The following is a 55,829-nucleotide window of genomic DNA, read 5'->3' on the forward strand; positions in this document are numbered from 1 at the left end:
TTTTGGACGCCGATTGACAATTGCCTAATGATTTCAATGTCCGGCTTTTTCCAGGGAAATTCGTTAGGGGCCGCACCAATATGCTAGTTGCAAGGGTCTGATTTCTCAGGCTCTTCTGTCTTCGGCCGTCCAAGACTGTCCATCCTCAGCTAACAAGTTTGGGCGTATTTCTGGGGGTGCGATTTTGCTGATACCCTCGCCAATACCCCCACAATACCACCACGAGGTTTGATATCAGTTTGACAGATACAGCGATTCGAACTCTCAAGCCCTCAGATAAGCCTCGGAAACATGCGGATGGAGAGGCATTCAGGAGGAACACCTTAACTCGATGTCCATGAAACCGGCAGCAGGCCATTCTTTGGACCAGACTACACTGCTGTGATGTTAACGCAGCCTGCGGATGTTAAGCGCAGGCGAGGGTGGCGTGAAAGCCAAGGTCGCTATTTTGAGGAGGTACCCAATGTTGTGTTCTCTGCAGCATATTTCTCTGCCAATTGGAGTTGAGCACTCTCATCCAGTACCTTGTACTGGCGTCCCGGTAGTTTGGAGAATACGTCGTCCATTTTTAAGCGGAAGAGATAGCGCTCTCGATCGTTTGGCAAAAGAGGCATGACGTGACGAGCGATCTCCATTGCCTCTGACGGCCAGGATTCATTTTTGCGATCTATCGAATTGGGATTGATGGGGTCCACGTAGCCGTAAGCCTTGAACAAATCCCGAAAGTAGTCAGGCTGTGTTGCGGAGTTTGCGGGATATGTCAGAACCGTAACATTTTCGGCCCCGAAATATTCCTTCATCGTTTCTACCATTGGACGCCAGGACAGATTTGCTGCAGCGACCCATTCCCGGAAATGAGTTGGGTCGGGAATTTGACCAAGCTTGTGTAGTTGTAAGTACCAAGAGTTCAGGAATGCCCACTGATCTCGGATCGTAAACACAATCGAGATGGGCAGATCTTTAAGAAAGCCTGCAAGGGCTTTCAGGGATAGGTGGGCGCCAGGGTATAGGACCGGCAGGTTTTTATCATAGGGCTCACCGAGGAAAATCTCCCACGGAATGAGAAGCGATCGAACATCGGCGCGGTTGATAACCTTCTCCGCGTTATCGATCACAAGTTTTGAACGGGCTTCCCGAAATTCAAATTTACCTTCTCCTCGCGCCTCCTGCGTCAGATCACGCAGAGTACGATATGTCGAAAACGGTTTCACGGTGTGCCCGACATAGACTATGCCTGCCGCTCGCAGCCTATCTTTTTCTTCGGAGCAGTAGTGCTGGATAGCAGTCGTCGCCGTTTTATGGGCGCCTAGATGTAGGACTAATTTTCCGGTCATGAAACTTCCTAGATGCAGCCGAGCCTCAGGATGACCCAGCCAATGCTAAAACCTGCAGCCACGCAAATGTATACCTGCCGGCTCCATTGCAATTGCCTGACCATACAACCGTTTATCTCAATATGGCAACTTAACCTGCTGCCGGTGCCATTGACATCGACGAACACTGATCAAGCCCCGCATGCACCATTGTCTAAAGCGATCTCATTCCCCACCCAGGCGAACGGATGGCCTTGCAAACCCGCCTGAAACACAAATCGAAATTCAGAAAAACCTGCAAAAATTTGTTTTTTAGCGGGAACAAATTTTGCTGCGCCGCATTTTATGGGAGCAGCCGCAGACACCCCCGGATGCGGTTGTGAGGGGGACCCGAGAGCGATGTGCACGCTCTTGGGTCTCAACCGTTTCAGGCCCCGTAAACAGACGGACGGGGCTGCCGCTGGCGATGATCAGAGAATGAAATCCGCCTTGGTGAAATTGATGGATGCGTCCACCATGATCATGAAATCCGCCTTGCCATCGCCGTTCACGTCGCCCTGGATATAGGTGTCGCCACCCGTCTTCAGGTACCGAAGTTCGCCGGCATCCTTCGAGAAGGCCTTGCTGCCGATGAAGGTGAAGGCCTGATCGTTGGCGAGCGTGGTGTCGGCGTCGATCACCTTGAGGTTGATCCTGTCACCTTCCTTCTGACTGAAGTCGAAAATCGTGTCACGCCCGGCCGCAGCCACCGTCGAATCCTTCACTGAGAGGAAGACGAAGGTATCCGCACCCGCACCGCCATAAAGCTTGTCAGCGCCGGCACCACCTTCCAGCCGGTCATTGCCGGCATCGCCCTTCAGCGTATCGTTGCCCGCGCCGCCGTAGAGTTTGTCCACGCCGTTGCCGCCGGACAGCGTGTCGTTGCCGTTGTAGCCATAGAGCGTGTCATTGCCATTGCCGCCCCAGAAGAGGTCGGCATAGTTGGTCGCCTTGATGACATCGTCACCGGACAGGAAGGCGTTGAGGAACGTGGTGGTGTTGCCGCTGTCGATTGCCGCCGTCAAGGCCTTGCTAGTCAGCGAGAGATTGGTGACGTCGAGGACGGCGATACCGTCGGAGACAACCTTGAAGCCCGTGATCGTGCCGGCGGTGACACCAAAGACCTCGCCACCCACCATCTTGTACTTCAGGTTCGTGCCGCTGAACGTCATGTAGTTCTTGCTGTCGTCGCGGAACTCCAGATAGGTCGGCTTTGCAATCTCGCGATCATAATCCAGAATGGTCTGCAACTTTTCGGAAACGATTTCCTTGAAATTTGCGCCGGATTTCAATGAGAAACCCTTAATATTGATATTGGCCATGCCCTATCCCCGGTTGCGATAGGCGATGCTTAGCCTGCCCCAAACCGGCCAACAACTCCCAATTCGGGGCGGATATGCCCTACTTCGGAACAGCCCTAATCATCCCTAAACGGCACCGAACAAATCCCCCCCTTCCGCGTTGTTGTCCAATTAACCGCAGGAGCGCTCCCATGGTCTTCAAGGAAGGTACCTACAAAGGTGAACCACCCGAACACTTCGAAGCACCACACCCCGCCTGGCTCGAACAGGCGGTTGCCGACGCCTTGTCGATCGCCGGCGACGTGGATTCGTCCGATGTCACCGTGACCTGCAAGGGCACGCGGATCATCCTGTCGGGCAGCATCGGCTCGCAGCAGGAGGCGGAGCGCGCGACGGCGATTGCGGCGTCCGTTGCCAGTGTCGACAGCGTGGACAACCGCCTGTCCTGGCTCTGACCCGAACAACGGCGCCATTGCGGGCCGCCCCTCCGGAATGCTAGGTGCAATGCAGCAAACTGGAGTGACGTCGGATGCTCGCCGAGAGATCGACCTATGATGCGCTGTACCGGGATTTCCGCTGGCAGGTCCCCGAACGGTTCAACATCGGCACCGCTGTCTCCAATGCCTGGGCCGAGCATGAGCCCGATCGCATCTGCCTTCAGCATTTTCGCCCGGATGTGCCGCCCCTGTCGATGACCTATGGCGAGCTTGCCGCTCGGTCCGATGCGTTTGCCGCAGCACTCGTCGCCGAAGGTGTCAGCAGGGGTGACCGCGTGGCAATCCTCCTGCCACAGGGTTTCGAGACGGTCGTCGCGCATCTGGCAACCTACAAGCTCGGCGCCATTGCCCTGCCGCTCGCCTTGCTTTTCGGTGCCGATGCCCTGCTCTACCGGCTGAAGAACGCCGAGGCGAAAGCGATCGTCACCAACCGTTTCGGCCTCGACCGGCTGCAAGCGATCCGGCCCGACCTGCCGACGCTCGACCTGGTGATTGCGACCGAACCGACAAGCGATCCGGCGGTCAAATCCTTTCAGGACCTCGTTGCCCGGCACAAGGGTCCGTTCGAGGCCGTCGACAGCGGCCCGGACGATCCGGCGATGATGATCTATACGTCGGGCACGACCGGTCCGCCGAAGGGCGCCCTGCATGGCCACCGGGTGCTGCTCGGCCACGTGCCGGGTTTCCAGATGCATCACGAATTCCTGCCGCAGCCGGGCGACCGCATCTGGACGCCATCCGACTGGGCCTGGGCAGGCGGCCTGCTCAACGTGCTGCTGCCGGCCCTGCTGCTCGGCGTGCCGGTCGTTTCCTCGCCGGGCCAGAAATTCGACCCTCATATGGCCTACCGCATCATGCAGGACATGGACGTGCGCAACGCCTTCATCCCTCCGACAGCGCTGCGGCTGATGAAGAGCGTCGCAAAGCCGCGTGAAAAATACCGGCTGAACCTGCGCACCATCGGCTCTGCCGGCGAATCGCTTGGCCGCGAGACCTGGGAATGGGTGCGCGACACGCTCGGCATCACCATCAACGAATTCTACGGCCAGACCGAGTGCAACATCGTGCTCGGCTCGATCGGCAAGCTCGGCGTGTCGCGGCCCGGCCCGATCGGCAAGGCGGTACCCGGCCATGTCGTCGCGATCATCGACGCCGATGGCCGGGAAGTGCCGCGCGGCACGGTCGGCCAGGTCGCGGTCAAACGGCCCGATCCCGTGATGTTCCTCGGCTACTGGAAAAACGAGATGGCGACGGCGGAAAAATTCGTCGGCGACTGGATGACGACCGGCGATCTCGGCCGCATGGACGAGGAGGGCTACGTCACCTTCTTCGGCCGCGACGACGATGTCATCACCTCCTCCGGCTACCGCATCGGCCCGAGCGAGATCGAGGATTGCCTCGCCGGCCACCCGGCCGTGCAGCTTGCTGCGGCCGTCGGCAAACCGGATCCGGTTCGCACCGAGATCGTCAAGGCCTATGTCATGCTGCGCCCGGGAGAGACACCCTCGGAAGCGCTCGCCACCGACATCCGCGACTGGGTGAAATCACGGCTTTCCATGCACGAATATCCCCGCGAAGTGGATTTCGTCGAATCCCTGCCGCTGACGACCTCCGGCAAGGTCATTCGCCATCTCCTGCGCAAGCGCGCGGCGGAGGAGGCACCGTTCGCGGCCTAGAGCAATTCCAGCAAAGGTGCGCAACGGTTTTGCGTTTGGAATTACCCCAAACAGGACGCGCCTAGCGCCGCGCCAGCGAGCGGATCTTGTCGCGCAGCAGCCGCGCGACGTTGCGCGTGTTGCGGTAGAGGTGAAGCTGCGCCGCCGTCTGGCGGACGTCGCGGTCGCGGTTCTGTTGCAGCCCGACGACCAGCGTGCCCATGTCCTCGCGCTCTTCCCAGAAGCGGCTCATGACCGGATGGTCCGGCACCGCACAGGAATCCGATCGCGCGATATTCGCGTCGTCGAGGTGCCATTCGGTCAGTTCCGCCACAAGCAGCTTGCCGGGCGAATATTTCGCAAATGCCTCGTCATAGGCCGTCTTCCACGTATAGGCCTCGCCGCCCGTCATGAAGACGATCATCGAGGCGATGGCGCGCCCGTCGAGATCGAGCGTGTGGATGCGCACGCCGTCGGTTTCCGCAAGATTGCTGATCGCCTCGCGGGCGAAGGCGGCACGGTACCGGTCGTTGATCATCGCCGTGCGGCCCCGCCCCTTCCAGCCGGCTGCCTCGAGCAGCAGGAATTCCTCCATGCGCAGGCGGATGTCGGCGGGCTGCCGGGCAACGTTGTAGGAGAGTTCGCCCATCGAATCGAGCCGGCGCCATTGCCGGCGCAACTCGCGGAAATGTTCGGGCGAGATGGCGTTCTGCAGATAGGTCTGGCCGTCGAGCAGGCTGTCCAGCATCGGCCGGCGATAGGTATCGGTAACGGTGACCGGCAGGTTGCGGCCGATAGCGACGGCGCGCATCAACTGGGCGAAGGCGCCATTGAGGCGCAGGTCCGGCAGGACGAGGATCGGCGGCAGGCCGGTGCCCGGGCCACCGAGCGCCTCCAGGAAATTGTCGAGCGTTTCGGCCGCGTCCTCGGCATCGACCAGCGGCGTGCCAAGTGGCCCGAACGGGTTCGACCAGGCACGCAGGATGCTGGAGCCGATGGAGAAGCCCGGCTTTTCCACGGAGAAGGGCATCAGGAAGCGGATGCGGCTGCGCCCGGCACTCTCGTCACGGATGACGAAGAGCCGCACGGTGCGGTCTTCTAGGCGCGGCATGGCGGGCGCCAGGAACCGGCCGGTAAAGAAGACGTTCGGCTCCATGACACGGTTCGACAAGAAGTCGAGTTCCTGCTGCAGCTCATAGCCCGCCGTCGCCGGATAGAGCGCCAGCGAGCGGCCCGGCCGCCCGATGAGGAAACGCTGGTCCGCCGGCGGCTGCGCCAGCGGCGGGGCCGGCGGGATAGCGGCCTGGGCGCGCCCTGCCGCAATGGCGTGGTCGATGCCGTGGCTATCGGTCATGATGGTCCATCCCGTTGACGAGACTTGCTTTCACCGGATTGGCGAAGGCGAAGAGAATGATGGAGAGCTTGCTGCGCACCACAATGTGCAGGAGCAGCGCCTCGACGACCATGGCGCCAGCCGTCGCGATGGCGGCGCCCGTCAGGCCGAAGAGCGGAATGAGCGTGACGTTGAAGAGGATGTTCGCCGCAAGCGCCACGGCATAGACGGCGACGCAGAGCCGCTGTTCGCCGGACATGGTGAGCAGCACCTCGCCCGGCCCGACAAGCGCCTTCGCGAGGATGCCGGCAAAGAGAATGAACATCAGGCTCCAGCCGGCCGTGAAGGCCGGGCCGAAGAGCGACAGCAGCAAATGGCCGGACAGCAGCACACAGCCGCCGACGACGAGCGACGGCCAGAAGCTCCAGCGCACCGTCTCGCCGGCAAAACGCGCAAGCGCGATGCGGTCGCCGGCGGAGAACATGGCAGAAAAGCGCGGAGCGGCCGCCGCCTTCACGGAGAAGAACACGAAATGCACCAGAGCCATGGTCTTCGCCGCTGCGAAATAGATGGCCACACTTTCCGGGTCGAGGAAAAACCCGACGACGATGACGTCGGAATTGGTGAGCAGGAAGCCGAATCCCTCGATCAGGAAGATCGGCAGCGCCGCCTTGATCCACAGCGAGAACTCGATCTTGCGCGGGCCGGCGACATAGCGCTTGCCGAGCCGGTAGACGATGTTGAAGAACTGCACGACCGTGGTGAGGTAGGTGGCGGCCAGCGCCGCCGTCATCGCCGTCAGCGCCGTGTGCGGCGCGCCGAGCGTCACCGCCAGCACCATGAAGACGAGGATCAGCAGCGGGCGGACGATATAGGTGGGGCTCAGCGCCACCACCGCCCAGCTATGGGCGCGCGCCGTGCTTTCCAGCACGTCGCCAAGCGCGATCATCGGCATGCAGAACAGGCCGATAAAGAGCGGCAGAACATAGTAGCCGGCAAAGGAATCGCGGAAGAACCACAGGCAAAGGAAACCGAGCACGGCAAGCGTGGTCGACGACAGGATGGCGAAGATGCGGGCCGTGGAGGTAAGGCCGCGGATTTCCGCAAGGGCGCTGCGGCCGACATAATCGGGCAGGAAGCGCACCACCGTCGTGTGGAAGCCGAGACAGGACATGTCGCCGACAATGACGATGAGCGCCCAGACGAAGACGAAAATGCCGTATTCGAACTCGCCCATCACGCGGGCCAACACGATCTGCGTCAGGAAGGCGATGGCAGCGCTGGCAACACGGATGGCAAAGGCAATGAGCGCCATGCGCTGGGCGAGATTGCGGGGATCGTCGCTGGACAGGATTGTCGTGAGCGCGCGTAACAGCGGCTCCGCCTTGCCACGCAGGCCGGATGGCAGCAACCTCTCAGCCGATTGAATGACCGCCATCAACACAGGAACCCAAACGCTACGCAGAACTCAACAGCGTCAGTCTTGTCAGATCAGGGTTAACAAACGGTTGGGTCGCGGCGTCACGCGCCTTGACCACACAAAGAAAATGCCGCCCGAAGGCGGCATTTTCAGTCTTTGCGATCAGGCCTGTTCGAAGGCGCCGTGGCAATGTTTGTATTTCTTGCCCGAACCGCAGGGGCAGGGCTCGTTGCGCGAGACGCGGCCCCAGCTCGCCGGGTCGTTCGGGTCGCGGTTTTCCGGCTCGACGCCGACCGCCATGAAGCCGCCACCATTGCCCTCGCCGAAATCGTCCTCGCCGGTCGTGCCGTCGATATGATGGCCTTCCATGGCCGGGAGGGACGGCGCCGGTCCATCGGCAGCCTGGCGCACGAGTTCGACGCGCATGAGTTGTGCGGTGACCGTCTGGCGAAGGTTCGCCAGCAGCGCCTGGAAGAGTTCGAAGGCTTCCGCCTTGTATTCCTGCAGCGGGTCACGCTGGGCATAGCCGCGGAAACCGATGACGGAACGCAGGTGGTCGAGGTTGACGATATGCTCGCGCCACAGAAGGTCCAACGTCTGGAGCAGCACGGAGCGCTCGACATAGGTCATGATCTCCGCACCGAAGCGTTCGGCACGGTCGGCTGCCGCATCGTCGGCTGCCTTGTGCAGGCGCTCGAGAATGTCCTTCTCGTCGATGCCCTCTTCGGCCGCCCACGCCTCGATCGGCAGGTCGAGGTTGAGCTGCTCGACGACGCCGGCCTTCAGGCCTGCAACGTTCCACTGCTCGGCATAGGCGTTTTCCGGAATGTTTAGGCGGACGAGGTTCTCGACCACTTCGTTGCGCATGTCGGTGACGATTTCCGACAGGTTCTCGCTGTCCATCAGCTCGATGCGCTGCTCGAAGATCACCTTGCGCTGGTCGTTCAGCACGTCGTCGTACTTGAGCAGGTTCTTGCGGATGTCGAAGTTGCGGGCTTCGACCTTCTTCTGCGCGCGCTCCAGCGCCTTGTTGATCCAGGGATGGACGATTGCCTCGCCTTCCTTGAGACCCAGCTTCTGCAACATGGAATCCATGCGTTCGGAGCCGAAGATGCGCATCAGGTCGTCCTGCAGCGACAGGAAGAATTTCGAGCGGCCCGGGTCGCCCTGGCGGCCGGAACGACCGCGCAGCTGGTTGTCGATGCGGCGGCTTTCGTGGCGTTCGGTGGCGAGAACATAGAGGCCACCGCCGGCAAGCGCCTGCTCCTTCAGCTTCTTGACCTCGGCAATCACCGAATCGCGCTTGGCGTCGCGCTCGGGACCCGGCTCCATCTCGGCAAGCTCGCGCTCGAGGCGCATTTCGAGGTTGCCGCCGAGCTGGATGTCGGTACCGCGACCGGCCATGTTGGTGGCGATCGTCACCGCACCCGGCACGCCGGCCTGCGAAACGATATAGGCTTCCTGCTCGTGGTAACGGGCGTTCAGCACCTGGAAGTCCTTGAAGCCGGCCATCTTGAGACGCTCGGCGAGATATTCGGACTTTTCAATCGAGGTCGTGCCGACGAGGACCGGCTGACCCTTCTCGCGCGCGTCCTTGATCTCCTGGATGATCGCCTTGTACTTCTCTTCGACGGTCCGGTAGACCTCGTCGTCTTCATCGAGGCGCTGGATCGGCAGGTTGGTCGGCACTTCCACGACGTCGAGGCCGTAGATATTGCCGAATTCCTCGGCTTCGGTGGAGGCCGTACCGGTCATGCCGCCGAGCTTGGAATACATGCGGAAATAGTTCTGGAAGGTGATCGAGGCCAGCGTCTGGTTTTCCGGCTGGATCGTCACCTTTTCCTTGGCTTCGAGCGCCTGGTGCTGGCCTTCCGAATAGCGGCGGCCCGGCATCATGCGGCCGGTGAACTCGTCGATGATGACGATCTCGTCGTTGCGGACGATGTAATCCTTGTCGCGCGTGAAGAGCTTGTGGGCCTTCAGCGCGTTGTTGATGTGGTGAACGATCGCGACGTTCTCGACGTCATAGAGCGATTCGCCCTTCAGAAGCCCGGCCTGGCGCAGCAGGTTTTCCAGCTTTTCCGTACCGACTTCGGAGAAGTTCGCGGAACGCTGCTTCTCGTCGATTTCATAGTCGGCCTCGTCCAGCAGGGGAATGAAGGCGTCGATCGTCGTGTAGAGGTCTGAGCGGTCATCGAGCGGACCGGAAATGATCAGCGGCGTGCGCGCCTCGTCGACGAGGATCGAGTCCACTTCGTCGACGATGGCAAAGAAGTGGCCGCGCTGGACCATCTGGCCGCGCTCGTACTTCATGTTGTCGCGCAGATAGTCGAAGCCGAGTTCGTTGTTCGTCGCGTAGGTGATGTCGCAGGCATAGGCCGCACGGCGCTGGTCGTCGTCGAGACCGTGCACGATGACGCCGGTCGTCATGCCCAGGAAGCCGTAGATCTTGCCCATCAGCGCGCTGTCGCGGGTGGCGAGATAATCGTTGACGGTCACGACATGCACGCCCTTGCCGGCGAGCGCATTGAGGTAGACGGGAAGGGTCGCCACGAGCGTCTTGCCTTCACCGGTCTTCATTTCGGCGATCGACTTCTCGTGCAGGATCATGCCGCCGATCAGCTGCACGTCGAAGGGACGCAGCCCCAGCACGCGCAAGGCCGCCTCGCGGGCCACGGCAAAGGCCGGCACCAGAATATCGTCAAGCGTCTTGCCTGCGGCGAGCTGCTCGCGGAACTCCACGGTCTTCGCGCGCAACGCTTCGTCGGAAAGCGCCTTCATCTGCGGTTCCAGCGCATTGATGGCGTCGACCCGCGGATTGTAGGAGCGGATGCGACGATCGTTCGAGGAACCGAACAACTTGCGGGCGATACCGCCGAGGCTGACCATCAGAATGGTCCTTTCTTTATGGGCACCTGGCGCGTGGCAGGTCGTAGGAATTGCGCGCAAAGCCGTGAAACGCCCGGAAACTGTTCTGGACGCGGGATTGCGTGACAGATAAGAGGGGGGTCGAATGATGTCAACGGCTCAGGCGGTTGCACAACTGCCACATTCTGGTGGTGTTGAGCCGTCTGGCACCGGATATCGGCCCGATTCCGGCGAGGATGTGAAAGGTCTCTCTTTATGTTGAAGTACAGCAAGCTCGCGGCAGTCGCCCTCATCGCGATCGCCGCCGCAAGCAGCAGCGTCCGCGCCCAGGATGCCGCCGCCGACCCGATCGTCGCCAAGGTCGGCGCGCTCGAAATCCACGAATCGGAACTGAAGCTCGCGATCGCCGGCCTCGATCCGCAGCTCGCCAACCTGCCGGATGAGCAGAAGCGCGTCGCCGCCCTCTCCTCGATCATCGACGTCAAGCTGCTTGCCGCCGATGCCGACAAGGAAGGCCTGAAGGACGACGCCGAATTCAAGCAGCGCCTCGCCTTCCTGACGGATCGCGAACTGCACAATGCCTATTTCAAGAAGCATGTCGTTGACGCCGTCACCCCGGAAGAGGTGAAGGCACGCTACGAGAAGGAAATCTCCGCCATCACGCCGGAAGACGAGATCCGCGCCCGCCACATCCTCGTCAAGACCGAGGACGAAGCCAAGGCCGTGATCGCCGAACTCGACGCCGGCAAGGATTTCATCGAGATCGCCAAGGCGAAGTCGACCGATCCGAACAAGTCGGAAGGTGGCGACCTCGGCTATTTCGCCAAGGGCCGCATGGTCCCGGAATTCGAAACGGCCGCCTTTGCCCTTGAAAAGGGCGCCTATTCCAAGGTGCCGGTGAAGTCCCAGTTCGGCTTCCACGTCATCAAGATCGAGGACAAGCGCAAGCAGCAGCCTCCGGCACTCGACCAGGTCGAGCCCCAGGTTCGTCAGCTCGTCATGCGCGACAAATATCTTGAGCTTCTGGAAAAGGCCAAGGCCGCGGCGCCGGTCGACATCCAGGACCCGGCGCTGAAGACCGCCTATGACGCGGTCAACAAGCCGGCTGCCGAGGGCGAGGTCGAAGGCGAAGGCGACGCCGCGCCGGCAACCGAAGGCCAGCAGTAAGACCGACAACGGCCCGGTGGCAGACACCGGGCCTCTTTTTCACGCAGGCCAGCCCGGTTTCCGCCGGGCTTTCTCAAACAGGCCAGCCCGGCTAACAGGAATGCACGAATGTCCGGTTCCGTCTCCCCGCTCGCTCCGAAAACCTACGCTGACATGCCGCCGGTCCGCGGCGTGCGCATGGCGACAGCCGCCGCGGGGATCAAGTACAAGAACCGGACGGACGTGCTGATGATGGTCTTCGATCGCCCTGCCGCGGTCGCAGGCGTCTTCACCCGCTCCAAGTGCCCGTCCGCCCCTGTCGATTTCTGCCGGGCGAACCTCGCCCATGGTGTTGCTCGCGCGGTGGTCGTCAATTCCGGCAATGCCAATGCCTTTACCGGCCGCAAGGGCCGCGAATCGACCAAGATGACCGCCGAGGCGGCAGCCAAGGCGATCGGCTGTGCGGAAAACGAAGTCTTCCTCGCCTCGACCGGCGTCATCGGTGAACCGCTCGACGCCACGAAATTCTCCGGCGTGCTCGATGGCCTCGCCGCCTCCGGCACGGAGGATTTCTGGTTCGAGGCCGCCAAGGCGATCATGACGACGGACACCTATCCGAAGGTCGCCACCCGCACCGCCGACCTCGGCGGTGTCACCGTGCGCATCAACGGCATCGCCAAGGGGGCCGGCATGATCGCGCCCGACATGGCGACGATGCTGTCTTTCGTCGTCACCGATGCGGATATCCCGGCACCGGTGCTGCAATCGCTGCTGTCGGCCGGCGTCGGCCCGACCTTCAACGCCGTCACCGTCGACAGCGACACCTCGACCTCCGACACGCTGATGCTGTTTGCAACCGGCGCCGTGGCCGGCCAGGCGCCGGTAACGGCCGACGACGCCTCGCTCGACGGTTTCCGCACCGCCCTCAACGACCTCCTGCGCGACCTGGCGCTCCAAGTCGTGCGCGATGGCGAAGGCGCGCGCAAGATGGTCGAAGTCACCGTCGAAGGTGCTGAGAGCGATGCGGCCGCCAAGCGCATCGCGCTGTCGATCGCCAATTCACCGCTCGTCAAGACCGCGGTTGCCGGCGAGGATGCCAATTGGGGCCGTGTCGTCATGGCCGTCGGCAAGTCCGGCGAGATGGCCGACCGCGACCGCCTCGCCATCTGGTTCGGCGACGTGCGCGTTGCCGTCGATGGCGAGCGGGATCCGTCCTATTCCGAAGACGCGACGACCGCCGTCATGCAGAAGCAGGACATTCCCGTGCGCGTCGAGATCGGTCTTGGCAACGGCCGGGCGACGGTCTGGACCTGCGACCTGACCAAGGAATATGTCGAGATCAATGGCGACTACCGTAGCTGAGGCCGGGACAGCGTGACACCTTCCGGACAAAAGACGATGAGCGATCTCCCCAAAGTCCGCCGGCTCGAGGCCGTCGGTTTTCGCGCCTGGCCCGCAGCCTCGGTGCAGTATGACGGAAGCTGGCTCTGCCGGCTCACGGCCGGCCACCCCTCGCGCCGGCTGAACTCCGTCAATCCGCTCGATCCGTCCGACTACCGTGATATCGACATCCGCCTGCAGAAGGCGGCAAAGCGTTTCGCCGATTACGGCCGGCCATTGCTCGTGCGCCAGACGCCCCTCACGCCGCCGAAGCTGATCGCCTTCATGGACGAAGCCGGCTGGGTGGAAGACGGCCATACCGTCGTCATGATGGCGGACCTCGCCACCCTTCCCCGCGACGAAGGCCTCGACCACCTGCCGAGCCGCGATGTCGGCCGCTTCGTCGATGCCCGCATCCGCGTTGCGGGCGACGACCCGGCGCTGAAGCCCGGGCTGACCGAGATCATCAACGCCATCAAGCCGGAAACCGGCCTGTTCATCTTCGAGGATACGGCGTTCGGCCCGACCGCCGGGACGATCGCCGTGCACGACAATGACCTGGTCGGCATCCTCCAGCTCGGTGTCGCCGAAGAGTGGCGCGGCCAGGGCCTCGGCACCGCCATCCTGCATGCGAGCCTGCGCTGGGCCAAGCTCAAGGGCGCGCGCCATGCCTGGGTACAGGTCGAGGCCGACAATGCTGCGGCAATCGCGCTCTATCGCCGCGCCGGCTTCCAGGACGTCTACCAGTACAGCTACCGGGGACCGGCCGCCGTATGATCGAACCGACGCACAAGCCCCGTCGCATCCTGCTTGTCGCCGCCTGCGCGCTCGTCGACGCCGATGGCCGCATCCTTCTGGCACAACGCCCCGAAGGCAAATCGCTAGCCGGCCTCTGGGAGTTTCCGGGCGGCAAGGTCGAGACCGGCGAAACGCCGGAAGAGACGCTGATTCGCGAACTGGACGAAGAGCTGGGCATTCAAACGAAGGTCGCCTGCCTCGCGCCGCTGACCTTCGCCAGCCATACCTATGACGACTTCCACCTCCTGATGCCGCTCTATGTCTGCCGCCGGTTCGAGGGTACCGCCCATGGCCGCGAAGGGCAGGCGATCAAGTGGGTGCGTCCGAAGGCGCTGCGCGATTATCCCATGCCGCCCGCCGACGAACCGCTGATCCCCTTCCTGATGGACCTGCTCTGAGGGCTCCGGCAGGAATTTACCACGCATTTTTCGCTTCCCGTTAAGCAATCGTTTAGCACCGTCGTTCAAAGATTGGCTTTGAACGTTGCAATGCCTACGAGACCCTGTGATGCGTGACGAAGACTTCTGGAAAGCCGTTCAGGAGAAGGATTACACGCCGGCCGGAGATACCCGGACCGGTGCGCTCAACCTCGCCCTGCTTTTCGGCACCGCCGTGATAGCACTTGCGCTTGTCCTCACCCCGGTCCTCTCCGCGAAGACCGACAAGCGCATGATGGCGAACGTGCCGGACGAATTCGATATGATCTCGACGGGCTCGATCCCGACGGATGGAACCAAGCGATACACGGTACGCCGCAGCGTGCTGCAGGAAATGCCCGGCGCCGTCTGCATCGTCGGCGGCAATGGTCAAGGCAACGGCTGCTGAGCCGATAGAAAACCTCGAGTGCCCAGGGGCACACAGGAGAGACGGAATGGTGCGCAGACTGCTGAAATCATTCCTTTCCAACTCCAACGGCGCGACAGCCGTCGAATATGGGCTCCTCGCGGGGCTCATTGCCATTGGCCTTCTGGCCGGTCTTCAGGCCTTCAGCGGCAGTCTCGGAAACGTCTTCAACACCGTGACGACCAGCATCGAATCCGCGCGAAAATAACGCGATTACTTCTCGCTGCCCTGCTTGAGAGCATCGGCCAGGCGCATCGTCGCCGAGCCGGGCTTCAACGGCTTCTGCTGGCTTTCGTGCGGCGCCCAGCCCGATACATAGATAATCGAGAAGGTTGCGCGGATACGCCCGTCGGGGTCGGAAAAGCGCTCTGCATAAAGCTCCGCCGCCCTGAGCAGAACGCCGCGTGCCAGAGGCCTGCGGCTGCGCCCAACGAGCGGATTGGCCATGCCCATGGCACGTAGATCCTTCATCAGCGGAAAGATCGAATCGTACCGGACCGTATAGCTCTCCTTGTCGGTCACCGGCAGGGCGAAGCCGCCGCGCTGGAGCAGTGCGCCGATGTCGCGTACGTCCGGGAAGGGCATGACCCTCGGGCTCGCACCGCCGGTCATCTCGCTTTCCGCCGCAAGCAGAACTTCGCGCAGTTCCTGCAACGTGCCGCTGCCCGGGATCGCCGCAAGAAACAGCCCGTCCGGCTTCAGCGCCCGGCGGATCTGCACGAAGACGCCCGGTGTGTCATTGGTGAGGTGCAGGGCGAGCGGCGATACGATGAGGTTTGCCGATTGCGGCGCAAGCGGCACCGTCTCCAGCGGCGAGACGGTCAGCCCCTGGCCGGGAGCGGCAAAACGTTCGTCGCTCTCGATCCGCTCGAGGGCATCCACCTTGCCCGTTTCGGCAATCGCCCGTGCGGCGGCACCGGTATGGCCATGCAGTTCCACGGCCCGTTCGAAGCGCCGATCGATGACACTGAGGCGCTCGGCCAGTTCCCGCGCCACCACGTCGAGCAGAAAATCCGCAGGCTCGCCCTTGAGGGCCCGCAGCCGGTGCATGTCGATCAGGGCGTGGTCGAAGAGCGTTTCCATCGTCAGAAATCCAGTTCGGAATTGCTTCGCATTGGCCACCGGGAAGGACTATTGTCAACCGCATGGGCGACATCGAGGCCGAGGCATTGCCGGCAATCCCGCTCCGGCCGGCCCTCGCCCGCCGGCTGCGCCACCTCGCCGGCGCGGCACTCGACCTCGTCTATCCGCCCGCCTGCGCCGGGTGCGGCGTGCTGCTCGGCAGCAAGGCAGGCCTCTGCCCCCATTGCTGGGCGACGCTCGCTCTCATCGAGCGCCCCTATTGCGAGGTGCTCGGCACGCCCTTTTCGCACGATCTCGGCCCCGGCATCCTCAGCGCCGATGCCATCGCCAATCCGCCCCCCTTCGACCGGCTGCGCTCCGTCGCGCTCTATGACGACCTCGCCCGTATTCTGGTGCATTCGCTGAAATACCGCGACCGAACGGATCTTGCGCCGATGATGGCGCACTGGATGCTGCGTGCCGGCGATAGCGCCGTGCAGGCCGCCGATCTCATCGTCCCAGTCCCCCTGCACCGCTTCCGCCTGCTCTGGCGCAAGTTCAACCAGGCGGCCGAACTCGCGCACGCCCTTGCGGATCTTTCCGGCAAACCGGTGCTTATCGACGCCGTGCGCCGCACGAAGCGGACGCGCCGCCAGATCGGCCTCGGTCCGCGTGCCCGCGAGGAAAATGTGCGCGGCGCCTTCGCCATCACGCCGGAAGGCCGCGAAAAGCTGTTCGGCCGCCGCGTCGTGCTCGTCGATGACGTCTACACGACCGGTGCCACCGTCGCGGCCGTCACCCGCACCCTGAAACGTGCCGGCGTTGCCGACGTCACCGTTTTGACCTTTGCAAGGGCCCTCCCCGGACCTATATGAAAGACAAGGTTTTCCAAGCTTTGGAGCAGCAAATATGGCTTCGGTCGTTATCTATACGCGTCAGTTCTGCGGCTATTGCAGCGCCGCCAAGAAACTCCTCGAAACGAAGGGCGTGTCCTTCGAGGAACATGACGCAACCTACGCGCCGGACGTGCGCCAGGAAATGATCAAGCGCGCCAATGGCCGCACCACCTTCCCGCAGATCTTCATCAAGGACCGCCATGTCGGCGGCTGCGACGACCTGCATGCGCTGGAGCGCGCCGGCGAACTCGACGCGCTGCTGGCCGCATAGGGAGACAGTCGATGGCCGTCACGATCGCCGCTGTCCAGATGTGCTCCGGGACCGATCCCGTCCGCAACGTGGAGACGATGCGGCGCCTCGTGCGCGAGGCGGCCGCCAAGGGCGCCGTCTATGTCCAGACCCCGGAAATGACCGGCGCCCTGCAGCGGGATCGTGCCGGGCTTAAAGCCATCCTCCGTTCGGAAGCGGACGACCTGGTGGTCGCCGCCGCCGCGGAACTTGCCGGGGAACTCGGCATCCATGTGCATGTCGGCTCGACGGCCATCGCGCTGTCCGACGGCAAGGTCGCCAATCGTGGCCTGCTGTTCGGCCCCGATGGCGAAAAGATCTGCAGCTACGACAAGATCCACATGTTCGACGTCGATCTCGACAATGGCGAGAGCTGGCGCGAGAGTGCCGTCTATTCGCCGGGTGCCGTCGCGCGCATGGCCGACCTGCCTTTCGCCAGGCTCGGCTTCGCCATCTGCTATGACGTGCGCTTCCCGGAACTCTTCAAGACGCAGGCACAGGCCGGCGCCGAGATCATCTCCGTGCCCGCCGCCTTCACCCGCCAGACCGGCGAGGCGCATTGGGAAATCCTGCTGCGCGCCCGCGCCATCGAAAACGGCGTCTACATCATCGCCGCGGCACAGGCAGGTGTGCACGAGGACGGCCGCGAGACTTTCGGCCATTCCATGATCATCGACCCCTGGGGTCGCGTGCTTGCCTCCGCCGGCGGCACCGGCGAGGCGGTCGTGCTCGCCGAGGTCGACCCTGCCGCCGTCAAGGCCGCGCATGCCAAGATCCCGAACCTGCGCAATGGCCGCTCCTTCACGCTCGAAGTGGTGGACGAGCCCGCGAAGGGAGGCGTTGCCGCTTGATCCGCTACGAGCTTTCCTGTGACAACGGGCACGCCTTCGAAGGGTGGTTCGGCTCGGCGGACGATTTCGACCGCCAGCAGAAAATGGCGCTCGTCGCCTGCCCGTCCTGCGGCTCCACCCATGTCGCCAAGCGCCTGATGGCGCCTTCCGTCTCGACGGCCCGCAAGAAGGAGCGCCGCCAGGAACTCGTCATGCAGGCCGGCCAGAAGGAAATGATGGCAAAGCTGCGGGAGGTCGTCACCTCCATCCGCGCCAATTCCGAGGATGTCGGCGAACGCTTCCCCGAAGAGGCGCGCAAGATCCACTACGGCGAGACCGAGCAGCGTGGCCTGATCGGCCGGGCCTCCGCCGAAGAGGTGCGCGACCTGCTGGAGGAAGGCGTCGAGGTCGCGCCGCTTCCGGTCCTGCCTGACGATACGAACTGATGCGCGGCCATCATCTCGCCGCCTACAATTTCGGCCTGCATGTCGACGACTACGAAAGCCCCCGCGTCGAAGGGTTCCGCCTGCGCGAACCCTTGAACTTCGAGGCGGCAAGCCGGGCAGAGGGTTATGTCGGCCGCTCGGGCTATGACGACGTGCCAGGCCCGGAAAGCTGGGGCGAAAAGGTCTATCCCCGCTTCATCGCGGGCAGCGGCTTCGACGATGCGCCATCCTCGCTGTCGCTCTGGGCCGATCTCGAATCCCTGATGGCCTTCACCTATAACGGCGTGCACGCCGACGCGCTGAAATACGCCCGCAACTGGAACCAGAAGCAGGCCTGGCCGTCGCTCGTTCTGTGGTGGGTGCCGGATGGTTTCCCGCCGGTCTGGGCCGATGGTGCGGAGCGGCTGGAACATCTGCACGACAACGGCCCGACGCCACGCGCCTTCACCTTCAAGGTCGCCTTCTGTCCGGATGGCAATCCCCTTGCCATCGACCGCGAGCACGTCAAGGCACGGGCCGGACGCAACGCAGCCGGGCAGGAAGACCTGCTGGCCGCCGTCAAAACGCTGAAGGTCTGATCAGGCAGACGGCCGGCGGGCGACCATCATATAGTTGACGTCCATGTCCTTCGACAGGTTCCACTGATTGAGCAGCGGGTTGAAGAACACGCCGGTGCGATCCGTCACCGTCAGTCCGGACGCCGTCAGCGGCTTCTCGATCTCTTCCGGGCGCACCAGCTTTTCATATTGATGCGTGCCGCGCGGCAGCCAGCGCAGCACGTTTTCCGCGGCAAAAATCGCCAGTGCTGCCGCCTTCATGGTGCGGTTGATCGTGGCGACGAACGTCATGCCGCCGGGGCGCACCATCGAGGCGCAGGTGGTGAGGAAGAATTCGACGTCGGAGACATGCTCGACCACTTCCATGTTGAGCACGACATCGAATGTCTCGCCGGCTTCCGCGAGCGCCTCGGCCGTCACAGCGCGGTAGTCGACCGGTACACCGCTGCCGGCCGCATGGGCCTTGGCAATGCCGATGTTCTTTTCCGATGCATCGGCACCCAGCACATTCGCCCCCATGCGCGCCATCGGTTCGGAGAGCAGGCCGCCGCCGCAGCCGATATCGAGGATGCGCAGCCCTTCGAGCGGGCGATGCGCCTTCGGGTCGCGGCCGAACTGGGCGGAGACGAGATCGCGGATATAGGTGAGGCGGACCGGATTGAACTTGTGCAGCGGGCGGAATTTTCCCGCCGGGTCCCACCACTCGGCGGCCATCGCCGAAAAGCGGTCGACTTCCGCCTGGTCGATCGTCGTGCGGGCTGCCTCGCTCATGGCTCGTCTCCTTCGGTCCGTATCCCCGTGAAGTCGGCCTCCACGGGGCGGATGTCAAGGGGGCGAAGTGAAGCGGCTCGCGTGGGGCCTGGGCCGGTGCGCTGATCACCAGCACCTACGCCGCCCCGACCTGCCAACACCCTGTCCCGCCGGAAGCCACATGCGGGCCTTCCGGCCTTGTCAGGCGCCCTCAAGCACGCGCCAAACATGCTTTCCGCTTTGATGTTTCTATTGGCAAGGATGGTAAACGGTGTCACAATTTGGGGCATTCAGGAGAGAATCACGGTCGCGGCACCGCCCCGACGATCCCATGGCCCGGTTGGCGCCAAGGGTGGCCGCCACGCCCCCTCCTGCAACGACGGAACCGGAGACGATGTCGCTCAGCGCCTTGCTCATGGCCTTCTATACGCTGATCGCGCTGCTGTTCATCGATTGCAGCCTGCGCGAGGGCGCGGAAAAGGGTGGCCGGTGGGATGTCGACCGTGTCCTCGGCCTGCTGCTTTGCATCGCCTGGCCGCTGGCGCTTGCCGGCACCCTGCTTGTAGCCTATCAGGAGCGTGAGATCGGCTGATCCAGGGGTTCTCCCCTGCCCGTTGCGCAATCACGGACATCAGCTCCATCGCCACAGGCAACGGCGCGGTTCGGAATGACGGAGCGGAGAAAACAGGGCATATCCGGCGTGCTTGTCTTCGCGCTCTTCGCCGTGGTGCTGCTGGGCGCGATCGGCGCCACCGTGCTTCTCGCCAACAACTACCGCAATCTCAACCTGCTGCTGTCCCGCTTCGGCTTCGAGCCCATCGACACGTCCCCGCGCGAGCGCGCCCTTCGCCCCTACGAACTGAAGGGCAACCGCATGCCGCGCCCGAAGGGTCTCATTTCGGAACGCCTGCTCACCCCCGTCACGCCCAGCCAGACGCAATTCGTGCGAACCATCCGCAAGGCGCCGGAAGCACTCTGCGAGGCGCTGGAGCGCAGCGGTTTTCCCAATCCGGGCTGGAAGGTCGGCATTTTCGACAAGGAAAGCTGGGACTGCCAATCCTACCGGGAATTCCCGAACGAGGCGGACGGCGAAAACCCGCCTTCTTCCGCCTTCCTCGCCATCAAGGGCAATGCGGAGACACGCGTGTCCTCGTTCCGCATCAAGCTCAACATCGAAAACCCCGCAACGCAAAGCCTGGTGACGGACGCCGTCATCGCCGCCCTCGAAGTCTTCCTCGAAGAGGTGCGCTGGGAGGAAGCACCGGAGATCTTTGCCGATATCCGCGCCCTCAAGGAATTCGACATCATCCGCTTCGGCAACCGCATCCAGCTCAAGAAGGAGTTCAGCGAGACGCCCCGCTACAACTTCGTCATCACGCCGGACCGCACGCGAAACCGCGGCTCCTACCTGCCGGATTATTTCGATCGCAGCCGCTGGATGCCGCTGCCCGACAAACTGTGATCCGCCCGTGATGGTGCAGCCCTCCTCAACCACACTTTTCCCATCCAAGCCGGAGCAGGCATGAAAACGACGGCCAGCACGAAACCGAACAGGCGGGCGATGGCCTGGACAATCGCAGCCTCGCTTCTCCTGTCTTGGACGGCAGCACAGGCGGCGGGGCTGCAATCGGGCCCGGTTTCCGACGATCCGATCTGGACCGACAAGCCCGTTCGCATCGACCGCAAGACGCAAGGCTACGAGCGGTTGAAGGTCGAACGGAAAATCCTGCCGCTGACGCTGAAGCCGACAACCCGCGTCACCGTCTTCGACAGCAGCTCGTTTCGGGAGGGCGGAGATCTCTACGTGCTGGCGGATGCCGTGGCGGTCAATCCGAAACGACTGTGCCGTGGCGACGACGGGCACATCGCCGCCTGCGGCCAGCAGGCGCGGCTTTTCCTGAAGCGCCTGATCGCCAACCACACGCTGACTTGCCAGGACCGTTTTCGCACGGGGCAGGCCGTTTTCGTCTCGTGCCGTGCCGAGGACAAGGACCTTGCGGAAACGCTCGTTTCCAAAGGTGCCGCCTGGGCGGCCACGCCGCGTCTGGCCGCAGCCCAGCAACAGGCGATGACCCGGAAGGCCGGGATCTGGATCGACACGGAATGCCGGGCCGTCGGCCGCTGCCCACGGCAAGAGCGACGCTGACTACATCGCACTCCTTGCCAGTTCACAGCACCCTCCCTTCCGCCTATGGTCTGCCCATATGAAAAGCCTTCTCCCCCGCATGTTTCGCACCGCCGAAACCAGTGCCCACGACGCGCCGCCGAGACGGCGCATCGAAATCGACCGGCGCCGGTCGACAATCTACGCCATTGGCGACATCCACGGCTGCTTCGATGCCCTGCTGGCGCTGGAGGCGAGGATCCTGGCGGATGCCCGGCAGAGCAGCGTGCGAGACCCGCTGCTGATCTATCTCGGCGACTATATTGATCGCGGGCCGGATTCGAAGGCCGTGCTCAGCCACGTCGCGCGACAGGATCACGGCGACGGCATCGCGCGCATCGCGCTCTGCGGCAACCACGACGATACGTTCCTGCGCTTCATTCGTGACCCGGCAAACAATGCCGCCTGGATGAATGTCGGAGGCGATGCGACCTTGCGATCCTACGGTCTCGGGCACGTCGCGCATCTGCGTCGACCGGAAGACCTGGCTTCTATAGGGCCGATGCTTCGCGCGGCGATCCCGGACGAGCACATCACCCTTCTCGAAAACCTGCCGGTGATGGCGACGATTGGAACCTGCGTCTTCGTGCATGCCGGCATCCGTCCGGGTGTCGCACTCGAAGACCAGACCGATCGCGACCTGCTGTGGATCCGCGAGCCCTTCCTCAGCGAAGGGCCGCGCCTGCCGGTCAACGTGATCCACGGCCATACGGCTGGCATGGAGGCGGTTTTCGGCCCCCGCCGGATCTGCATCGATACGGGTTGCTACAAGTCGGGGCGGCTGACGGCACTCAAGGCCACGCCAGCCGGGGCAAGGCTGCTCTAGCCTTGCCGCCGGATCCGCTCAGCCGCGGCCGAACTCGTCTTCGATACGGATGATATCGTCTTCCCCGAGATAGGACCCTGTCTGGACCTCGATCAGCTCCAGCAGGATCTTTCCGGGGTTTGCCAGGCGGTGCAATTCGCCCTGCGGAATATAGACGGATTCGTTTTCGCGCAGCGGGATCGTCTTGTCGCCGATCGTCACCTCGGCGGTGCCGCGCACCACGATCCAGTGTTCGGAGCGGTGGTGATGTTTCTGCAGCGACAGCCGCTTGCCCGGTGTGACGAACAGGCGCTTCACCTGGAAACGCTCGCCGTTCAGCACGGAGGTGTAGCCGCCCCAGGGGCGGTAGGAGGTCGGGTGGGTTTCGGTCAGCTTCGCCGTCTTCGGCAGGGCCGCCAGATGCTTGACCAGCTTTCCGACATTCTGGCTGTCTTCCATGCGGCCGACATAGACGGCGTCCTCACTGGCGATGACGGCGATGTTGTCGAGGCCCTGCACCGCGACATGGATATCGCGCGAGATGACCAGCGAGTTGCGCGTGTCGAGGACCGTCGTGCTGCCATCCGCGACGTTGCCGGCATCGTCCTGCTTGCCGGTCTTCCATACCGAATCCCAGCTGCCGAGATCGGACCATGTGATCGGCGAGGGCACGACGGCGGCGATCGGCGTCTTTTCGAAGATCGCATAGTCGACGGAAATATCGGGTGCCCGGGCAAAGGCCTCTTCGTCGAGCCGCTCGAAATCGAGATCGTGTTTGGCCTTGGCGACGGCGTCGGCCGCCGCATCCAGCACCTCCGGCGCATATTGCCGAAGCTCGCGCAGGAACAGGCCGACCGGCAGCATGAACATGCCGGAGTTCCACAAATAGCCGCCCGCCGCCAGCATGGCCGTCGCGCGGTCGCGATCCGGCTTTTCGACAAACCGCCGCACCGCATTCGCCCCATTGCCGAGGTCTTCACCGATCTCGATATAGCCATAGCCGGTCGCCGGTTCGCTCGGCGTGATGCCGAAGGTCACGAGACGGCCGGCCTCGGCGGCGGCCTGCGCCTTGGCGATGCAGGCGAAATAGACGTCGTTCGCATCGATCTCGTGGTCCGATGCCAGCACCTGCATGACGGCCTGCTCGCCGAACTGCCGCGCGATAACGATCGCCGCGACGGCCAGCGCCGGCGCGGTGTTGCGCGCAACGGGTTCCAGCAGGATCGACGTCAACGCGACACCGGCGGCACGGGCCTGCTCGGCGACGAGGAAGCGGAAATCATTGTTGGTGACGACGATCGGCGGCGCATAGAGCGCCTCATCCGCAACACGTGTCAGCGTCTTCTGGAAGAGCGTCGCCTCCCCGAGGAATTCGAGGAACTGTTTTGGCGCGGAAGCGCGGGAGAGCGGCCACAGGCGCGTGCCCTTACCGCCGGCCATGATCACGGGTACGATCTTGCTGGTCATGATTCCTCGTCCTGATGCTTGACCACACCATCATGGCGGGTGTGCATATATAAGGCCACTCTTCCCACTGCCCCGTAAAGAAACAGCAAACCGCATGACTGACGCTTCGCCCGCCATCGTGCTTTCTTGACGTTAAGGTAAAGAGGACCTTCTACCCGGCGTCTGTATTTGACAGACAACAAAAAAGCCCGCCAAAGGCGGGCTTCTGTTTCAAGCGATCACCTTTTGGCGATCAGACCGGCATCACGATGCCGTTCAGCGTGGTCAACTCGGCAAGATAGGTCTCGATACCGAACTTGTGTTCGTCCGACGCGGCATGTTCGAGTTCCTTGCGGGCAGCCTCGATCCGGCGGGTGATGTCTTCGCTCTTGATGTCGTCGACATGCACGGCCGATTCGGCCAGCAGCGTGCAGCCGGTCGGGATGATATCGGCAAAACCGCCGAAGACCACGTAGCGGTCCTTCTTGCCGTCTGCGAACTTCACGGTGACGACACCGGGCTTGATCGTCGTCATGGTCGGCGCGTGGTTGGCCATGACGGTCATCTCGCCCTCGGTCGCCGGAATGACGACTTCGCTGACGCTGCCGGAAACCAGCAGGCGCTCGGGAGAGACGAGTTCAAAGTTGAAATTGTCGGCCATGACCATTCACTTCTTCTGATTCATCAGGTCAGGAAAGGGCGCCCGCGAACGGGCACCCCAAAGTTCATCAAGCGGCTTCGGCAGCCAGCTTCTTGGCCTTTTCGACCGCTTCTTCCATGGAGCCGACCATGTAGAAGGCAGCTTCCGGCAGGTGGTCGTACTCGCCGTTGACGAGGCCCTTGAAGCCCTTGATCGTGTCTTCGAGCGCAACCAGCTTGCCCGGCGAACCGGTGAAGACTTCGGCGACGAAGAACGGCTGGGACAGGAAGCGCTCGATCTTGCGGGCGCGGGCGACGGCGATCTTGTCGTCTTCCGACAGTTCGTCCATGCCCAGGATGGCGATGATGTCCTGGAGCGACTTGTAGCGCTGCAGGGTCGTCTGGACCTTACGGGCGACTTCGTAGTGCTCTTCGCCGACAACCATCGGGTCGAGCATGCGCGAGGTCGAGTCGAGCGGGTCCACGGCCGGGTAGATGCCCTTTTCAGCGATCGAACGCGACAGAACCGTCGTTGCGTCCAGGTGGGCGAACGAGGTTGCCGGCGCCGGGTCGGTCAAGTCGTCGGCGGGAACGTAGATGGCCTGAACCGAAGTGATCGAGCCCTTGGTCGTGGTGGTGATGCGTTCCTGCATCTGGCCCATGTCCGTGGCGAGCGTCGGCTGGTAGCCCACGGCCGACGGGATACGGCCGAGCAGAGCCGACACTTCCGAACCAGCCTGCGTGAAGCGGAAGATGTTGTCGACGAAGAACAGAACGTCCTGGCCCTTGTCGCGGAAGTCTTCAGCGATCGTCAGACCGGTCAGGGCGACGCGAGCGCGTGCGCCCGGCGGTTCATTCATCTGGCCGTAAACGAGGGCAGCCTTGGAGCCTTCGCCGCCGCCGTGCTTGTTCACGCCGGATTCGATCATTTCGTGGTAGAGGTCGTTGCCTTCGCGGGTACGTTCACCCACGCCTGCGAACACCGAGTAACCACCGTGCGCCTTGGCGACGTTGTTGATCAGTTCCATGATGAGAACGGTCTTGCCGACGCCGGCGCCGCCGAACAGGCCGATCTTGCCGCCCTTTGCGTAAGGTGCCAGCAGGTCGACGACCTTGATGCCGGTGACGAGGATCTGGGCTTCCGTCGACTGCTCGACGTAGGACGGGGCATCCTGGTGGATGGCGCGCTTGCCGGCGGTGACCAGCGGACCGGCTTCGTCAACCGGCTCGCCGATGACGTTCATGATGCGGCCGAGCGTTTCCGGGCCGACCGGAACGGTGATCGGGGCGCCGGTGTTGGCGACCGGCTGACCGCGGACGAGACCTTCGGTCGAGTCCATGGCGATCGTGCGAACGGTGTTTTCGCCGAGGTGCTGGGCGACTTCGAGAACGAGGCGGTTGCCGTTGTTGTCGGTTTCCAGCGCGTTCAGGATCTGCGGCAGTTCGCCGTCGAAGGCGACGTCGACGACGGCGCCGATGACCTGCGTTACGCGACCGGTCGCGACGAACGCGGCCGGAGCAGCAGCCTTCGTGGCGGCCTTGGCGACAGCGGTCTTCGCAGCCGGTGCCTTGGCAGCGGTCGCCTTTGCGGCCGGAGCCTTCGTTGCTGCTGCTGCGGCAGGAGCCGCTGCTGCCGTCTTGGTCGCAGCCGGCTTCTTCGCCGCTGCGGTGTCCTTCGGGGTAGCTGCCTTAGCCATATCTCTTACCCTCTTTGTCCTGGTCCTTAGAGCGCTTCAGCGCCCGAGATGATTTCGATGAGTTCCTTGGTGATCTGAGCCTGGCGCTGACGGTTGTAGGAAAGCGTCAGCTTGTTGATCATTTCACCAGCATTGCGGGTCGCGTTGTCCATGGCGCTCATCTTGGCACCCATTTCGCCGGCGACGTTCTCGAGCAGGGCCCGGAAAATCTGGACGGAAATGTTGCGCGGGATGAGATCCCCGAGGATCGCGGCAGCATCCGGCTCGTAGTCGTAGATTGCCGTCGCACCCGTCGTCTCGGCAACGACCGCCGGAGCGGAGGCCGGAACGAGCTGAAGCGCCGTCGGGATCTGCGAGATGACCGACTTGAACTCGGAATAGAACAGCGTGCAGACGTCGAACTCGCCCTTCTCGAACAGACCGATGACCTTGCGGCCGATCTGGTCAGCGTTCTCGAAGCCGACGCGCTTGACTTCACGAAGGTCGACGCGGTCGATGATCAGCGGAGCGAATTCGCGGCGAAGGATATCGAAACCCTTCTTGCCGACGCAGATGATCTTGACCGTCTTGCCGCTTGCCAGAAGCTTGCGGGTGTGGTCACGCGCCAGACGTGCAATCTGCGAGTTGAAGCCGCCGCACAGACCGCGTTCGGCCGTGCAGACCACGAGCAGATGAACCTGGTCCTTGCCCGTGCCGGTCATCAGGCGCGGCGCCGAATCGTCCTGGCCGACGGCCTGGGCAATGTTGGCGAGCACGGCGCTCATGCGCTGCGAATAGGGCCGGGCGGCCTCGGCCGCTTCCTGGGCACGCCGAAGCTTTGCCGCGGCGACCATTTTCATCGCCTTGGTAATCTTCTGCGTCGCCTTGACGGAGGCGATCCGGTTTTTCAGATCCTTAAGTGAAGGCATCCGTTTTCCGTCCTGTGACATGATCCGTGAGGATCATGCGTCAAATCCTAAGTTCGGGACACCTGCGCGCCAGATCAGCGCGCAGGGCTGGAACCGTCAGCTTCAGCCGAAGGTCTTGGCGAAGGCATCGAGGGCGGCCTTGAGCTTGCCCTTGGTGTCGTCGCTGATCGCCTTGTCGGCGCGGATCGTGTCGAGGATCGCCTTGCCCTCGGAGCGGAAGTAGCCGAGCAGGCCCTGCTCGAACTTGCCGACCTGGTTGACCGCGATCTTGTCGAGGTAGCCGTTGACGCCGGCGAAGATCACCACGACCTGCTCTTCCGTCTTCAGCGGCGAGAACTGCGGCTGCTTCAGGAGTTCGGTCAGGCGGGCACCGCGGTTCAGCAGGCGCTGCGTTGCGGCGTCGAGGTCCGAGCCGAACTGGGCGAAGGCGGCCATTTCGCGATACTGGGCGAGTTCGCCCTTGATCGAGCCGGCAACCTGCTTCATCGCCTTGATCTGTGCGGACGAGCCCACGCGGGAAACCGACAGACCGACGTTAACGGCCGGGCGGATACCCTGGTAGAACAGGTCCGTTTCAAGGAAGATCTGGCCGTCGGTGATCGAGATCACGTTGGTCGGGATGAACGCCGACACGTCGTTGCCCTGGGTTTCGATGACCGGCAGAGCCGTCAGCGAGCCAGCGCCCATGTCGTCGTTGAGCTTTGCAGCGCGCTCGAGGAGACGCGAATGCAGATAGAAGACGTCGCCCGGATAGGCTTCGCGGCCCGGCGGGCGGCGCAGCAGCAGCGACATCTGGCGGTAGGAAACGGCCTGCTTGGACAGGTCGTCGTAGCCGATGAGGGCGTGCTTGCCGTTGTCACGGAAGTATTCGCCCATCGCGCAACCGGCGAACGGTGCGAGGTACTGCATCGGCGCCGGGTCGGACGCGGTAGCAGCAACGATGATCGAGTACTGGAGAGCGCCACGCTCTTCGAGAACCTTCACGAACTGGGCGACGGTCGAACGCTTCTGGCCGATAGCGACGTAGACGCAGTACAGCTTGTCGCCGTCCGGGCCGTTGTCGTGGATCGCCTTCTGGTTCAGGATCGTGTCCAGGATGATGGCGGTCTTGCCGGTCTGGCGGTCGCCGATGACCAGCTCGCGCTGGCCGCGGCCGACCGGGATGAGGGCGTCGATGGCCTTGAGGCCGGTCGACATCGGCTCATGAACCGACTTGCGCGGGATGATACCCGGAGCCTTGACGTCAACGCGGGCGCGCTGCTTGGCATTGATCGGGCCCTTGCCGTCGATCGGGTTGCCGAGCGCGTCAACGACGCGGCCGAGCAGTTCCGGACCAACCGGGACGTCCACGATGGCGCCGGTGCGCTTGACGGTGTCGCCTTCCTTGATGTCACGGTCCGAACCGAAAATAACGACACCGACGTTGTCGCTTTCCAGGTTCAGGGCCATGCCGCGGATGCCACCGGGGAATTCGACCATTTCGCCGGCCTGGACATTGTCGAGGCCGTAAACGCGGGCGATACCGTCACCGACGGAAAGCACCTGGCCGACTTCCGAGACTTCCGCCTCTTTGCCGAAGTTTTTGATCTGATCTTTGAGAATTGCGGAAATTTCCGCGGCGCGGATATCCATCAGCCGACCTCTTTCAGTGCAAGCTTAAGAGTAGAGAGTTTGGTGCGAAGGGACGTGTCGATCTGGCGCGATCCCACCTTGACGATCAGACCACCGAGAATGGACGGGTCGACGGTGACGGCGATCGCCACGTCTTTGCCGGTGACGCCCTTGAGCGCCGCCTTCAATTCGTTTTCCTGCGCTGCAGTCAGCGCATGGGACGAGGTAACGTCGGCCGTGATTTCACCGCGGGCGCGGGCCGCGATGACGCGGTAAGCCTTGATCATGCCGGGAACGGCGAAGAGGCGGCGATTTGACGCAACCACCTTGAGGAAGTTTGCCACGAGACCCGTGATGCCGGCCTTGGCGGCAACGGCGGAAATGGCCTTGGTCTGATCTTCGGCGGAGAAGACAGGGCTGAGGATCAGCCGCTTGAGGTCTTCGCTCTCATCGATCATCGCCTGGAAACGGGCGAGATCTTTACCGACACTGTCAGCCGAACCGGCTTCCTGCGCGAGGTCGAAAAGCGAAGACGCGTATCTTTCTGCAACACCGGAAACAAGCTGGGATGTGTCTGCCACGGGCACAAGCTTCTCTTCTTATCATCCAGAGCGGAGGGCGGTAGCGGAGCTACAGTCCTAACGCACTGAAATCGTTGCGGTAATCTTCAGTCCCCACGGGCTCTGGCGCCCGCTTTTTCTGAATTTCGCGGTTCGTCTAGCATACGAAACCGGGACTCGCAACACGCGCGGCGCAGGAATGCGCCATAAGTCGGCCATAGTCGGAGCAAAAGTTGACTGCGCAGACTATGTTCTGGCGCGAACGGAGCGGAAAACGCCGTTTTCGCTCAAAGGAAGCCGAAGGCATAGCCGAGCGGCAGGGCGGCAAGCACCGCCTGCACGGCAAGCACAAGAAGATTCTTCGCCGAGAAGGACCCGTCCGACATCAGCGACAGGATGCGGCCGAAGGCGGCCAGCGCAAAACCACCGCCGATCGCCATATAGATCCAGCTTTGCGCCATCAAAAGCGCGACGATCGCAAGCCCTGCATAGAAGCCGCCGGCCGACCGGACGAAGGCAAACCCTTCGCGGCTCGTTTCTCGGGGCTGGAGGCCGGCAAACTTCAGCGCAATACCCGGCGCAAAAAGCCCGAACAGTCCGAGGACGGCCGTTGCGATGGCCGCGGAGAAGGCCAGGAACTCGCCCGTCTCGGTGGGGATGTAGAATTCCATATCGGCGTGTCTCCGTGGCTGCCCGTCGGCCCTCTATCGCACAGCAGCGCGAATCGCAGAAGCCGACCCGCCGAATTCGCACAACTCTTTGTTAACCCAACCGCTCAAAGAAAACTCTGCGGGTCGATGTCGAGCTGCACCTGCAGCGATGCCCGCTCCTTCGGCCCGTTGGCGATCATGGTGCGCAGGAATGTCTGCATGTCGCTGTTGCGGCGACCATGCACCAGCAAACGAAAGCGATGCCGGCCCCGCACGAGCGCCAGCGGCGCCTCGGCCGGGCCGAGGATGGAAATGCCGTCGACATGCGGCGCGGCCTGCCGCAGCCCCCGCGCATGCGCCTCCGCCTCTACGCGGGTGTCGGCCGACACGATGACCGAGGCGAGCCGGCCGAACGGCGGCAGCAGCGCCTTTTCCCGCTCGCTGATCTCGCGCTCGTAAAACGCCTGCGCATCGCCGGAAACAATCGCCTGCATGACGGGATGCAGCGGCTGGTAGGTCTGGATGAGCCCGTGGCTCTTGAGGCCGGAGCGCCCCGCACGCCCCGTCACCTGCGAGAGAAGCTGGAAGGTACGCTCCGCCGCCCGCGGATCGCCATTGGCAAGCCCGAGATCCGCATCCACCACGCCGACCAGCGACATCAATGGGAAATTGTGTCCCTTGGCGACGAGTTGCGTGCCGATGACGATATCCGCCTCGCCGCGCGCAATCGCCTCCAGCTCCAGCCTGAGCCGCTTCACGCCCATCAGGTCGGAGGAGAGCACAATGGTACGCGCCTCCGGGAAATGCTTCTCCACCTCCTCCGCGATGCGCTCGACCCCCGGCCCGCAGGCGGCGAGATGATCGAAGGTGCCGCATTCCGGGCAGGCTTCCGGCGTGCGCTCGGCATAGCCGCAATGATGGCACTGGATCTGCCCGCGGAACCGGTGCTCCACCAGCCAGCTCGAGCATTGCGGGCACTGAAAGCGATGGCCGCAGACCCGGCAGAGCGTCAGCGGCGCATAACCGCGCCGATTGAGGAAGAGCAGCGCCTGCTGCTCTTTTTCGATGGTGCGGGCAATACCGCGCAGCATGATCGGCGAAAGGAAACCGCCGCGCGCCGGCGGATGACGCCGCATATCGACGAGATGCAGGTCGGGCAGCGCCGCGTCACCATACCGCGTCGGCAGGTGCAGTTTTTTGTACCGCCCGACATCGCTGTTGACCCGGCTTTCGACCGACGGCGTCGCCGAGACCAGCACGGCCGGAAAATCGCCGATGCGTGCGCGCACCACCGCCATGTCGCGCGCATTATAGAAAACGCGGTCTTCCTGCTTGTAGGCCGGATCGTGCTCCTCGTCGACGATGACGAGGCCGAGATTTTCGAAGGGCAGGAACAGCGCCGAGCGCGCACCCGCCACCACCCGCACATCCCCCGTCGTCACCTGTCGCCACACGCGTTCGCGTGTTCGGGGCGCAAGATCGGAATGCCATTCGGCCGGCTTGGCGCCGAAGCGATCCTGAAAGCGCTCTAGAAAACTCGCCGTGAGTGCGATTTCCGGCAGCAGGATCAGCACCTGGCGACCCTTTCGCAAGGTCTCGGCGATCGCCTCGAAATAGACCTCCGTCTTGCCGGACCCGGTAATGCCGTCGATCAGCGAGACGTTGAAGGCGCCAGCCTGCACGCTTTCCACCAGCTCCGCCGCACTGTCAGTCTGCGGCCCTTCTAGGCGCGGCGCGACATAATCCGGGTCCGGTGCCGCCACGACGGGGGGCGGCGGCAGGAACACGGTCTCGAATGTGCCCTGCTTGACAAGCCCGTCCACGACGCTGGTCGAGGTGCCGGCGGCATGCGCAAGACCCGAGCGGGTCCACGGAATGCCGTCCTCGACCATCTCCAGCACCCGCTCGCGCGCACTCGTCAGCCGCTCCGGCCGGTGGCCGGTGAAGCGCAGGCCTTCGATCATCGGCTCGGGATCAAAGGCGGTGGGCGCGCGCAAGGCCATGCGGGTGACGAGACCGGGCGGCGTCACCGTATAGGCGGACACCCAGTCGAGGAAATCGCGCATCGCCTTGGAGAGCGGCGGGCAGTCGAACACCTTCTCGATGGGCCGGAGCTTCTTCGGATCGACCTTGCCGTCGTCACCGCCGTCCCAGACGACGCCCGGCACCAGCCGCGGCCCGAGCGGCACCTGCACGATCGAGCCCGGCTCGACCGCCATGCCCTCCGGCACCGTATAGGAATAGGGCACGGCTGTGGGCACCGGCACCATCACGGGCACCGTGCGCGGAAACAGTTTTTCCCCGAAAAGGTCGATCGAATCGTTGTCCATCAGGCGCGAAGATGCCCCCGGCGCGGCGCGAAGAAAACCGCAAAGATCGCCATCCTTCCGCTCATTCGTCGTCCTCCGCCATTTCGCCGGTCAGCCGCATGCCGTCGATCCAGGTCGCACCGTCATTGCGCACGACGCGTTTTGCCCTCACCCCGCAGCGCGTCTCCACCTCAAGCGCCAGCCGCTCGGAATGGGTGACGATCCAAAGCTGGCTCGATTGCCCGGCGCGCGCGATCATCTCGGCCAGCGGCGGCAGCATGTCGGGATGCAGGCTCGCCTCTGGCTCGTTGAGCGCGATCAGCGGCGGCGTGCGGTAGGAGAGCAGTGCCGCGGCCAGCGCCAGGAAGCGGATCTGTCCGTCGGAAAGCTCGCGCGGCTGGAACACCCGCTGCGGAAACTGCGGAAAGACCAACCCATAGGAGGCGAACTCTTCCGGTTCCGGCACAGAAAGCTGCGCGCCGCCGAAGGCATCCGCCACCGCGCGGTCGAGATCGACCGTATCGCCCCGCGTCCATTTCAACGTCGCGAAGACCGCCGCCATGTTCGCCCCGTCCTCGTCGAGCAGCGGCGCGGTGACGGCAAGGCACGGTTGGCGCAACGCCGAATCCCGGTCGGAGCGAAAGCCGTGGAAGAAGCGCCACTGCGAGACGGCGCGGCGAAAGGTGCCGATTTCCGGATAGTGACCGGCATCGCCAAGCAGCGCCACGGCCGTCTCGGACGCGAGCGCCTGCTCCGGATGTTCGACCATGCGGCCGGCCTCGTTGCGCACCATGATGCCGGGTCCCGCCCGCTTCATCATCGTCACCGGCCGGCGGCCGGTCTCGATCGACAATTCTTCGACCTTGACTTGGGGTTCGAAGGCGAAGCCGGCGGCGGCCGGCGGCCGCAACCCCGCTTCGATGCGATAGCGAAAGGTGATCGCACGCTCTTCATCGAGCAGTTCGGCCTCCAGCCGAATGCGCACCGGCTCGTTCGGCCGGCGCTTGCCGGTCCAGAGCGCCGAGCCCATGCCGCCCTCCGCCGCAATCTCCTGGGCAAAGGTGCCGCGCACCGCCGCCTGCACCAGTTGCAGCGACCGGTAGAGGTTGGATTTCCCCGCCCCGTTCTCGCCGACAAACAGGTTCACCTGCCCGAGATCCATGCGGATCGAACGCAGCGAGCGATAGTTTTCCGCGGACATGGAACGAAGGAGCATGAAACGGATCCGGATTCAAAAACGATGGCGCTCTCTATACAAGCCACCATGTCTAGAGGAAGGCAGGCCGACTTGCCCAGCCCCCGGCCGACCATTAGCGAATCCCTAACGCAAATCACCCATCCTGCGCGCAACCGCTCAGGCATTTTTGCCGGAATTGCTCCAGGGGCAGGATATGACCGAACTTCTCATCATCGCCGACCCGTCCCTGATGGCCGAGCGACAGGGCTGGCTAGCAGCGCTTGCCGACGAGCGCCGGCTCTCCGGCAACACGCTCGACGCCTATGAGCGCGACACCCGTCAGTTCCTCGCCTTCCTCACCGGGCATCTCGCCGCCCCGGCCCGCCTGAAGGATATCGACAACCTGCGCCCGGCCGACCTGCGTGGTTTCCTCGCCTCCCGCCGCCGCGATGGCGCCGGTGCCCGCACGCTCGGCCGCGGCCTTGCTGGCCTGCGCTCCTTCCTGCGCCATCTGGAGCGCAAGGGGCTTGCCAATGCAGCCGGCGCTTCCGCCGTGCGCTCGCCGAAACAGCCGAAATCCCTGCCCAAGCCGCTGTCCGACCGCCAGGCCATCGCCGTCGTCGATGCGCACGAGCAACTGGCCGACGAACCCTGGATCCGCACGCGCAACGCCGCCGTGCTGACGCTGCTTTACGGCTGCGGCCTGCGCATCTCCGAGGCGCTGTCGCTGACGCCGGCCGATTTCGCCGGCACGCCGACGTCGCTGCGCATCACCGGCAAGGGCGACAAGACGCGTATCGTGCCGTTGATCGCCCCGGCGCTGACCGGCGTCGAGGACTATATCAAACTCTGCCCCATCCCGCTTGCCGACGACAGGCCGCTTTTCCGCGGCGCGCGCGGCGGGCCGTTGCAGCCGGCCATCATCCAGCGCGAGATGCAGAAGATGCGCGGCGCGCTCGGTCTGCCCGACAGTGCCACACCCCATGCGCTGCGCCATTCCTTCGCCACGCATCTGCTCGCCGGCGGCGGTGACCTGCGCACCATCCAGGAATTGCTCGGCCACGCCAGCCTCTCGACGACGCAGGTCTATACCGGCGTCGATTCGGCCCGCCTGCTCGAAATCTACGACCGTGCCCATCCCCGCGCCTGATACCCGTTAAGAGATTATGAGGGGGAGGCCGCTAGGGTCGCCGAAAATGACAGGGAGTCGACCATGATCGTCACACTGCAGAAAAGCCGCAACGCCATCGCCGACCGCCTGGCGGATGCCGGGCTCTGGATGATGGCAGCGCTGCATGTGCTGATCGCCCTCTCCTTCCTCGTCGTTCTGGCGACGCTCTCTCCCGCCAATGCACAGGAACCGCCGGTCTGCGGCGGCGATAACCTGCTGACGAAATACGAGAAGGACGATCCGGCGGGCTTTGCCAAGCTGCGCGCCGAGGCGGACGCCATACCGAACGGCAAGGGCATCTTCTGGAAGATCGAGAAGGATGGCCAGCCCGCCTCCTGGCTGCTCGGCACCATGCACGTGACCGATCCGCGCGTTCTCGCCATGCCGGAGGCCGCACGTACCGCCTATGCCGCTGCCTCGACCATCGTCGTCGAATCGGACGAAATCGCTGACGAAAAGAAGACGGCCGCGGCAATCATGACGCGCCCCGACCTCACCATGTTCACAGATGGCAAATCCATCACCGACTTCCTCGACAAGGACGGTGCCGACAAACTGGCGGAAGGCCTCAAGACCCGCGGCCTGTCGCTCGCCGCCGTCGGCCGCATGAAGCCGTGGATGATCATGAGCTTCGTCGCCCTTCCCGCCTGCGAAGTCGCCCGCAAGACATCCGGCATCGCCTTCCTCGATCAGCGCCTCGCCAGGGATGCGCTTGCCGATGGCAAGACGCTGAAGGGTCTCGAAACCCTGATCGAACAGATTTCGGCGCTTGATTCGCTGCCGATCGAGCCGCAGGTGGAAGGCCTCGTCCAGACGCTGGCGCTTGGCGACACGCTGAAGGATGTCATCGAGACGATGAGCCAGCTCTATCTCGCCGGCGACACCGGCATGATCATGCCGATGATGCGGGCGGCCTCCCCCCAGACGGACGACGACAAGGCGGCCTATGCCGATTTCGAGCAGCGCATCATCATCGACCGCAATCATACCATGGCGGAGCGCGCAGCCCCCATCCTGGCGAGCGGCAACGTCTTCATCGCCGTCGGCAGCCTGCATCTTCCGGGTGCAGAAGGCGTCGTGGAACTGCTGCGCAAACAGGGTTTTACCGTTACCGCGGTGAACTGAACCTCACCGCTCTGTCACCTGGCGGCCGATGCCGGACAGTATCGTGCAAACGATCAGCTTGTGGAACGGCATGACGGCCGCGAGATAAAGCCGGCCGAACAGGTTGTTGCGGTGCACGAGCGTCATCACGCTGAGCGTCTGGCCATTCGGCCGGTCCTGCCGGATATCGATGACGATGCGGAAATCCAGATGCCGGTCGTCGAAACCAAGCACCACCCGGTCGTCGCTGGCGCTGACCACCGGAAAACCGCCGATCTCCGTTTCCGATGTCTTCACCTGCTCTGCCGCTCCCTTCAGCCCGAAGGGCGCAACGAGCGCGTTGCGCAGCACCATCAGCCGGCGCACCCAGCCCGGCGGATGCTCCAGCGCCAGCCGTGTGGCCTCGCGCGCTGTAAGATTGTCGACGGGCAGGCCGAGCGTGAACCGATCCGCCCAGTCGGCGGATGGAAGCAGCGGATGCGGGAGCGAGACGGGTCTCGATACGGGGGACATGAAGGCCATCCTTTACAGCCTTCATGGTGCCCCTGTTCGGCGGGCGAGGACAGGCGGCCGGTTGTCGCAGCCGCCTGAGGCGATCACATGTGGATCGGCTTGAAGAAGGTTGCGAGTGCCGCTTCCTTGACGGCTTCCGACATGGTCGGGTGCGCGTGGCAGGTGCGGCCGAGATCTTCCGAGGAACCGCCGAACTCCATCAGCACGGCCGCCTCGTGGATCATTTCGCCGGCGCCGAAGCCGACGATATGCACGCCGAGCACGCGGTCGGTCTCCTTGTCGGCCAGAACCTTGACGAAGCCGTCGGTCGCCAGCATGGCGCGGGCGCGGCCGTTTGCCGTGAACGGGAATTTTCCGGCCTTGTAGGCGATGCCCGCGGCCTTCAGTTCCTCTTCCGTCTTGCCGACGGAGGCGACTTCCGGCTGGGTGTAGACGACGCCCGGAATGACGTCGTAGTTCACATGGCCGGCCTGGCCGGCGAGGATTTCCGCAACGGCGACACCCTCGTCTTCCGCCTTGTGGGCGAGCATCGGGCCACGCACCACGTCGCCCAGTGCATAAATGCCGGGAACGTTGGTCTGGAAGTGATTGTCGATCTCGACACGGCCGCGGTTGTCGAGCGCGACACCGGCTTCCTTGAGGCCGAGGCCTTCAGTGTAGGGCTTGCGGCCGGTGGCGATCAGCACGACGTCGGCGTCGATCGTGGTGGCATCACCGCCCTTGACCGGCTCGAAGGTCACCTTGGCGCCCGAACCTGCCTTCTCGACGCCCGTCACCTTGGCGCCGAGCTTGAAGTCCATGCCCTGCTTGGCGAGCATGCGCTGGAACTGCTTGGAGACATCGCCATCCATGCCGCCGAGGATCGTGTCGAGATATTCGACGACCGTCACCTTGGCGCCAAGGCGAGCCCAGACCGAGCCGAGCTCGAGACCGATCACGCCGCCGCCGACGACGATGAGATGACCCGGCACCTTCTCCAGCGCGATGCCGCCGGTGGAGGAGACGATGATGGTCTCATCGATATCGACCGAAACGCCGGGAATGCCGGCAACGTCGGAGCCGGTGGCGATGACGATGTTCTTCGTCTCCAGAACCTGCTCTTCGCCCTTGTCACTGGTGACGGAGACCTTGCCCGCGCCCAGCACCTTGCCGGTGCCCTGGATGCCGTCGATCTTGTTCTTCTTGAACAGGAAGGCGACGCCGTCGACGTTCGACTTCACGGTCGCATCCTTGTGCGCCATCATCTTCGGCAGGTTGAGGGTGGGCTTCACGCCATCGATTCCGAGCGCTTCCATGCCGTGGGCGGCGTGGCTGTAGGTCTCCGACGCATGCAGCAGCGCCTTGGACGGGATGCAGCCGACATTGAGGCAGGTGCCGCCATAGGTCGCGCGCTTTTCGACGACCGCGACCTTCAGGCCGAGCTGGGCCGCCTTGATGGCGCAGACATAGCCGCCGGGGCCGGAACCGATAACGATGAGATCATATGCCATGACAAGTCCTTCCTGCGCGGGGGCCTAACGGCCGCCGCTGACGTTGAGGGCGGCACCCGTCACATAGGATGCCGCATCGGAGAGAAGATAGAGAATGGAATGGGCGACTTCATCGGCCGTGCCCGCCCGCTGCATCGGGATCAGCGAGGCTGCGTCGCGCGCCCGGTCCGGCAGGCCGCCAGAGGCGTGGATGTCGGTATCGATGATGCCGGGGCGCACGAGATTGACGCGGATGCCCTCCGCCGCCACTTCACGGGAGAGCCCGACGGTAAAGCTCTCGATCGCGCCCTTGCTCGCGGCGTAATCGATATATTGCCCGGCCGAGCCGAGCTGGGCCGCCACCGAGGAAATGTTGACGATCGAGCCGCCCTTGCCACCATGCAGCGTCGACATGCGCCGCACCGCCTCCTGCGCACAGCGGATCGAGCCCATGACGTTGACGGCGAACATGCGCTCCAGCCGCTCGGCGGACATCTCGTCGAGACGCTGGGGCAGGGCGACGATGCCGGCATTGTTGACCAGCCCGTCGAGCCGGCCGAAGGTGCCGTCGATCGCCGAAAAGATCGAGGCAAGGCCGAGCTCACTGCCGACATCACCCTGAACGGCAATCGCCGAGCCGCCGAGTGCGTGGATCTGCGCGACGACCGCCTCGGCCGCGTCGAGGTTCGAGACGTAGTTCACCGCGACCTGCCAGCCGGCAGCGCCCGCCATGCGGCAGACACTCGCGCCGATGCCACGACTGCCGCCGGTAACGAGAAGAACGGGCGCTTCCGTCATGCGGCGCATCCCTTCCGCTTGAACACGTCCCACGGCGCGACCTTGGCCTTGCCCTCATCCCACAGCGTCGAATAGCGCAGCGACGGCCCGAAGCCGGCCAGCAGCAGCGTCTCGGCAGCCTTGGCGCCTTCCTCCGGCAGGACGGCGGCATCACCGGCGCCATCGAGCACGTAGATCACGCCTTCCCACACGGTGCAGGCGGCGATCTCTTCGCCGGTCACGTCGCCCTCCGGGCAATTGTGCATGACCATGCCGTTGGAACGGACAGGGTCGTCACCGGGCATGACGATGCCGTCGAGAACGGTCTTGCTCGAAAGAACCTTCAGCTTGAAGTGATGACTGGTTGCCGCGGCACTCGACCCGACCGGTTCGAAGGTCAGCTCATAGCCCCCGTCGCGATCCGCATAGATCGCGCGGTCCTGCCGGCACTCCGCCGCGGAAGCGGCGGTCGCGGCAACGAGACCGAGGAAAACGAGGGCGGTGCGCATGCTCAGTGGGCCTTTTCCGTGGCGAGCTTGATGCCGAGCGCGATGAAGACGAGGCCGCTGGCCCGGTCGATCCACTGGCTGGCGCGGGAAAACGCCGCCCGCATGCGCGGCGTCGTCATGAACAGCGACACACCGACGAACCAGGCGATGAGGCAGGTGGCCATGACGAGGCCGTAACCGAACTTGATGGCGATCGGCGTGTGGGCGCTGACGACGGTCGAGAAGATCGACAGGAAGAAGAAGACCGGCTTGGGGTTCAGCGCATTGGCGAGGAAGCCGAGGCCGAAGGCGCGCAGCGCCGACTGGCCGCCTTTGCCATCCTCGTTGCCCTTCACCGCCTCGACGGACATGTCCGTCTTGCCGGCGCGCAAGGCCTTGATGCCGATATAGATGAGGTAGGCGACGCCGCACCACTTCACGATGTTGAAGAGGTAGATCGACTGGGAAATGATGAGGCCGAGGCCGAGGATCGTATAGGTGACGTGGAACATCAGCGAGGTGCCGACGCCGAAGGACGTGATGATCGCCGCGCGGCGCCCATGCACGATCGACTGGCGCATGACCATGGCCAGATCCGCACCGGGCGAGACGATGGCAAAGGAGAAGATCGCCATCAGCGAGGCGAGTTCCAGAAAATAGCCCGTCATGGGATGTCTGCCTCCTAGAAGATGACCACGCCCGCCATGACCGCGAGACCCGCCAGCGAGACGAGCCAGACGAGCGAGCGGATATAGGGAATGCCTGCAAGATAGAGCGGGATATAGACGAGGCGGGCGACGAACCACAGCCACGCCCCGACGAGCCCCCAGCCCGCCGGGTCGCCCGCAAGGACAAGCGCCAGCGCAAGAGCGACGAAGGCGGGATAGGTTTCTCGGAAATTCGCCGACGTGCGCGCCGCACGTCCGGCGAGCGCGCCTTTCGGCTCCCGCGCGTCATCGCGCGGGCCGGCGTTCCATTGGGAGCCAAGCTCCCGCGTGGACAGCACGCCCTGGAGCCCGATATGGAAGACGAGCAGCGCCACGCTCAGTGCCAGAAGCACGAGCATCGGCGAAGATGCAGACACTGCCGCCTCCATAGGGACCTCCCTTACAGATCGAGAACGAGGCGTTCCGGATCTTCCAGGCTGTCCTTGACGCGGACCAGGAAGGTCACCGCTTCCTTGCCGTCGACCATGCGGTGATCATAGGAGAGCGCGAGATACATCATCGGACGGATGACGATCTGGCCGCCGACGACGACCGGGCGCTCCTGGATCTTGTGCATGCCGAGAATGCCCGACTGCGGCGCGTTGAGGATCGGCGAGGACATCAGCGAGCCGTAGACGCCGCCGTTCGAGATGGTGAACGTGCCGCCCTGCATGTCGGCCATCGACAACGCGCCATCACGGGCGAGCTTGCCGAGACGGCCGATATCCTTCTCGATTTCGGCAATCGACATCTGGTCGGCATCGCGCACGACCGGGACCACGAGGCCCTTGTCCGTGCCGACGGCGACGCCGATGTGGCAGTAGTTCTTGTAGATGATGTCGGTGCCGTCGATCTCGGCGTTGACGGCCGGGAGCTCCTTCAGCGCGTGCGTCACGGCCTTGGTGAAGAAGCCCATGAAGCCGAGCTTCACGCCGTGCTTCTTCTCGAACAGGTCCTTGTAGCGGTTGCGCAGGTCCATCACGGCCGACATGTCCACCTCGTTATAGGTGGTGAGCATGGCGGCGGTGTTCTGGGCGTCCTTGAGGCGCTTGGCGATCGTCTGGCGCAGGCGCGTCATCTTCACGCGCTCTTCGCGCGGCGCATCGGCTTCCGAGGATGCCGCACGCGCAACCTTGACCGGTTCGGTCGCAGCAGCGGCCGGGGTCGAAGCCGTGATGCCCTTGGCAACAGCGGCGATCACGTCACCCTTCAGCACCTGGCCACGCTTGCCGGAGCCGTCGACCTGGTCGGCCGAGACGTTGTTTTCAGCCAGCAGCTTCGCAGCCGAAGGGGCCGGCGGCATGGAGGAGGCCGCGGCAGCCGGCTTTGCTTCTGCGGCGGGCGCCGCGGCAGCAGCCTTCTCGACCTTCTCGACCTTTTCGGCAGCGGCCGGAGCAGCCGCACCGGCGGACGCGCCCTCGGAGATCTGGCCGAGCAGGCCGCCCGGCTCGACCGTCTCGCCGGCATTCGCGACGATTTCCGACAGGACGCCGGAAGCGGGTGCGGGCACTTCGATCGTCACCTTGTCGGTTTCGAGCTCACAGAGCGGTTCATCGGCCTTGATGACGTCGCCGACCTTCTTGAACCAGGTGCCGACGGTGGCTTCGCTGACGGATTCGCCCAAAGTCGGGACGCGGATTTCGGTAGCCATGAGTGTGTTCCGTTCGTTGTATCTTTGTCGCGGTTACTGGGAAGCCGGGCGGATCAACCGCCCAGCGCGTCCTCGAGGAAGGCGGCGAGCTGCGCGAGGTGCTTGGACATCAGGCCCGTTGCCGGCGAGGCGGCGGCCGGACGGCCGGTATAGCGCACGCGCTGGTACTTGGCGTCGATATGGGCAAGCACCCATTCGAGATAGGGGTCGATGAAGGCCCAGCCACCCATGTTCTTGGGCTCTTCCTGGCACCAGACCATCTCGGCATTGCGGAAGCGCGAGAGCTCGTTGATCAGCGCCTTGGCCGGGAACGGGTAAAGCTGTTCCAGGCGCAGCAGGTAGACGTCGTCGATGCCACGCTTTTCGCGCTCTTCCAGGAGGTCGTAATAGACCTTGCCCGAGCACATCACGACGCGACGGATCTTCGCGTCCTTCTGCAGCTTGATCGGGCCGTCCTTGATGACCTCCGCATCGTCCCACAGCAGGCGGTGGAACGAGCTTTCGCCGGCCATTTCCGACAGCGACGACACGGCGCGCTTGTGACGCAGCAGCGACTTCGGCGTCATCATGATCAGCGGCTTGCGGAAGTCGCGCTTCACCTGGCGGCGCAGGATGTGGAAGTAGTTCGCCGGCGTCGTGACGTTGGCGACCTGCATGTTGTCTTCGGCGCACATCTGCAGCCAGCGCTCGAGGCGGGCCGAGGAGTGTTCCGGACCCTGGCCCTCATAGCCGTGCGGCAGCAGGCAGACGAGGCCCGACATGCGCAGCCACTTGCGTTCGCCCGACGAGATGAACTGGTCGAACACGACCTGCGCACCGTTGGCGAAATCGCCGAACTGGGCTTCCCACAGCGTCAGCGCGTTCGGACGGGCGAGCGAATAGCCGTATTCGAAACCGAGCACCGCCTCTTCCGAGAGCATCGAGTTGATGACCTCGTAACGCGCCTGGGTCGGCGAGAGATTGGCGAGCGGGATGTAGCGGTCTTCGGTCTCCTGGTCGTAGAGGACCGAATGACGCTGCGAGAAGGTGCCGCGTTCGCAGTCCTGGCCGGACAGGCGAATCTTCGTGCCCTCGACGCAGAGCGTGCCGAAGGCGAGCGCTTCCGCCATCGCCCAGTCGATACCCTCGCCCGTCTCGACCATCTGCATGCGGTTGTCCATGAACCGCTGGATGGTCTTGTGCGCGCGGAACCCTTCCGGGATCGTCGCGATCTTGCGGCCGATTTCCTTCAACTGCTTCATCGGCACCGAGGTCTTGCCGCGGCGCTGTTCGTCCTGGTTGTCGGCCGAGCGCAGGCCGGACCAGACGCCGTCGAGCCAGTCGGCCTTGTTCGGCTTGTAGGACTGGCCGATCTCGAACTCCGTTTCGAGGTTGGCGCGCCAGTCGGCCTTCATCTTCTCGAATTCGCCTTCGGAGATAACGCCTTCGGCGATGAGGCGCGACGCATAGAGGTTGACCACGGTCTTGTGGGCACGGATCGCCTTGTACATCTTCGGCTGCGTGAACGCCGGCTCGTCGCCTTCGTTGTGGCCGAAGCGACGGTAGCAGAACATGTCGAGCACGACCGGCTTGTGGAACTTCATGCGGAATTCGGTGGCGACCTTGGCCGCGTAGGTCACAGCTTCCGGGTCGTCGCCGTTCACATGGAAGATCGGCGCCTCGATCATCTTCGCCACATCCGACGGATAGGGCGAGGAGCGCGAGAAGGCCGGGTTCGTGGTGAAACCGATCTGGTTGTTGATGATGACGTGCACCGTGCCGGCCACGCGATGGCCGCGCAGGCCGGACAGGCCGAGGATTTCGGCCGTCACGCCCTGGCCGGCGAAGGCCGCGTCGCCATGCAGCAGGAGCGGCATGACCTGAGCGCGTTCGGACAGCGGAATGATGTCACCCTCGAACACCTTCGCCATCTGGTCCTGCTTGGCGCGGGCCTTGCCCATGACGACGGGATTGACGATTTCGAGATGCGAGGGGTTTGCCGTCAGCGACAGGTGCACCTTGTTGCCGTCGAACTCACGGTCCGAGGAGGCGCCGAGGTGATACTTCACGTCGCCGGAGCCTTCCACTTCATCAGGCGCGTAGGAGCCGCCCTTGAACTCGTGGAAGACGGCGCGATGCGGCTTGGCCATCACGTTCGTCAGAACGTTGAGGCGGCCGCGGTGGGCCATGCCGAGCACGATTTCCTTGAGGCCGAGCTGGCCGCCGCGCTTGATGATCTGTTCCAGCGCCGGGATCAGCGCTTCGGCGCCATCGAGGCCGAAACGCTTGGTGCCCTTGTACTTGACGTCGATGAACTGCTCGAAGCCTTCCGCCTCGATCAGCTTCTGCAGGATCGCCTTCTTGCCTTCCGGCGTGAACTCGACACCCTTGTCCGGACCTTCGATGCGTTCCTGGATCCAGCCCTTCTCTTCCGGGTTGGAGATGTGCATGAATTCGACGCCGATCGTCGAGCAATAGGTGCGCTCGAGGATGTCGACCATTTCGCGCACGGTGGCGTATTCGAGGCCGAGCACGTTGTCGATGAAGATCTTGCGGTCGAGGTCGGCATCGGTGAAGCCGTAGTTCGACGGCGACAGCTCATGATAGTCCTCGACCGGCGCGGCAATGGCCAGCGGGTCGAGCTTGGCGTGCAGATGGCCGCGGGCGCGATAGGCGCGGATCATCATGATGGCGCGCACCGAGTCGCGGGTCGCCTGGTTGACATCGGCCTGGTTGACCGGCGCGCCGCTCTTGGCGGCAACGGCTTCGGCCTTCGCCTGGACCTTCTTCTCAAGAACCTTCTCGACGACGCCCCAGTTGCCGTCGAGCGCCGAGACGAGTTCGCCATTGGCGACGATCGGCCAGTTCGACCGCTGCCACGAGGCGCCCTTGGCGGCCTTCACGACATCGGATGGCTCCTCGGCCAGCGCCTTGAAAAAGGCCCGCCATTCCTCGTTTACCGAGGCGGGGTCCGTCTCGTACCGGGCATGGAGCTGTTCGATATAGGCTGCGTTCGCGCCGTCGAGGAAGGACGTGGCGAGAAATTGTTCGTTGGCGTCTTGTCGTGCCATGGTGTTTCGCGGGCGTAGCACCCGCCTCCCGAACGATCGTGTTGACCGGGCTGCCCCCGGTTTGCCGCCCGCCGCCTGCCTGTCCGCATCGCGCCGGGAAGAAACGGACCGGCCGGCATGTCTGCCGGCCCATCCTTGTTTTCGGTGTCAGCCCTTCAGGACTTCGACCAGCGTCTTGCCGAGACGCGCCGGCGACGGCGAGACGCGGATGCCCGCTGCCTCCATCGCGGCGATCTTGGATTCCGCGTCACCCTTGCCGCCGGAGACGACAGCGCCGGCGTGGCCCATGGTGCGGCCCTTCGGTGCGGTACGGCCCGCGATGAAGCCGGCCATCGGCTTCTTGCGGCCCTTCTTGGCTTCGTCGATGAGGAACTGCGCCGCATCTTCTTCCGCCGAGCCGCCGATTTCGCCGATCATGATGATGGAGGTCGTGGCGTCGTCGGCCAGGAACATCTCCAGGACATCGATGAACTCGGTGCCCTTGACCGGGTCGCCGCCGATGCCGACAGCCGTGGTCTGGCCGAGGCCCTCGTTGGAGGTCTGGAACACGGCTTCATAGGTCAGCGTGCCGGAGCGCGAGACGATACCGACCGAGCCCTTGCGGAAGATCGAGCCCGGCATGATGCCGATCTTGCATTCTTCCGGCGTCAGGATACCGGGGCAGTTCGGGCCAAGCAGGCGCGAGGAGGAGCGGTCGAGGCGGGCCTTGACGCGCACCATGTCGGCCACCGGAATGCCTTCGGTGATGCAGGTGATGAACGGGATTTCCGCTTCGATCGCCTCGATGATCGCGTCCGCGGCACCGGCCGGCGGAACGTAGATCACGGATGCGTCCGCACCGGTCTTTTCCTTGCCTTCGGCGACGGAGGCGAAGATCGGCAGGCTTTCGCCCTTGGAGCCGGTCCAGGTTTCGCCGCCCTTCTTCGGGTGGATGCCGCCGACCATCTGCGTGCCGTAATAGGCGAGCGCCTGTTCGGTGTGGAAGGTCCCGGTCTTGCCGGTCAGGCCCTGGACGAGGACCTTGGTGTTCTTGTTGACGAGAATCGACATGAGGTCTGGTCCTTCAATTAGCCGTTGATCGCGGCGACGATCTTCTTGGCAGCATCGTCCAGATCGTCGGCGGCGGTGATCGCCAGGCCCGATTCGTTCAGGATCTTCTTGCCAAGTTCGACATTCGTGCCTTCGAGACGAACGACCAGCGGAACCTTGAGGCCCACTTCCTGCACGGCCGCGACGACGCCTTCAGCGATGACGTCGCACTTCATGATGCCGCCGAAGATGTTGACGAGGATGCCCTCGACCTTCGGGTCGGCCGTGATGATCTTGAAGGCCGCCGCGACCTTCTCCTTGCCGGCGCCGCCGCCGACGTCGCAGAAGTTCGCCGGCTCCTTGCCGTACAGCTTGATGATGTCCATCGTCGCCATGGCGAGGCCGGCACCGTTGACCATGCAGCCGATATTGCCGTCGAGCGCCACGTAAGCGAGGTCCCACTTGGAGGCTTCGATTTCCTTGGCGTCTTCTTCGGTCTCGTCACGCAGCGCCTTGATGTCGTCGTGGCGGAACAGTGCGTTGCCGTCGAACGAGACCTTGGCGTCGAGAACGCGCATGCGGCCGTTCTTCATGACGATCAGCGGATTGATCTCGAGCAGGCTCATGTCCTTCTCGACAAAGGCCTTGTAGAGGATCGGGAAGAGCTTTTCGGCGTCGGCCTTGGCTTCGCCGTCGAGCTTCAGGGCCGAGGTAAGCTTCGCCAGGTCGTCGGCGGTGACGCCGGCTTCCGGGTTGATCGCAACGGTGAGGATCTTTTCCGGCGTGTCATGCGCAACGGCCTCGATGTCCATGCCGCCTTCCGTCGAAACGACGAAGGCGACCTGGCCGACGGAGCGGTCGACGAGCAGCGAGAGATAGAGTTCACGGTCGATGTCGGCGCCGTCCTCGATATAGAGGCGGTTCACCTGCTTGCCGGCCGGGCCGGTCTGGGCGGTGACGAGCGTGTTGCCGAGCATTTCCTTGGCATGGGCCTTGGCTTCCTCGATCGAGAAGGCGAGGCGCACGCCGCCCTTGGCGTCGGGACCGAGTTCCTTGAACTTGCCCTTGCCGCGGCCACCGGCGTGGATCTGGCTCTTGACGACGTAGAGCGGGCCGGGAAGCGACTTCGCAGCCGCTTCCGCCTCGTCGGCAGAGAAGATGGCAACGCCCTCGGCGACCGGAGCGCCAAAGCTCTTCAGCAGAGCCTTGCCCTGATATTCATGGATGTTCATGGGATAAATCCTGTCTGAGCACGTCCAGCAAAAATGGTTCTGCCGGACGTGCGTGAAACAAAAGAACCGGGATTACTTCAGCGAAGGCGCGATGTTGATGCAGGCTTCGCAAAGGCCGGCGACGGCTGCGACCGACTTCTCGAAGGCTTCCTGTTCGGCCTTGTTGAACTCGACCTCGATGATGCGCTCGACGCCGCCTTCACCGATGATGGTGGGCACGCCGACATACATGTCCTTCACGCCGTACTGGCCGGAGAGGTAGGCAGCGCAGGGCAGGACGCGCTTCTTGTCCTTGAGGTAGGACTCGGCCATCTCGATCGCCGAAGCGGCCGGCGCATAGTAGGCCGAGCCGGTCTTGAGCAGGCCGACGATTTCGGCGCCGCCGTCACGGGTGCGCTGGATGATTTCTTCCAGGCGTTCCTTGGTGACCCAGCCCATCTTGACGAGATCAGTGAGCGGAATGCCGCCGACGGTCGAGTAACGGGCGAGCGGCACCATCGTGTCGCCGTGACCGCCGAGAACGAAGGCGGTGACGTCCTGGACGGAGACCTTGAATTCTTCGGAGAGGAAGAGGCGGAAGCGGGCCGAGTCCAGCACGCCGGCCATGCCGACGACCATGTTCTTCGGCAGGCCCGAGAACTTCTGCAGCGCCCAGACCATCGCGTCGAGCGGGTTGGTGATGCAGATGACGAAGGCGTTCGGCGCGTACTTCTTGATGCCGGCGCCGACCTGCTCCATGACCTTGAGGTTGATGCCGAGCAGGTCGTCGCGGCTCATGCCGGGCTTGCGGGCAACACCGGCGGTGACGATGCAGACATCCGCACCTTCGATCGCAGCGTAATCACTGGCACCCGTCAGCGAGGCGTTGAAGCCTTCGACGGGCGAGGACTGGGCGATATCGAGGCCCTTGCCCTGCGGGATACCGTCGGCAATGTCGAAGAGGACGATGTCGCCCAGCTCCTTCAGGCCGGCGAGATGCGCCAGCGTGCCACCGATCATGCCAGAACCAATAAGTGCGATCTTCTTGCGGGCCATGAAAGCTTCCTTTGCTCCGATCAACAGGCCCCGAATGTCGCAATTGCAGGACCTTTCGGCGCAAGGGCTTACGCCTCCTCGGTTAAAAATTCAACACATACTTTTGGAGTGAAGTTTTTCAATCGGTTAGATACAAAAATTCTTACGTAAACGTAAGAATTACCGTCACGCTTTCGTCACGTCCGTGATGTAACGGGCCTTGTGGTCGGCCAGATACTCGGTGGAGCGGATCTCGATGAGGCGCGAAACCGTGCGGTCGAATTCGAAGCCTTCCGTGCCCTTGCGGGTCACCAGCAGGCTCTCCGGCGCCGCCGCGGCCGAGGCGAAGAGCCGGGCGCGGTGATCGTAGATCGTGTCGACGAGATTGATGAAGCGCTTCGTCTCGTTGCGTTTCTCCGCCCCGAGCAGGGGCACATGGTCGACGAACAACGTGTCGTAATGGGCGAGGATTTCGAGATAGTCGGCCGCCCCCAGCGGCCGCTCGCACAGGTCGGCAAAGGAAAAGCGCGCAATGCGGCCCGCCGCCTGCGGCACGGCGATTTTCCTGCCGCGGAAGGAAATCGTCGCGGGCGCAACCGTCTTGCCCGCCGTCTCCCGCCGCCACGCCGCGTCCATCGCCATATCGGCCTCAGGCCCCAGCGGATAGCGGAACACCGGCAGGCCGCTGTCCTTTTCCAGCCGGTAGTCGGTCAACGAGTCGAGCGGCACGATCTCGACATACTGCTTGAGGAGATCGACGAACGGCAGGAAGAGGCCGCGGTTGAGGCCGTCTTTGTAGAGATTGTCCGGCTCGACATTCGACGTCGCGACCAGGATGCAGCCGCGCCGGAACAGTTCACTGAAAAGGCGCGACAGGATCATCGCATCGGCAATATCCGTCACGGAAAACTCGTCGAAGCAGAGAAGCCGCGCCTCTTCGATCAGGCTTTCGGCGACCGGCGGCACGGGATCGGCCTGCTTGGTCTCGCCGGCCTTCAGCTTCTGGCGATGTTTGTGGATGCGGTCATGCACATCCGCCATGAATTCGTGGAAATGCGCCCGCCGCTTGCGCTTCACCCGGGCCTGCTCGAAGAACATGTCCATCAGCATGGTCTTGCCGCGCCCGACGCCGCCGAAGATATAGAGGCCCTTTGGCGCGCTGACGGTCTCGGGTTTGCGGGAGGCGAAGAGCCAGCCAAGCGCGCTCGACTTGCGCGCCGGCCGCTGGGCATGAAGCTCGACGAGCAGACGGTCGAAACGCGCCGCCATGGCCCTCTGGGCCTGGTCCGGCTTCAATTCACCGCTTGCGACAAGCGCTTCAAGTCGATCCGAAACGCCGTGGTCCGGATGCGTCGAGCCGCTGTCCCAGTCCTTGCCCATAGGCGGAGGCTACCCGTATCGGAGAGATCGGAGGGTGGGGATCAGCGCGACAGGCTGACGGGCTGGCCCGAATTGGTCGTGCCGTTGAAGCGGGCATCCGCCGACTTGTAAAGGCGCGCGATCGCGTTGCCGGCACGGTCCTTCAGCACGACCTGCTTGCCGGCGACTTCCCAGGAACCCATCGCCGTCAGTTCGCCGGCACAACCGCGCGTGCCGCCGCGCGAGCCGCCGCCGAGGTTGGTGAGCGTCAGGAACATGTCGCAGGAGGAAGGACCGCTGGCCACGCGCCAGTTGCCGACCATCGATTCCTTGGTGACATCGAGTGCGGTTGCCGCAGCCGCATCCGCCGCGCCGCCGGCAACACCTGTGCCCGTCGCCATCGCCGTGTCGGTCGTCGGCTTTGCCGGGAACTGCGAGGTATCGGTCGACGGATCCGGAAGCTGGCTCGACTGGACAGTCCCGATCGGCTGGGCTTCCAGCGGCGTGAGGTTCTGCTGCGTATTCACGCTGTCCATCGACGAAGTCCGCTGGCAACCGGCCAGAGCAAGCGCCATCATCAGCCCGCCTGCCACATGTACAATCCGCATGTCGATACTCCTGCCTTCGTGCGATGCCGTGCATACGCAACAATCATGGCGAATTAGCGTGAATCGTTGGTTTAAATCAAGTGTCGGCGAGCATGTTTCGAGTTCACGGAGTCTGTCACACGTTTACTTTACGCGCAGTAAACTTGCCGACAGTCTCTAGGACGACCCGCTAAGAACTTCGGTTCGGTAGAACGCATTCGCCTTTTCTTTTCGCCAGTCGGCGTCGGGTGCAATTCTTAGTACCTGCTTATCCATGTGGGTGAAACGCGCGTGGGTCTCCGCCACGAAAGCGCGCAAAACCGGATGTGGCAAGCCTTCGCCCATTTCCCGCGTCTGTTTCTTGATGTCTATGAGCAGCAGGGTTTCACGCGCAACCTCGTCCGGAAGCGCTACCCCCTCCATGCATTCCAGCATGTTCATCGGCGGCAATGATTTAAAATCCCTTGCCGACATCCAGGCAAGCGCAATTGCGGGTCGAAGCGCGTAAAGGAATTTCTTCAATCTGGTCGATTCGAGCTGGCTATCGTCTGCGTACTTTTGCAGAAGTCCGACATAGTGCTTCGCCACTCGCTGCGGTTCGACAATCTCGTCCAGCAGCGCAGACAGTCGCGCGCGAAAGCCTGCTTCTTCCTCGTAGACCAGCGGCGATTTCAGCCACTCGATAATCACGGCATTGCCCGAGAGGGCTAGAAGAAGCGCCTTGCGAAGGTCCCAGCCGCCCGTATCGACCAGACCGACAATCGGAAATTCGATGACGTCACGGACCACCTGCAAAGTCAGATGGTCTTTCACCGGGCGCACATAAACGAAGCGACAATCGTAGTCGCTGTCGGGCGAAGGGAACCCCCAGGCCCGGCTGCCGCTTTCGATGGCGAACGCAATCCGAAGACCCTGCGCCCGCACGCTTTCCAGACGACGGCGAATCTCTGCAACGACGTCGGGCGCGAAACCTTCAATCATCGGTCAGAGACGGCGCTCGACCATCATCTTCTTGATTTCGCCGATGGCCTTGGCCGGGTTGAGCCCCTTCGGGCAGGCCTGCGCGCAGTTCATGATGGTGTGGCAGCGATAGAGGCGGAAGGGGTCTTCCAGGTTGTCGAGGCGCTCGCCCGTCGCTTCGTCGCGGCTGTCGATCAGCCAGCGATAGGCCTGGAGGAGGACGGCGGGGCCGAGATAGCGGTCACCGTTCCACCAGTAGCTCGGACAGGACGTCGAGCAGCAGGCGCAGAGAATGCACTCGTAGAGGCCGTCGAGCTTCAGGCGGTCGTCGTGGCTCTGCTTCCATTCCTTGGCCGGCGTCGGCGACACCGTCTTCAGCCACGGCTCGATCGAGCGATGTTGGGCGTAGAAGTTGGTGAGGTCCGGAACCAGATCCTTGACCACCGGCATATGCGGCAGCGGGTAGACCTTCACGGTCCCCTTCACCTCGTCCATGCCCTTGGTGCAGGCGAGCGTGTTGGTGCCGTCGATGTTCATGGCGCAGGAGCCGCAAATGCCTTCGCGGCAGGAGCGGCGCAGCGTCAGCGTCGGGTCGATCTTGTTCTTGATGTAGAGCAGCGCGTCCAGCACCATCGGGCCGCAGTCGTCGACGTCGATATAGAAGGTGTCGATCGACGGGTTCTTCCCATCGTCCGGGTTCCAGCGGTAGATGCGCAACTCGCGGGTATTCGTGGCGCCGGCCGGCTTCGGCCAGACCTTGCCTTCGGTCATCTGCGAGTTTTTCGGGAGAGCGAGTTCAACCATGTCCTGTTCTCCTCGGTATCAGTAGACGCGAGCCTTGGGCGCGATCTTCTGGGGATCGATCCCGTCGGCGATAAGGTCGGTATGGACCGGGCGATAGTCGAGCGTGACGTCGCCCGCCTCGTTGACCCAGGCGAGTGTGTGCTTGCGCCAGTTGACGTCGTCGCGGCCGGCAAAGGGGCCGTCGACATAGTCTTCGCGGGCATGCGAGCCGCGGCTTTCCTTGCGCGCTTCGGCGCCGTAGACCGTGGTGATGGCGTTGGCCATCAGATTTTCCAGCTCCAGCGTCTCGACGAGGTCGGAATTCCAGATCATCGAACGGTCGGTGACCTTGATGTCCGGCATTTCCTTCCAGATCGCCGTCATGCGGTTGCAGCCGCTTTCGAGCGATTCCTGGGTGCGGAACACGGCCGCGTCGTCCTGCATGGTGCGCTGCATCTTGTCGCGCAGGATCGCCGTCGGCGTGCCGCCATTGGCGTTCCTCAGACGATCGAAACGATCCATGATCTTGTCGCAGGCGGCGATATCGAGCGCCGGGATCGGGCCGACGCGGTCGATCACCTGGCCGGCGCGGATGGCGGCGGCGCGGCCGAACACCACGAGGTCGATCAGCGAGTTGGAGCCGAGGCGGTTTGCGCCGTGCACCGAGGCGCAACCGGCTTCGCCTACTGCCATCAGACCGGGCGCGATGCGCTCCGGGTTCTGGCTGTCGGCGTTCAGCACTTCGCCCCAATAGTTCGTGGGAATGCCGCCCATATTGTAGTGCACGGTCGGCAGAACCGGGATCGGCTCGCGCGTCACGTCGACGCCGGCAAAGATCTTCGCGCTCTCGGAAATACCCGGCAGGCGCTCATGCAGCACGGCCGGATCGAGATGATCGAGATGCAGGAAGATGTGGTCCTTGTTCTTGCCCACGCCGCGGCCTTCGCGGATTTCCATGGTCATGCAGCGCGAGACGACGTCGCGCGAGGCGAGGTCCTTGGCCGACGGCGCATAACGCTCCATGAAGCGCTCGCCCTCGGAATTGACAAGATAACCGCCTTCGCCGCGCGCACCCTCAGTGATGAGGCAGCCGGCGCCATAGATGCCGGTCGGGTGGAACTGCACGAATTCCATGTCCTGCAGCGGCAGGCCGGCGCGGGCGATCATGCCACCGCCGTCGCCCGTGCAGGTATGGGCCGAAGTGGCCGAGAAATAGGCGCGGCCGTAACCACCGGTCGCCAGCACCACCATCTTGGCGGCGAAGCGGTGGATCGTGCCGTCATCGAGGTTCCAGGCGACGACGCCGGTGCAGCGACCGTCGGCCGACATGATCAGGTCGAGCGCGAAATATTCGATGAAGAATTCTGCATTGTGACGCAGCGACTGGCCGTAGAGCGTGTGCAGGATGGCATGGCCGGTACGGTCGGCGGCGGCACAGGTGCGCTGCACCGGCGGGCCTTCGCCATAGTTCTGCATGTGGCCGCCGAACGGGCGCTGGTAGATCTTGCCTTCGGCGTTGCGCGAGAAGGGCACGCCGTAATGCTCGAGTTCATAGACCGCCTTCGGCGCTTCCATGGCGAGATACTGCATGGCGTCGACGTCGCCGAGCCAGTCGGAGCCCTTGACGGTGTCGTAAAGGTGCCACTGCCAGCTATCCGGCGTCATGTTCTGCAACGAGGCCGCGATGCCGCCCTGGGCGGCGACGGTGTGCGAACGCGTCGGGAAGACCTTAGTAATGCAGGCCGTCTTGAGACCCTGTTCGGCCATGCCGAGCGTGGCGCGCAGGCCTGCACCGCCGGCGCCGACGACGATCACGTCAAAAGAGTGGTCCACATAGGTATAGGCCTTGCCGTTGGCCGCCGGGGAGGAGATCGCTGCCATGATGGATTATCCTGCGAAAGCGATTTTGAGGACGGCGAAAAGACAGAGCCCACCGACCAGGATCGCGAAGAAGGTGTTGAGTATGAGGAGGCCGATCTTGATGCCTTCCGCATGCACATAGTCCTCGATGATGACCTGCATGCCGAGCTTCATGTGGATGAGGCCGGAGACGACGACAAGGACCATCAGAACGGCGACGATCGGGTTCGACAGCGCTGCGGTCACTTCGGCAAAGGAAGCGCCGTTGTAGCAGATGAGGAAGCCGACGAAGAACAGCAGAAGCGGAACGTTGGCGACGGCCGTCAGGCGCTGGCGCCAGAAATGCTCCGTGCCGTCCTTTGCCGAGCCGAGGCCGCGAACCTTGCCGAGGGGCGTGCGCATGTCCATGGGGCTCTCCTCAGCGGGCCAGGTAGCCGACCACCCAGATCAGCACCGTCAGGGCGACGGAGACGACCGGAGTGATAATGGCGAGTTTGGTGGAAAAGTTCTTCTCGTAGCCATGGCCCATGTCCCACATGAAGTGGCGAAGCCCGCCCAGCATGTGGTGCATCAGCGCCCAGGTATAACCGAAGAGCACGAGACGGCCGATCAGCGTGCCGAAGAACCAGTTGACCCAGCCGAAATAGGCCTCGCCGGACGCGGCGGCAATCAGCCACCAGGCGACCAGCACGGTGCCGAAGTAAAGGGCGGCGCCGGTGATGCGGTGCACGATGGACATGACCATCGTCGGGATCGGTTTGTAGACCTGGAGATGCGGCGAGAGCGGCCGGCTTCGAGTGACATTCGCCATCTGAACCTCACGGAACCCCGGAGAGCCAAAAACTGGACAAATTTTCTCCGGAATTGCAGTATGTTGTGCACAATGTAGTGATTGCGACACTTACTCACCAGAAGGCGGGACCACAAGCCTCATTGCACTGCAAAATGAATTTAATCGATTATACGGCGATCACCGTTTGCGCCATTTCGAGACGCTTTCGGCCAATTAACGATAACGCCAAAATTCATAACCGAATCCGTGACTTTTGCCCGTCCGTGCCCCATCTTGCCGTTAAGGATTTGTTAAGCGTAATCCGAAAGGCAGGACAGAATGACTCTGTTTTCAGTACCCCGTGCGACGAAAGTTCTAGTGCTTTCGCTGGCACTGGTGGCAGGCGGCATGACGGCCGCGAACGCCCGCGACGAGCAGCCCGGCATCGGCTGGTCGGACGGTGGTGACATCAGCGGACGCACACTCACGGAGCGCGACCGGCACGAGCGTCGCGACTGGCGCCCGCGCGACCGGCAGCGTTACGACAATCGCCGGGTGGAACGTCACCGCGACCGCAATTGGCGGCAGGATCGCAACTTCTATGGCGGCGCCATCTCGGCCTACCGGGATCCCGGCAACGGCCTGTATTTCTACATCGACAGGGACCGTTACTACGACACCCTGATCGACGCGCCGTTCGTCGAAAACCGCGGCCCCAAGGTCATCACGGTTACGCCCGGCCAGGACGGTTGCTCCTGGGAAGCCGGCGTCTGCGTCATCCGGCCGGGCTCTTGAACCGCCAGACGGTGGTCTTCTTGACCTCGCTGTCCTCCAGCGCCCGCGTGACCGGCACCGTATAGCTGGCGAGCGCTTCCATGCGCTCGCGCGGGCAATAGGCGCGGCCGGGATCGCCGACGATCACCATGGCGCCACGCGCCGCAAGGGCGGCAAACCACGGGATGAGCACGTCCGCAAAGGCGCGGTCGTAAAAGACGTCGCCGGCAAGAACGACATCCCAGCCCTCGTCCCGGCCAACCATGTTCTCCACGGTATAGTCGAGCGCGACATCGTTGAGCGCCGCATTGAGCCGGATGGCGGTTCCGCTCCAGGGATCGATATCCGCCGCCAGCACGGATGAGGCGCCCGACAGGCGCGCGGCAATACCGACGAGGCCGGAGCCGCTGGCAAAATCCAGCACGGACCGCCCCGCCACGAGAGCAGGATGATCCAGTACATGGCGCGCAAGCCCCTGCCCGCCGGCCCAGGCAAAGGCCCAGAACGGTGGCGGCAGGCCGATCGCCTCCAGCTCCTCCTCCGTCTTCAGCCACAGCTCATGCGCCTCGGTGGCAAGCCTGAGCCTGACCTCCGGCACATGCGGCGGCGACGACACGTCGGTGTTTTCGCGGATGAAGACGTCGGGCGCGGTTTTCACCGAAGCATCGCCCCGAAAAGGGGATACGGATTTTCGGAAAGACGATGCGACGAACAAAAAAGACGAAACATCAGAGCGGCGGCTTGGAAAGACCGCCCATGCGGCAGACCTCGATCCACTCGTCCTCGGTCACCGGCTGCACCGACAGGCGCATGGAGGTGACGAGCGCCATGTTGGACAGCTTGGGATTGGCCTTGATGTCCTTCAGAGTCACCGGCTTGGGCATGTCCTGCACCGCGCGGATATCGACGCAATCCCAGCGCGGATCCTCGCCGGCCGTCGAATCGGGATGCGACAGCGCGCAGACTTCCGTGAAGCCGACGATCTCCAGCCCTTCATTCGAATGATAGAAGAAGCCCTTGTCGCCGATCTTCATCGCCCGCATGTGGTTGCGCGCCAGATAGTTGCGCACGCCGGTCCATTCGGTGCCCGCCTCGCCGGCATCCTTCTGCATCTGCCAGGACCATTTGAAGGGTTCGGAC

General features: G+C 63.5%; 56 protein-coding genes (1 of these 56 running past the window's edge). 20 read left to right on the forward strand and 36 right to left on the reverse strand.

Features of this window, described 5'->3' with window-relative positions; genetic code table 11:
- Positions 1 to 443: 443 nt before the first annotated feature.
- Both GR138_RS20330 and GR138_RS30845 read right to left on the reverse strand, forming a co-directional pair.
- Entirely contained in the window at positions 444 to 1,334 is an 891-nt protein-coding gene (locus GR138_RS20330) for a hypothetical protein (RefSeq protein WP_160861097.1), read from the reverse strand.
- A gap of 449 nt (positions 1,335 to 1,783) precedes the next feature.
- Positions 1,784 to 2,674, reverse strand: coding sequence for a calcium-binding protein (locus GR138_RS30845; RefSeq protein ID WP_160861098.1), 891 nt, complete (start codon positions 2,672 to 2,674; stop codon positions 1,784 to 1,786).
- A gap of 170 nt (positions 2,675 to 2,844) precedes the next feature.
- On the opposite strand from GR138_RS30845, the gene GR138_RS20340 reads away from it, so the two are divergent.
- Complete coding sequence (locus GR138_RS20340) at positions 2,845 to 3,108, forward strand: BON domain-containing protein (protein WP_160861099.1); 264 nt, start codon at positions 2,845 to 2,847, stop codon at positions 3,106 to 3,108.
- A gap of 74 nt (positions 3,109 to 3,182) precedes the next feature.
- Positions 3,183 to 4,826, forward strand: a complete 1,644-nt coding sequence (locus GR138_RS20345) for an AMP-binding protein (RefSeq protein WP_160861100.1) — start codon at positions 3,183 to 3,185, stop codon at positions 4,824 to 4,826.
- Positions 4,827 to 4,887: 61 nt separating this feature from the next.
- Here the strand turns inward: GR138_RS20345 and GR138_RS20350 are convergent, their stop codons facing one another.
- The 3 genes from GR138_RS20350 to secA form a co-directional block, all read right to left on the reverse strand.
- Positions 4,888 to 6,159, reverse strand: coding sequence for a GNAT family N-acetyltransferase (locus tag GR138_RS20350; RefSeq protein WP_160861101.1), 1,272 nt, complete (start codon positions 6,157 to 6,159; stop codon positions 4,888 to 4,890).
- Complete coding sequence (locus tag GR138_RS20355; RefSeq protein WP_160861102.1) at positions 6,149 to 7,576, reverse strand: lipopolysaccharide biosynthesis protein; 1,428 nt, start codon at positions 7,574 to 7,576, stop codon at positions 6,149 to 6,151. The genes GR138_RS20350 and GR138_RS20355 overlap by 11 nt, the downstream gene beginning before the upstream one ends.
- 144 nt (positions 7,577 to 7,720) lie before the next feature.
- Positions 7,721 to 10,447: a preprotein translocase subunit SecA gene (gene secA, locus GR138_RS20360; RefSeq protein WP_160861103.1), complete on the reverse strand. Its 2,727-nt coding sequence runs from the start codon at positions 10,445 to 10,447 to the stop codon at positions 7,721 to 7,723.
- A 234-nt stretch (positions 10,448 to 10,681) separates the two neighbouring features.
- On the opposite strand from secA, the gene GR138_RS20365 reads away from it, so the two are divergent.
- From GR138_RS20365 to GR138_RS20390, 6 genes are all read left to right on the forward strand, one after another.
- Complete coding sequence (locus GR138_RS20365) at positions 10,682 to 11,593, forward strand: peptidylprolyl isomerase (RefSeq protein ID WP_160861104.1); 912 nt, start codon at positions 10,682 to 10,684, stop codon at positions 11,591 to 11,593.
- A gap of 108 nt (positions 11,594 to 11,701) precedes the next feature.
- On the forward strand, positions 11,702 to 12,934 hold the full coding sequence (gene argJ / locus GR138_RS20370; RefSeq protein ID WP_160861105.1) for a bifunctional glutamate N-acetyltransferase/amino-acid acetyltransferase ArgJ: 1,233 nt from the start codon (positions 11,702 to 11,704) through the stop codon (positions 12,932 to 12,934).
- Positions 12,935 to 12,970: 36 nt separating this feature from the next.
- The gene (locus tag GR138_RS20375) at positions 12,971 to 13,729 is read left to right on the forward strand and encodes a GNAT family N-acetyltransferase (RefSeq protein ID WP_160861106.1); all 759 of its coding nucleotides are present in this window, start codon (positions 12,971 to 12,973) and stop codon (positions 13,727 to 13,729) included.
- Positions 13,726 to 14,148 carry an 8-oxo-dGTP diphosphatase MutT gene (gene mutT / locus GR138_RS20380; protein ID WP_160861107.1) on the forward strand — a complete coding sequence of 141 codons (423 nt, stop codon included), beginning with the start codon at positions 13,726 to 13,728 and terminating at the stop codon, positions 14,146 to 14,148. The genes GR138_RS20375 and mutT overlap by 4 nt, the downstream gene beginning before the upstream one ends.
- Before the next feature lie 109 nt (positions 14,149 to 14,257).
- The gene (locus GR138_RS20385) at positions 14,258 to 14,575 is read left to right on the forward strand and encodes a hypothetical protein (RefSeq protein WP_160861108.1); all 318 of its coding nucleotides are present in this window, start codon (positions 14,258 to 14,260) and stop codon (positions 14,573 to 14,575) included.
- 46 nt (positions 14,576 to 14,621) lie between these two features.
- Positions 14,622 to 14,801 carry a Flp family type IVb pilin gene (locus GR138_RS20390; RefSeq protein WP_160861109.1) on the forward strand — a complete coding sequence of 60 codons (180 nt, stop codon included), beginning with the start codon at positions 14,622 to 14,624 and terminating at the stop codon, positions 14,799 to 14,801.
- Between the two features lie 5 nt (positions 14,802 to 14,806).
- Here GR138_RS20390 and GR138_RS20395 read toward each other — a convergent pair whose 3' ends face one another.
- Positions 14,807 to 15,676, reverse strand: a complete 870-nt coding sequence (locus GR138_RS20395) for a methyltransferase domain-containing protein (RefSeq protein WP_160861110.1) — start codon at positions 15,674 to 15,676, stop codon at positions 14,807 to 14,809.
- A gap of 62 nt (positions 15,677 to 15,738) precedes the next feature.
- Between GR138_RS20395 and GR138_RS20400 the strand changes: the two genes are divergently transcribed.
- The 5 genes from GR138_RS20400 to GR138_RS20420 are packed head-to-tail and all read left to right on the forward strand — an operon-like array spanning position 15,739 to position 18,694.
- Positions 15,739 to 16,530, forward strand: a complete 792-nt coding sequence (locus GR138_RS20400) for a ComF family protein (protein ID WP_160861111.1) — start codon at positions 15,739 to 15,741, stop codon at positions 16,528 to 16,530.
- A gap of 34 nt (positions 16,531 to 16,564) precedes the next feature.
- On the forward strand, positions 16,565 to 16,822 hold the full coding sequence (gene grxC, locus GR138_RS20405; RefSeq protein WP_160861112.1) for a glutaredoxin 3: 258 nt from the start codon (positions 16,565 to 16,567) through the stop codon (positions 16,820 to 16,822).
- 11 nt (positions 16,823 to 16,833) lie between these two features.
- A complete protein-coding gene (locus tag GR138_RS20410) occupies positions 16,834 to 17,691 on the forward strand; it encodes a carbon-nitrogen hydrolase family protein (RefSeq protein ID WP_160861113.1) in 858 nt (285 codons plus the stop codon).
- Entirely contained in the window at positions 17,688 to 18,116 is a 429-nt protein-coding gene (locus GR138_RS20415) for a DUF1178 family protein (protein ID WP_160861114.1), read from the forward strand. Before GR138_RS20410 ends, GR138_RS20415 begins: the two co-directional genes overlap by 4 nt.
- Positions 18,116 to 18,694 (forward strand): DUF3291 domain-containing protein, encoded by a 579-nt coding sequence (locus tag GR138_RS20420; RefSeq protein ID WP_160861115.1) that lies wholly within the window; start codon positions 18,116 to 18,118, stop codon positions 18,692 to 18,694. Before GR138_RS20415 ends, GR138_RS20420 begins: the two co-directional genes overlap by 1 nt.
- Here GR138_RS20420 and ubiG read toward each other — a convergent pair whose 3' ends face one another.
- Entirely contained in the window at positions 18,695 to 19,444 is a 750-nt protein-coding gene (ubiG, locus tag GR138_RS20425; RefSeq protein ID WP_160861116.1) for a bifunctional 2-polyprenyl-6-hydroxyphenol methylase/3-demethylubiquinol 3-O-methyltransferase UbiG, read from the reverse strand. It abuts the gene before it with no gap.
- 373 nt (positions 19,445 to 19,817) lie between these two features.
- On the opposite strand from ubiG, the gene GR138_RS20430 reads away from it, so the two are divergent.
- From GR138_RS20430 to GR138_RS20445, 4 genes are all read left to right on the forward strand, one after another.
- Positions 19,818 to 20,015 carry a hypothetical protein gene (locus GR138_RS20430; protein ID WP_160861117.1) on the forward strand — a complete coding sequence of 66 codons (198 nt, stop codon included), beginning with the start codon at positions 19,818 to 19,820 and terminating at the stop codon, positions 20,013 to 20,015.
- A gap of 75 nt (positions 20,016 to 20,090) precedes the next feature.
- A complete protein-coding gene (locus GR138_RS20435; RefSeq protein WP_160861118.1) occupies positions 20,091 to 20,885 on the forward strand; it encodes a DUF6030 family protein in 795 nt (264 codons plus the stop codon).
- Positions 20,886 to 20,945: 60 nt separating this feature from the next.
- Positions 20,946 to 21,569 (forward strand): thermonuclease family protein, encoded by a 624-nt coding sequence (locus tag GR138_RS20440; protein ID WP_160861119.1) that lies wholly within the window; start codon positions 20,946 to 20,948, stop codon positions 21,567 to 21,569.
- A gap of 58 nt (positions 21,570 to 21,627) precedes the next feature.
- Positions 21,628 to 22,413: a metallophosphoesterase family protein gene (locus GR138_RS20445; RefSeq protein WP_160861120.1), complete on the forward strand. Its 786-nt coding sequence runs from the start codon at positions 21,628 to 21,630 to the stop codon at positions 22,411 to 22,413.
- 18 nt (positions 22,414 to 22,431) lie between these two features.
- On the opposite strand, the gene GR138_RS20450 is transcribed toward GR138_RS20445, so the two are convergent.
- From GR138_RS20450 to GR138_RS20490, 9 genes are all read right to left on the reverse strand, one after another.
- Positions 22,432 to 23,859 carry a mannose-1-phosphate guanylyltransferase/mannose-6-phosphate isomerase gene (locus GR138_RS20450; protein WP_160861121.1) on the reverse strand — a complete coding sequence of 476 codons (1,428 nt, stop codon included), beginning with the start codon at positions 23,857 to 23,859 and terminating at the stop codon, positions 22,432 to 22,434.
- A 232-nt stretch (positions 23,860 to 24,091) separates the two neighbouring features.
- On the reverse strand, positions 24,092 to 24,499 hold the full coding sequence (locus tag GR138_RS20455) for a F0F1 ATP synthase subunit epsilon (protein ID WP_160861428.1): 408 nt from the start codon (positions 24,497 to 24,499) through the stop codon (positions 24,092 to 24,094).
- Between the two features lie 67 nt (positions 24,500 to 24,566).
- Entirely contained in the window at positions 24,567 to 26,174 is a 1,608-nt protein-coding gene (gene atpD / locus GR138_RS20460) for a F0F1 ATP synthase subunit beta (RefSeq protein WP_160861122.1), read from the reverse strand.
- Between the two features lie 26 nt (positions 26,175 to 26,200).
- On the reverse strand, positions 26,201 to 27,082 hold the full coding sequence (locus GR138_RS20465; RefSeq protein WP_160861123.1) for a F0F1 ATP synthase subunit gamma: 882 nt from the start codon (positions 27,080 to 27,082) through the stop codon (positions 26,201 to 26,203).
- A 102-nt stretch (positions 27,083 to 27,184) separates the two neighbouring features.
- The gene (atpA, locus tag GR138_RS20470) at positions 27,185 to 28,714 is read right to left on the reverse strand and encodes a F0F1 ATP synthase subunit alpha (RefSeq protein ID WP_160861124.1); all 1,530 of its coding nucleotides are present in this window, start codon (positions 28,712 to 28,714) and stop codon (positions 27,185 to 27,187) included.
- Positions 28,714 to 29,280: a F0F1 ATP synthase subunit delta gene (locus tag GR138_RS20475; protein WP_160861125.1), complete on the reverse strand. Its 567-nt coding sequence runs from the start codon at positions 29,278 to 29,280 to the stop codon at positions 28,714 to 28,716. Before GR138_RS20475 ends, atpA begins: the two co-directional genes overlap by 1 nt.
- A gap of 260 nt (positions 29,281 to 29,540) precedes the next feature.
- Positions 29,541 to 29,924 (reverse strand): AGROH133_08824 family phage infection protein, encoded by a 384-nt coding sequence (locus tag GR138_RS20480; protein WP_160861126.1) that lies wholly within the window; start codon positions 29,922 to 29,924, stop codon positions 29,541 to 29,543.
- Between the two features lie 104 nt (positions 29,925 to 30,028).
- Positions 30,029 to 32,233 (reverse strand): primosomal protein N', encoded by a 2,205-nt coding sequence (locus tag GR138_RS20485; protein WP_160861127.1) that lies wholly within the window; start codon positions 32,231 to 32,233, stop codon positions 30,029 to 30,031.
- A gap of 61 nt (positions 32,234 to 32,294) precedes the next feature.
- Positions 32,295 to 33,428 carry an AAA family ATPase gene (locus tag GR138_RS20490; protein WP_160861128.1) on the reverse strand — a complete coding sequence of 378 codons (1,134 nt, stop codon included), beginning with the start codon at positions 33,426 to 33,428 and terminating at the stop codon, positions 32,295 to 32,297.
- 175 nt (positions 33,429 to 33,603) lie between these two features.
- Between GR138_RS20490 and GR138_RS20495 the strand changes: the two genes are divergently transcribed.
- Positions 33,604 to 34,539: a tyrosine recombinase XerC gene (locus tag GR138_RS20495; RefSeq protein ID WP_160861129.1), complete on the forward strand. Its 936-nt coding sequence runs from the start codon at positions 33,604 to 33,606 to the stop codon at positions 34,537 to 34,539.
- A gap of 63 nt (positions 34,540 to 34,602) precedes the next feature.
- Entirely contained in the window at positions 34,603 to 35,685 is a 1,083-nt protein-coding gene (locus GR138_RS20500; RefSeq protein WP_160861130.1) for a TraB/GumN family protein, read from the forward strand.
- Positions 35,686 to 35,688: 3 nt separating this feature from the next.
- Here the strand turns inward: GR138_RS20500 and GR138_RS20505 are convergent, their stop codons facing one another.
- The 18 genes from GR138_RS20505 to sdhC all read right to left on the reverse strand — a co-directional run bounded on the left by GR138_RS20505 (position 35,689) and on the right by sdhC (position 53,954).
- A complete protein-coding gene (locus GR138_RS20505) occupies positions 35,689 to 36,177 on the reverse strand; it encodes a DUF2867 domain-containing protein (protein ID WP_160861131.1) in 489 nt (162 codons plus the stop codon).
- Between the two features lie 83 nt (positions 36,178 to 36,260).
- Positions 36,261 to 37,667: a dihydrolipoyl dehydrogenase gene (gene lpdA, locus GR138_RS20510; protein WP_160861132.1), complete on the reverse strand. Its 1,407-nt coding sequence runs from the start codon at positions 37,665 to 37,667 to the stop codon at positions 36,261 to 36,263.
- Positions 37,668 to 37,691: 24 nt separating this feature from the next.
- Positions 37,692 to 38,444, reverse strand: coding sequence for an SDR family oxidoreductase (locus GR138_RS20515; RefSeq protein WP_160861133.1), 753 nt, complete (start codon positions 38,442 to 38,444; stop codon positions 37,692 to 37,694).
- Positions 38,441 to 38,932: a hypothetical protein gene (locus GR138_RS20520; RefSeq protein WP_069060774.1), complete on the reverse strand. Its 492-nt coding sequence runs from the start codon at positions 38,930 to 38,932 to the stop codon at positions 38,441 to 38,443. Before GR138_RS20520 ends, GR138_RS20515 begins: the two co-directional genes overlap by 4 nt.
- A 2-nt stretch (positions 38,933 to 38,934) precedes the next feature.
- Entirely contained in the window at positions 38,935 to 39,579 is a 645-nt protein-coding gene (locus GR138_RS20525; RefSeq protein WP_160861134.1) for a LysE family translocator, read from the reverse strand.
- Positions 39,580 to 39,593: 14 nt separating this feature from the next.
- On the reverse strand, positions 39,594 to 40,007 hold the full coding sequence (locus tag GR138_RS20530; protein ID WP_160861135.1) for an MAPEG family protein: 414 nt from the start codon (positions 40,005 to 40,007) through the stop codon (positions 39,594 to 39,596).
- A gap of 11 nt (positions 40,008 to 40,018) precedes the next feature.
- Complete coding sequence (gene odhB / locus GR138_RS20535; RefSeq protein WP_160861136.1) at positions 40,019 to 41,269, reverse strand: 2-oxoglutarate dehydrogenase complex dihydrolipoyllysine-residue succinyltransferase; 1,251 nt, start codon at positions 41,267 to 41,269, stop codon at positions 40,019 to 40,021.
- A 53-nt stretch (positions 41,270 to 41,322) separates the two neighbouring features.
- Positions 41,323 to 44,319: a 2-oxoglutarate dehydrogenase E1 component gene (locus GR138_RS20540; protein WP_160861137.1), complete on the reverse strand. Its 2,997-nt coding sequence runs from the start codon at positions 44,317 to 44,319 to the stop codon at positions 41,323 to 41,325.
- A 147-nt stretch (positions 44,320 to 44,466) separates the two neighbouring features.
- Complete coding sequence (gene sucD / locus GR138_RS20545; RefSeq protein WP_160861138.1) at positions 44,467 to 45,369, reverse strand: succinate--CoA ligase subunit alpha; 903 nt, start codon at positions 45,367 to 45,369, stop codon at positions 44,467 to 44,469.
- A gap of 17 nt (positions 45,370 to 45,386) precedes the next feature.
- Positions 45,387 to 46,580 (reverse strand): ADP-forming succinate--CoA ligase subunit beta, encoded by a 1,194-nt coding sequence (gene sucC / locus GR138_RS20550; protein ID WP_160861139.1) that lies wholly within the window; start codon positions 46,578 to 46,580, stop codon positions 45,387 to 45,389.
- A 72-nt stretch (positions 46,581 to 46,652) separates the two neighbouring features.
- Positions 46,653 to 47,615, reverse strand: a complete 963-nt coding sequence (gene mdh / locus GR138_RS20555) for a malate dehydrogenase (RefSeq protein ID WP_117371244.1) — start codon at positions 47,613 to 47,615, stop codon at positions 46,653 to 46,655.
- 165 nt (positions 47,616 to 47,780) lie between these two features.
- Positions 47,781 to 48,974 carry a cell division protein ZapE gene (gene zapE, locus GR138_RS20560; protein ID WP_160861140.1) on the reverse strand — a complete coding sequence of 398 codons (1,194 nt, stop codon included), beginning with the start codon at positions 48,972 to 48,974 and terminating at the stop codon, positions 47,781 to 47,783.
- 41 nt (positions 48,975 to 49,015) lie between these two features.
- Positions 49,016 to 49,561 carry a protease inhibitor Inh/omp19 family protein gene (locus tag GR138_RS20565; RefSeq protein WP_160861141.1) on the reverse strand — a complete coding sequence of 182 codons (546 nt, stop codon included), beginning with the start codon at positions 49,559 to 49,561 and terminating at the stop codon, positions 49,016 to 49,018.
- 156 nt (positions 49,562 to 49,717) lie between these two features.
- Positions 49,718 to 50,521 carry a nucleotidyltransferase domain-containing protein gene (locus tag GR138_RS20570; protein ID WP_160861142.1) on the reverse strand — a complete coding sequence of 268 codons (804 nt, stop codon included), beginning with the start codon at positions 50,519 to 50,521 and terminating at the stop codon, positions 49,718 to 49,720.
- A gap of 3 nt (positions 50,522 to 50,524) precedes the next feature.
- Positions 50,525 to 51,304, reverse strand: a complete 780-nt coding sequence (locus GR138_RS20575; RefSeq protein ID WP_160861143.1) for a succinate dehydrogenase iron-sulfur subunit — start codon at positions 51,302 to 51,304, stop codon at positions 50,525 to 50,527.
- An 18-nt stretch (positions 51,305 to 51,322) separates the two neighbouring features.
- Positions 51,323 to 53,164 (reverse strand): succinate dehydrogenase flavoprotein subunit, encoded by a 1,842-nt coding sequence (sdhA, locus tag GR138_RS20580; RefSeq protein ID WP_160861144.1) that lies wholly within the window; start codon positions 53,162 to 53,164, stop codon positions 51,323 to 51,325.
- Positions 53,165 to 53,170: 6 nt separating this feature from the next.
- Complete coding sequence (sdhD, locus tag GR138_RS20585) at positions 53,171 to 53,551, reverse strand: succinate dehydrogenase, hydrophobic membrane anchor protein (protein WP_160861145.1); 381 nt, start codon at positions 53,549 to 53,551, stop codon at positions 53,171 to 53,173.
- 10 nt (positions 53,552 to 53,561) lie between these two features.
- Positions 53,562 to 53,954: a succinate dehydrogenase, cytochrome b556 subunit gene (gene sdhC, locus GR138_RS20590; protein WP_160861146.1), complete on the reverse strand. Its 393-nt coding sequence runs from the start codon at positions 53,952 to 53,954 to the stop codon at positions 53,562 to 53,564.
- 300 nt (positions 53,955 to 54,254) lie between these two features.
- Between sdhC and GR138_RS20595 the strand changes: the two genes are divergently transcribed.
- Complete coding sequence (locus tag GR138_RS20595; protein WP_160861147.1) at positions 54,255 to 54,710, forward strand: hypothetical protein; 456 nt, start codon at positions 54,255 to 54,257, stop codon at positions 54,708 to 54,710.
- Here GR138_RS20595 and GR138_RS20600 read toward each other — a convergent pair.
- Both GR138_RS20600 and GR138_RS20605 read right to left on the reverse strand, forming a co-directional pair.
- Positions 54,691 to 55,347, reverse strand: coding sequence for a 50S ribosomal protein L11 methyltransferase (locus GR138_RS20600; RefSeq protein ID WP_160861148.1), 657 nt, complete (start codon positions 55,345 to 55,347; stop codon positions 54,691 to 54,693). The genes GR138_RS20595 and GR138_RS20600 overlap by 20 nt on opposite strands.
- A 70-nt stretch (positions 55,348 to 55,417) precedes the next feature.
- Positions 55,418 to 55,829, reverse strand: partial view of an EVE domain-containing protein gene (locus GR138_RS20605; protein ID WP_160861149.1) — the 3' portion only. It continues 20 nt past the right edge of the window; the window shows 412 of its 432 coding nt (coding positions 21-432); its start codon lies off the right edge, out of view; the stop codon is at positions 55,418 to 55,420.

The sequence above is a fragment of the Shinella kummerowiae genome, assembly GCF_009827055.1.
Lineage (GTDB): Bacteria > Pseudomonadota > Alphaproteobacteria > Rhizobiales > Rhizobiaceae > Shinella > Shinella kummerowiae.

Coding starts and splice junctions, on each gene's coding strand:
- GR138_RS20400 (WP_160861111.1), top strand. CDS start 15,739: ATGGGCGACATCGAGGCCGAGGCATTGCCGGCAATCCCGCTCCGGCCG.
- zapE (WP_160861140.1), bottom strand. CDS start 48,974: ATGGGCAAGGACTGGGACAGCGGCTCGACGCATCCGGACCACGGCGTT.
- GR138_RS20520 (WP_069060774.1), bottom strand. CDS start 38,932: ATGCGCACCGCCCTCGTTTTCCTCGGTCTCGTTGCCGCGACCGCCGCT.
- GR138_RS20395 (WP_160861110.1), bottom strand. CDS start 15,676: ATGGAAACGCTCTTCGACCACGCCCTGATCGACATGCACCGGCTGCGG.
- GR138_RS20390 (WP_160861109.1), top strand. CDS start 14,622: ATGGTGCGCAGACTGCTGAAATCATTCCTTTCCAACTCCAACGGCGCG.
- GR138_RS20365 (WP_160861104.1), top strand. CDS start 10,682: ATGTTGAAGTACAGCAAGCTCGCGGCAGTCGCCCTCATCGCGATCGCC.
- secA (WP_160861103.1), bottom strand. CDS start 10,447: ATGGTCAGCCTCGGCGGTATCGCCCGCAAGTTGTTCGGTTCCTCGAAC.
- GR138_RS20570 (WP_160861142.1), bottom strand. CDS start 50,521: ATGATTGAAGGTTTCGCGCCCGACGTCGTTGCAGAGATTCGCCGTCGT.
- sucC (WP_160861139.1), bottom strand. CDS start 46,580: ATGAACATCCATGAATATCAGGGCAAGGCTCTGCTGAAGAGCTTTGGC.
- GR138_RS20515 (WP_160861133.1), bottom strand. CDS start 38,444: ATGACGGAAGCGCCCGTTCTTCTCGTTACCGGCGGCAGTCGTGGCATC.
- sdhA (WP_160861144.1), bottom strand. CDS start 53,164: ATGGCAGCGATCTCCTCCCCGGCGGCCAACGGCAAGGCCTATACCTAT.
- sdhC (WP_160861146.1), bottom strand. CDS start 53,954: ATGGCGAATGTCACTCGAAGCCGGCCGCTCTCGCCGCATCTCCAGGTC.
- GR138_RS20450 (WP_160861121.1), bottom strand. CDS start 23,859: ATGACCAGCAAGATCGTACCCGTGATCATGGCCGGCGGTAAGGGCACG.
- GR138_RS30845 (WP_160861098.1), bottom strand. CDS start 2,674: ATGGCCAATATCAATATTAAGGGTTTCTCATTGAAATCCGGCGCAAAT.
- GR138_RS20465 (WP_160861123.1), bottom strand. CDS start 27,082: ATGCCTTCACTTAAGGATCTGAAAAACCGGATCGCCTCCGTCAAGGCG.
- lpdA (WP_160861132.1), bottom strand. CDS start 37,667: ATGGCATATGATCTCATCGTTATCGGTTCCGGCCCCGGCGGCTATGTC.
- GR138_RS20505 (WP_160861131.1), bottom strand. CDS start 36,177: ATGTCCCCCGTATCGAGACCCGTCTCGCTCCCGCATCCGCTGCTTCCA.
- GR138_RS20435 (WP_160861118.1), top strand. CDS start 20,091: ATGACGGAGCGGAGAAAACAGGGCATATCCGGCGTGCTTGTCTTCGCG.
- GR138_RS20340 (WP_160861099.1), top strand. CDS start 2,845: ATGGTCTTCAAGGAAGGTACCTACAAAGGTGAACCACCCGAACACTTC.
- GR138_RS20330 (WP_160861097.1), bottom strand. CDS start 1,334: ATGACCGGAAAATTAGTCCTACATCTAGGCGCCCATAAAACGGCGACG.
- sucD (WP_160861138.1), bottom strand. CDS start 45,369: ATGTCGATTCTCGTCAACAAGAACACCAAGGTCCTCGTCCAGGGCCTG.
- GR138_RS20420 (WP_160861115.1), top strand. CDS start 18,116: ATGCGCGGCCATCATCTCGCCGCCTACAATTTCGGCCTGCATGTCGAC.
- GR138_RS20485 (WP_160861127.1), bottom strand. CDS start 32,233: ATGGACAACGATTCGATCGACCTTTTCGGGGAAAAACTGTTTCCGCGC.
- GR138_RS20345 (WP_160861100.1), top strand. CDS start 3,183: ATGCTCGCCGAGAGATCGACCTATGATGCGCTGTACCGGGATTTCCGC.
- mdh (WP_117371244.1), bottom strand. CDS start 47,615: ATGGCCCGCAAGAAGATCGCACTTATTGGTTCTGGCATGATCGGTGGC.
- mutT (WP_160861107.1), top strand. CDS start 13,726: ATGATCGAACCGACGCACAAGCCCCGTCGCATCCTGCTTGTCGCCGCC.
- GR138_RS20455 (WP_160861428.1), bottom strand. CDS start 24,499: ATGGCCGACAATTTCAACTTTGAACTCGTCTCTCCCGAGCGCCTGCTG.
- GR138_RS20445 (WP_160861120.1), top strand. CDS start 21,628: ATGAAAAGCCTTCTCCCCCGCATGTTTCGCACCGCCGAAACCAGTGCC.
- GR138_RS20490 (WP_160861128.1), bottom strand. CDS start 33,428: ATGCTCCTTCGTTCCATGTCCGCGGAAAACTATCGCTCGCTGCGTTCG.
- ubiG (WP_160861116.1), bottom strand. CDS start 19,444: ATGAGCGAGGCAGCCCGCACGACGATCGACCAGGCGGAAGTCGACCGC.
- GR138_RS20430 (WP_160861117.1), top strand. CDS start 19,818: ATGTCGCTCAGCGCCTTGCTCATGGCCTTCTATACGCTGATCGCGCTG.
- GR138_RS20495 (WP_160861129.1), top strand. CDS start 33,604: ATGACCGAACTTCTCATCATCGCCGACCCGTCCCTGATGGCCGAGCGA.
- GR138_RS20410 (WP_160861113.1), top strand. CDS start 16,834: ATGGCCGTCACGATCGCCGCTGTCCAGATGTGCTCCGGGACCGATCCC.
- GR138_RS20565 (WP_160861141.1), bottom strand. CDS start 49,561: ATGCGGATTGTACATGTGGCAGGCGGGCTGATGATGGCGCTTGCTCTG.
- GR138_RS20355 (WP_160861102.1), bottom strand. CDS start 7,576: ATGGCGGTCATTCAATCGGCTGAGAGGTTGCTGCCATCCGGCCTGCGT.
- GR138_RS20575 (WP_160861143.1), bottom strand. CDS start 51,304: ATGGTTGAACTCGCTCTCCCGAAAAACTCGCAGATGACCGAAGGCAAG.
- atpA (WP_160861124.1), bottom strand. CDS start 28,714: ATGGATATCCGCGCCGCGGAAATTTCCGCAATTCTCAAAGATCAGATC.
- GR138_RS20350 (WP_160861101.1), bottom strand. CDS start 6,159: ATGACCGATAGCCACGGCATCGACCACGCCATTGCGGCAGGGCGCGCC.
- GR138_RS20375 (WP_160861106.1), top strand. CDS start 12,971: ATGAGCGATCTCCCCAAAGTCCGCCGGCTCGAGGCCGTCGGTTTTCGC.
- grxC (WP_160861112.1), top strand. CDS start 16,565: ATGGCTTCGGTCGTTATCTATACGCGTCAGTTCTGCGGCTATTGCAGC.
- GR138_RS20480 (WP_160861126.1), bottom strand. CDS start 29,924: ATGGAATTCTACATCCCCACCGAGACGGGCGAGTTCCTGGCCTTCTCC.
- GR138_RS20525 (WP_160861134.1), bottom strand. CDS start 39,579: ATGACGGGCTATTTTCTGGAACTCGCCTCGCTGATGGCGATCTTCTCC.
- sdhD (WP_160861145.1), bottom strand. CDS start 53,551: ATGGACATGCGCACGCCCCTCGGCAAGGTTCGCGGCCTCGGCTCGGCA.
- GR138_RS20595 (WP_160861147.1), top strand. CDS start 54,255: ATGACTCTGTTTTCAGTACCCCGTGCGACGAAAGTTCTAGTGCTTTCG.
- GR138_RS20500 (WP_160861130.1), top strand. CDS start 34,603: ATGATCGTCACACTGCAGAAAAGCCGCAACGCCATCGCCGACCGCCTG.
- GR138_RS20540 (WP_160861137.1), bottom strand. CDS start 44,319: ATGGCACGACAAGACGCCAACGAACAATTTCTCGCCACGTCCTTCCTC.
- GR138_RS20440 (WP_160861119.1), top strand. CDS start 20,946: ATGAAAACGACGGCCAGCACGAAACCGAACAGGCGGGCGATGGCCTGG.
- GR138_RS20385 (WP_160861108.1), top strand. CDS start 14,258: ATGCGTGACGAAGACTTCTGGAAAGCCGTTCAGGAGAAGGATTACACG.
- GR138_RS20530 (WP_160861135.1), bottom strand. CDS start 40,007: ATGGAGGCGGCAGTGTCTGCATCTTCGCCGATGCTCGTGCTTCTGGCA.
- argJ (WP_160861105.1), top strand. CDS start 11,702: ATGTCCGGTTCCGTCTCCCCGCTCGCTCCGAAAACCTACGCTGACATG.
- odhB (WP_160861136.1), bottom strand. CDS start 41,269: ATGGCTACCGAAATCCGCGTCCCGACTTTGGGCGAATCCGTCAGCGAA.
- atpD (WP_160861122.1), bottom strand. CDS start 26,174: ATGGCTAAGGCAGCTACCCCGAAGGACACCGCAGCGGCGAAGAAGCCG.